Origin of the sequence: uncultured Tenacibaculum sp. (genome assembly GCF_947502995.1) — a bacterium.
In the GTDB taxonomy this organism is placed as follows: domain Bacteria; phylum Bacteroidota; class Bacteroidia; order Flavobacteriales; family Flavobacteriaceae; genus Polaribacter.
The window spans coordinates 1-57,671 of sequence record NZ_CANNBW010000003.1; the positions used below are offsets into that span (position 1 = coordinate 1).

The 57,671-nt window shown below is 31.6% G+C and carries 52 protein-coding genes (1 of these 52 running past the window's edge); 20 read left to right on the forward strand and 32 right to left on the reverse strand.

The features are described from left to right. Positions 1 to 133: 133 nt before the first annotated feature. The 20 genes from Q1A46_RS02800 to rpsL form a co-directional block, all read right to left on the reverse strand. Complete coding sequence (locus tag Q1A46_RS02800) at positions 134 to 1,246, reverse strand: acyltransferase (protein ID WP_299673767.1); 1,113 nt, start codon at positions 1,244 to 1,246, stop codon at positions 134 to 136. 102 nt (positions 1,247 to 1,348) lie between these two features. Then, positions 1,349 to 2,200, reverse strand: a complete 852-nt coding sequence (locus Q1A46_RS02805) for a LytTR family DNA-binding domain-containing protein (protein ID WP_299673769.1) — start codon at positions 2,198 to 2,200, stop codon at positions 1,349 to 1,351. Positions 2,201 to 2,280: 80 nt separating this feature from the next. After that, positions 2,281 to 2,550 carry a 30S ribosomal protein S14 gene (gene rpsN / locus Q1A46_RS02810; RefSeq protein WP_068363324.1) on the reverse strand — a complete coding sequence of 90 codons (270 nt, stop codon included), beginning with the start codon at positions 2,548 to 2,550 and terminating at the stop codon, positions 2,281 to 2,283. A gap of 3 nt (positions 2,551 to 2,553) precedes the next feature. Then, the gene (rplE, locus tag Q1A46_RS02815) at positions 2,554 to 3,105 is read right to left on the reverse strand and encodes a 50S ribosomal protein L5 (RefSeq protein ID WP_299673772.1); all 552 of its coding nucleotides are present in this window, start codon (positions 3,103 to 3,105) and stop codon (positions 2,554 to 2,556) included. Positions 3,106 to 3,107: 2 nt separating this feature from the next. Further along, positions 3,108 to 3,416, reverse strand: a complete 309-nt coding sequence (gene rplX, locus Q1A46_RS02820; protein WP_095074024.1) for a 50S ribosomal protein L24 — start codon at positions 3,414 to 3,416, stop codon at positions 3,108 to 3,110. Between the two features lie 14 nt (positions 3,417 to 3,430). After that, complete coding sequence (gene rplN / locus Q1A46_RS02825) at positions 3,431 to 3,799, reverse strand: 50S ribosomal protein L14 (RefSeq protein WP_028890735.1); 369 nt, start codon at positions 3,797 to 3,799, stop codon at positions 3,431 to 3,433. A 1-nt stretch (position 3,800) separates the two neighbouring features. Further along, a complete protein-coding gene (gene rpsQ / locus Q1A46_RS02830) occupies positions 3,801 to 4,058 on the reverse strand; it encodes a 30S ribosomal protein S17 (protein ID WP_075342609.1) in 258 nt (85 codons plus the stop codon). Positions 4,059 to 4,077: 19 nt separating this feature from the next. Then, a complete protein-coding gene (rpmC, locus tag Q1A46_RS02835) occupies positions 4,078 to 4,269 on the reverse strand; it encodes a 50S ribosomal protein L29 (RefSeq protein WP_095074025.1) in 192 nt (63 codons plus the stop codon). Between the two features lie 12 nt (positions 4,270 to 4,281). After that, positions 4,282 to 4,713, reverse strand: coding sequence for a 50S ribosomal protein L16 (gene rplP, locus Q1A46_RS02840; protein WP_075342607.1), 432 nt, complete (start codon positions 4,711 to 4,713; stop codon positions 4,282 to 4,284). Between the two features lie 19 nt (positions 4,714 to 4,732). Beyond that, positions 4,733 to 5,455, reverse strand: coding sequence for a 30S ribosomal protein S3 (gene rpsC / locus Q1A46_RS02845; RefSeq protein WP_299673776.1), 723 nt, complete (start codon positions 5,453 to 5,455; stop codon positions 4,733 to 4,735). A 12-nt stretch (positions 5,456 to 5,467) separates the two neighbouring features. Further along, positions 5,468 to 5,872: a 50S ribosomal protein L22 gene (gene rplV, locus Q1A46_RS02850; protein ID WP_299673778.1), complete on the reverse strand. Its 405-nt coding sequence runs from the start codon at positions 5,870 to 5,872 to the stop codon at positions 5,468 to 5,470. 9 nt (positions 5,873 to 5,881) lie between these two features. Further along, positions 5,882 to 6,160 (reverse strand): 30S ribosomal protein S19, encoded by a 279-nt coding sequence (rpsS, locus tag Q1A46_RS02855; protein ID WP_075342604.1) that lies wholly within the window; start codon positions 6,158 to 6,160, stop codon positions 5,882 to 5,884. A 6-nt stretch (positions 6,161 to 6,166) separates the two neighbouring features. Beyond that, positions 6,167 to 6,991, reverse strand: a complete 825-nt coding sequence (rplB, locus tag Q1A46_RS02860) for a 50S ribosomal protein L2 (protein WP_095074029.1) — start codon at positions 6,989 to 6,991, stop codon at positions 6,167 to 6,169. Positions 6,992 to 7,006: 15 nt separating this feature from the next. Further along, complete coding sequence (rplW, locus tag Q1A46_RS02865; protein WP_095074030.1) at positions 7,007 to 7,294, reverse strand: 50S ribosomal protein L23; 288 nt, start codon at positions 7,292 to 7,294, stop codon at positions 7,007 to 7,009. An 11-nt stretch (positions 7,295 to 7,305) separates the two neighbouring features. Then, positions 7,306 to 7,935: a 50S ribosomal protein L4 gene (rplD, locus tag Q1A46_RS02870; RefSeq protein ID WP_095074032.1), complete on the reverse strand. Its 630-nt coding sequence runs from the start codon at positions 7,933 to 7,935 to the stop codon at positions 7,306 to 7,308. Next, the gene (gene rplC / locus Q1A46_RS02875) at positions 7,935 to 8,552 is read right to left on the reverse strand and encodes a 50S ribosomal protein L3 (protein WP_095074033.1); all 618 of its coding nucleotides are present in this window, start codon (positions 8,550 to 8,552) and stop codon (positions 7,935 to 7,937) included. Before rplC ends, rplD begins: the two co-directional genes overlap by 1 nt. A 458-nt stretch (positions 8,553 to 9,010) precedes the next feature. Beyond that, positions 9,011 to 9,316, reverse strand: a complete 306-nt coding sequence (rpsJ, locus tag Q1A46_RS02880; RefSeq protein WP_075342599.1) for a 30S ribosomal protein S10 — start codon at positions 9,314 to 9,316, stop codon at positions 9,011 to 9,013. A 5-nt stretch (positions 9,317 to 9,321) separates the two neighbouring features. Then, entirely contained in the window at positions 9,322 to 11,439 is a 2,118-nt protein-coding gene (fusA, locus tag Q1A46_RS02885) for an elongation factor G (protein ID WP_299673783.1), read from the reverse strand. 5 nt (positions 11,440 to 11,444) lie between these two features. Continuing rightward, a complete protein-coding gene (rpsG, locus tag Q1A46_RS02890; protein WP_095074036.1) occupies positions 11,445 to 11,921 on the reverse strand; it encodes a 30S ribosomal protein S7 in 477 nt (158 codons plus the stop codon). A 29-nt stretch (positions 11,922 to 11,950) separates the two neighbouring features. Further along, entirely contained in the window at positions 11,951 to 12,331 is a 381-nt protein-coding gene (gene rpsL / locus Q1A46_RS02895) for a 30S ribosomal protein S12 (RefSeq protein WP_075342596.1), read from the reverse strand. A gap of 177 nt (positions 12,332 to 12,508) precedes the next feature. Between rpsL and Q1A46_RS02900 the strand changes: the two genes are divergently transcribed. From Q1A46_RS02900 to rlmB, 7 genes are all read left to right on the forward strand, one after another. Continuing rightward, complete coding sequence (locus tag Q1A46_RS02900) at positions 12,509 to 14,140, forward strand: hypothetical protein (RefSeq protein WP_299673787.1); 1,632 nt, start codon at positions 12,509 to 12,511, stop codon at positions 14,138 to 14,140. Positions 14,141 to 14,260: 120 nt separating this feature from the next. Next, positions 14,261 to 17,500 (forward strand): SusC/RagA family TonB-linked outer membrane protein, encoded by a 3,240-nt coding sequence (locus Q1A46_RS02905; protein ID WP_299673789.1) that lies wholly within the window; start codon positions 14,261 to 14,263, stop codon positions 17,498 to 17,500. An 11-nt stretch (positions 17,501 to 17,511) separates the two neighbouring features. Beyond that, positions 17,512 to 18,816, forward strand: coding sequence for a SusD/RagB family nutrient-binding outer membrane lipoprotein (locus Q1A46_RS02910; RefSeq protein WP_299673791.1), 1,305 nt, complete (start codon positions 17,512 to 17,514; stop codon positions 18,814 to 18,816). Positions 18,817 to 18,954: 138 nt separating this feature from the next. Continuing rightward, positions 18,955 to 22,098 carry a TonB-dependent receptor gene (locus Q1A46_RS02915; RefSeq protein ID WP_299673793.1) on the forward strand — a complete coding sequence of 1,048 codons (3,144 nt, stop codon included), beginning with the start codon at positions 18,955 to 18,957 and terminating at the stop codon, positions 22,096 to 22,098. Between the two features lie 4 nt (positions 22,099 to 22,102). Then, positions 22,103 to 23,491, forward strand: a complete 1,389-nt coding sequence (locus Q1A46_RS02920) for a RagB/SusD family nutrient uptake outer membrane protein (RefSeq protein ID WP_299673795.1) — start codon at positions 22,103 to 22,105, stop codon at positions 23,489 to 23,491. A gap of 22 nt (positions 23,492 to 23,513) precedes the next feature. Further along, positions 23,514 to 24,341, forward strand: a complete 828-nt coding sequence (locus Q1A46_RS02925) for a hypothetical protein (protein ID WP_299673797.1) — start codon at positions 23,514 to 23,516, stop codon at positions 24,339 to 24,341. A 77-nt stretch (positions 24,342 to 24,418) separates the two neighbouring features. Further along, a complete protein-coding gene (rlmB, locus tag Q1A46_RS02930) occupies positions 24,419 to 25,162 on the forward strand; it encodes a 23S rRNA (guanosine(2251)-2'-O)-methyltransferase RlmB (protein ID WP_299673799.1) in 744 nt (247 codons plus the stop codon). Positions 25,163 to 25,188: 26 nt separating this feature from the next. Here the strand turns inward: rlmB and Q1A46_RS02935 are convergent, their stop codons facing one another. Next, complete coding sequence (locus Q1A46_RS02935) at positions 25,189 to 25,908, reverse strand: rhomboid family intramembrane serine protease (RefSeq protein ID WP_299673801.1); 720 nt, start codon at positions 25,906 to 25,908, stop codon at positions 25,189 to 25,191. Positions 25,909 to 25,985: 77 nt separating this feature from the next. Between Q1A46_RS02935 and Q1A46_RS02940 the strand changes: the two genes are divergently transcribed. Further along, positions 25,986 to 27,257, forward strand: coding sequence for a replication-associated recombination protein A (locus tag Q1A46_RS02940; protein ID WP_299673803.1), 1,272 nt, complete (start codon positions 25,986 to 25,988; stop codon positions 27,255 to 27,257). Here the strand turns inward: Q1A46_RS02940 and Q1A46_RS02945 are convergent. From Q1A46_RS02945 to Q1A46_RS02960, 4 genes are all read right to left on the reverse strand, one after another. After that, the gene (locus Q1A46_RS02945) at positions 27,254 to 28,021 is read right to left on the reverse strand and encodes a hypothetical protein (protein WP_299673805.1); all 768 of its coding nucleotides are present in this window, start codon (positions 28,019 to 28,021) and stop codon (positions 27,254 to 27,256) included. The genes Q1A46_RS02940 and Q1A46_RS02945 overlap by 4 nt on opposite strands. 65 nt (positions 28,022 to 28,086) lie before the next feature. Beyond that, the gene (locus Q1A46_RS02950) at positions 28,087 to 29,460 is read right to left on the reverse strand and encodes a DUF5723 family protein (protein ID WP_299673807.1); all 1,374 of its coding nucleotides are present in this window, start codon (positions 29,458 to 29,460) and stop codon (positions 28,087 to 28,089) included. A gap of 3 nt (positions 29,461 to 29,463) precedes the next feature. After that, positions 29,464 to 30,012, reverse strand: coding sequence for a hypothetical protein (locus Q1A46_RS02955; RefSeq protein ID WP_299673809.1), 549 nt, complete (start codon positions 30,010 to 30,012; stop codon positions 29,464 to 29,466). 33 nt (positions 30,013 to 30,045) lie between these two features. After that, positions 30,046 to 30,729: a YjjG family noncanonical pyrimidine nucleotidase gene (locus tag Q1A46_RS02960; protein WP_299673811.1), complete on the reverse strand. Its 684-nt coding sequence runs from the start codon at positions 30,727 to 30,729 to the stop codon at positions 30,046 to 30,048. Between the two features lie 206 nt (positions 30,730 to 30,935). On the opposite strand from Q1A46_RS02960, the gene Q1A46_RS02965 reads away from it, so the two are divergent. The 5 genes from Q1A46_RS02965 to Q1A46_RS02985 all read left to right on the forward strand — a co-directional run bounded on the left by Q1A46_RS02965 (position 30,936) and on the right by Q1A46_RS02985 (position 36,057). Continuing rightward, positions 30,936 to 31,910 carry an AraC family transcriptional regulator gene (locus tag Q1A46_RS02965; protein WP_299673813.1) on the forward strand — a complete coding sequence of 325 codons (975 nt, stop codon included), beginning with the start codon at positions 30,936 to 30,938 and terminating at the stop codon, positions 31,908 to 31,910. A 115-nt stretch (positions 31,911 to 32,025) separates the two neighbouring features. Beyond that, on the forward strand, positions 32,026 to 32,670 hold the full coding sequence (locus Q1A46_RS02970; protein ID WP_299673815.1) for an LA_2272 family surface repeat-containing protein: 645 nt from the start codon (positions 32,026 to 32,028) through the stop codon (positions 32,668 to 32,670). Between the two features lie 42 nt (positions 32,671 to 32,712). Next, complete coding sequence (locus tag Q1A46_RS02975; RefSeq protein WP_299673817.1) at positions 32,713 to 33,594, forward strand: hypothetical protein; 882 nt, start codon at positions 32,713 to 32,715, stop codon at positions 33,592 to 33,594. 79 nt (positions 33,595 to 33,673) lie between these two features. Continuing rightward, positions 33,674 to 34,792, forward strand: a complete 1,119-nt coding sequence (locus tag Q1A46_RS02980) for a glycosyltransferase (RefSeq protein ID WP_299673819.1) — start codon at positions 33,674 to 33,676, stop codon at positions 34,790 to 34,792. Next, positions 34,789 to 36,057 carry a hypothetical protein gene (locus Q1A46_RS02985; RefSeq protein ID WP_299673821.1) on the forward strand — a complete coding sequence of 423 codons (1,269 nt, stop codon included), beginning with the start codon at positions 34,789 to 34,791 and terminating at the stop codon, positions 36,055 to 36,057. The genes Q1A46_RS02980 and Q1A46_RS02985 overlap by 4 nt, the downstream gene beginning before the upstream one ends. On the opposite strand, the gene Q1A46_RS02990 is transcribed toward Q1A46_RS02985, so the two are convergent. The 3 genes from Q1A46_RS02990 to radC form a co-directional block, all read right to left on the reverse strand. Further along, positions 36,047 to 36,952, reverse strand: coding sequence for a hypothetical protein (locus Q1A46_RS02990; RefSeq protein WP_299673823.1), 906 nt, complete (start codon positions 36,950 to 36,952; stop codon positions 36,047 to 36,049). The two genes, Q1A46_RS02985 and Q1A46_RS02990, sit on opposite strands and share 11 nt — an antisense overlap. Beyond that, positions 36,949 to 38,256, reverse strand: a complete 1,308-nt coding sequence (locus Q1A46_RS02995) for a polysaccharide deacetylase family protein (protein WP_299673825.1) — start codon at positions 38,254 to 38,256, stop codon at positions 36,949 to 36,951. Before Q1A46_RS02995 ends, Q1A46_RS02990 begins: the two co-directional genes overlap by 4 nt. 67 nt (positions 38,257 to 38,323) lie before the next feature. Beyond that, a complete protein-coding gene (gene radC / locus Q1A46_RS03000; protein ID WP_299673827.1) occupies positions 38,324 to 39,010 on the reverse strand; it encodes a DNA repair protein RadC in 687 nt (228 codons plus the stop codon). A gap of 117 nt (positions 39,011 to 39,127) precedes the next feature. On the opposite strand from radC, the gene trkA reads away from it, so the two are divergent. The 7 genes from trkA (at position 39,128) to Q1A46_RS03035 (ending at position 51,071) form a co-directional block, all read left to right on the forward strand. After that, positions 39,128 to 40,474 (forward strand): Trk system potassium transporter TrkA, encoded by a 1,347-nt coding sequence (gene trkA, locus Q1A46_RS03005; RefSeq protein WP_299673829.1) that lies wholly within the window; start codon positions 39,128 to 39,130, stop codon positions 40,472 to 40,474. Then, entirely contained in the window at positions 40,474 to 41,976 is a 1,503-nt protein-coding gene (locus tag Q1A46_RS03010; RefSeq protein ID WP_299673831.1) for a TrkH family potassium uptake protein, read from the forward strand. Before trkA ends, Q1A46_RS03010 begins: the two co-directional genes overlap by 1 nt. 205 nt (positions 41,977 to 42,181) lie before the next feature. Then, positions 42,182 to 42,838 carry a phage tail protein gene (locus Q1A46_RS03015; RefSeq protein WP_299673833.1) on the forward strand — a complete coding sequence of 219 codons (657 nt, stop codon included), beginning with the start codon at positions 42,182 to 42,184 and terminating at the stop codon, positions 42,836 to 42,838. A gap of 119 nt (positions 42,839 to 42,957) precedes the next feature. Continuing rightward, the gene (locus tag Q1A46_RS03020; RefSeq protein WP_299673835.1) at positions 42,958 to 47,694 is read left to right on the forward strand and encodes a YDG domain-containing protein; all 4,737 of its coding nucleotides are present in this window, start codon (positions 42,958 to 42,960) and stop codon (positions 47,692 to 47,694) included. Between the two features lie 24 nt (positions 47,695 to 47,718). Continuing rightward, a complete protein-coding gene (locus tag Q1A46_RS03025; protein ID WP_299673837.1) occupies positions 47,719 to 47,886 on the forward strand; it encodes a hypothetical protein in 168 nt (55 codons plus the stop codon). Positions 47,887 to 48,041: 155 nt separating this feature from the next. Then, a complete protein-coding gene (locus Q1A46_RS03030) occupies positions 48,042 to 50,879 on the forward strand; it encodes a lamin tail domain-containing protein (RefSeq protein ID WP_299673839.1) in 2,838 nt (945 codons plus the stop codon). A gap of 24 nt (positions 50,880 to 50,903) precedes the next feature. Beyond that, the gene (locus tag Q1A46_RS03035; RefSeq protein WP_299673837.1) at positions 50,904 to 51,071 is read left to right on the forward strand and encodes a hypothetical protein; all 168 of its coding nucleotides are present in this window, start codon (positions 50,904 to 50,906) and stop codon (positions 51,069 to 51,071) included. Between the two features lie 74 nt (positions 51,072 to 51,145). On the opposite strand, the gene gyrB is transcribed toward Q1A46_RS03035, so the two are convergent. The 4 genes from gyrB to Q1A46_RS03055 form a co-directional block, all read right to left on the reverse strand. Beyond that, positions 51,146 to 53,083: a DNA topoisomerase (ATP-hydrolyzing) subunit B gene (gene gyrB / locus Q1A46_RS03040; protein ID WP_299673841.1), complete on the reverse strand. Its 1,938-nt coding sequence runs from the start codon at positions 53,081 to 53,083 to the stop codon at positions 51,146 to 51,148. A 366-nt stretch (positions 53,084 to 53,449) separates the two neighbouring features. Then, positions 53,450 to 56,146, reverse strand: coding sequence for an ATP-binding protein (locus Q1A46_RS03045; protein ID WP_299673843.1), 2,697 nt, complete (start codon positions 56,144 to 56,146; stop codon positions 53,450 to 53,452). Between the two features lie 795 nt (positions 56,147 to 56,941). Beyond that, positions 56,942 to 57,577 carry a leucyl/phenylalanyl-tRNA--protein transferase gene (gene aat / locus Q1A46_RS03050; RefSeq protein ID WP_299673845.1) on the reverse strand — a complete coding sequence of 212 codons (636 nt, stop codon included), beginning with the start codon at positions 57,575 to 57,577 and terminating at the stop codon, positions 56,942 to 56,944. Next, a protein-coding gene (locus Q1A46_RS03055) for a short-chain fatty acid transporter (RefSeq protein ID WP_299673847.1) crosses the window boundary here: on the reverse strand, positions 57,577 to 57,671 show its 3' end. 1,279 nt of this gene lie beyond the right edge of the window; 95 of the gene's 1,374 nt are visible here — the last part of the coding sequence; the start codon falls outside the window, past its right edge; it ends in the stop codon at positions 57,577 to 57,579. Before Q1A46_RS03055 ends, aat begins: the two co-directional genes overlap by 1 nt.

The following is a 57,671-nucleotide window of genomic DNA, read 5'->3' on the forward strand; positions in this document are numbered from 1 at the left end:
TTTGCGGGTGCAAAACTACACACTCTTTTTAATCTACACAAACTTTTAAAACAAAAAAATGAAAAAAAATCGCAATAAAAAAACAACTATCAAATAGTCAATACTTTGTATTCAAAATAAAAATTTATTGAAATTAAATATTCTTACTTTTCATTCCGAATAAAATACGGACAAACTTAAAAGGACGTATTAAAAACACATAACAAAACAGTATTAAAAGAAAAGAACTTATTAATAATAGAACTATTTTAGTTGCAATAGACAGGTTTATTTTCACAATATAGTAAGCTAAAACAACAATGATAGTTTGATGAAGCATATAAAATGGGTAAATTCCTTCATTAAGTTTCACTAGTAAGTTACTTTTTTTACTAAGTAATACTTGACTATATCCTAATATAGTTATAATCATAGACCAAGATAATAAAGCACAAACGAGATACCACAATCTCCATCTATTAGATAAAGTAACATAAGGCTTTATAAATTCACTAGGTAAAAAGTAATATGCATAAAATAATAATGAGAAAAGTATAGTGAGTTTGAAGTTTAGTTTTCTTTTATTCAATAATAAATTCCATAATTGATCTACATTAGAAATTAGAATGCCACTGAAAAAAAAGAAACCAAAGTAAAATGTAGTAGATAGATTAAAAAAACTTTTAGAATCACTTGGGAAAAACTCTTTTGTTATTATTCTAACAGCAATCAAAAATATAACCCAAAACATTATACCATACTTATCAGTTTTAACTCTTATCCATTTTTTAAAGTTTTTACTCTTACTGGATTTTATAAAAACCACGAAAGGAATAAAAAAAATCGACATCAATAAAAGATTTTCGATAAACCATAAATGATTAACTTTTAGTTTTGATACTAAAACAGGGTAAGAAGAAAAGTAATTTTTATATTTTGAAATGCTTTCAAAAAACGTTTGAGGTGGTATTAAAAATAAAACTCCAAAGACTAAAGGAATTAAAAGCCTAAACATTCTTTCTTTTATAAAAGAAATCCAATTTCTCTTTGAAAAAGCAAATACAGTTCCTACTCCTGAGATAAAAAATAAAAGAGGTAATCTGAATTGTTCAAAATACACCATAATGTCATCTAACAATTTACTATAAGTATTATTCATAATATGGAAATTATCTCCATTGAAAGGCATTAGAACGTGATGAAGAAAAACTGCAAAAACAGAAATAACTCGTAACCAATCTAAATCGTATCGTCTTTGTTTTATCATTATTAGTCGTTTAATTTTTGCACGAAACTAATTTCAAGAAAATGATTGTTGATTAATTATTAGGAGTTTGGGACGAGTAACATAATAAATGTTATCAATAACTTATAGATTATGATTTTTAAACTTGTATTCGAATTCGGGTATTAATTTTCTTGACACGGGTATATGATCTTTATCATTAATCCAAAGTTGTAAACCTTGAGAATTACCTGTTACTTTTATTATAACTTTTAGGTTAATGATATATGATCTGTGAACACGGCAAATATTAGCACAATCAGACAATTGCTCTTCGAAACTTTTAATTGTGATCCTTTTTAATAACACTTGATTATCTTCTAGAGAGATTTCTAGATAATTTTTATCTGATTTAGCATAAAGAAAACTATTCAGATTAAGAGAAAAATCATCTGATATGACCTGAGTTTTTATTTCAATATGTTTCTCAACTTTATTTAGAGTTGCATTTAAAGTTGAATCTAAATCTTTACCTTTCTTTATATAGATATTTTTTAGTCTTTCAATATTGATTGATGTTATAACAAAAATTAAGAGTCCGCCTACTAAAATAGTATTCCTAATTTCTTCAACTAAATATTTAGATGACCAGTTATCTTCTTTTAAATAAATAAGATCTCTGATTAAAAACTGAGAAACTCCAATAATTAATAAAACTAGAAAGAGAAAAGAAAATTCATTTTTAAGTTTCCAATCATTCTTATTATCTCTAAAAACATTCAACACAAAAACTGAAGACATAAAAACAATGAATGATACTACTGAGTGAATAATTGATATAAACAAAAAACTAAACTTTAATTCTTTATAATTTACTTCAAAAGGTTCGAATAAAATTGAAAATAAAGTAGACAGAATAAAAACTAGTATTGAAATTATGATAGAAGTTTTTATATCATAATAGAATGGATAAGAAAGGTTGAAATATTTCCTCATTATTTTTCACGCAAAATAAAAAAAGGCACACAAACTTAAATAAGTTGTGCACCTTTTTATTATTTAATAAACTGATAATTCTACCAGCTTGCTTTTTTTACACCAGGAATTAAACCTTGGTTAGCCATTTCACGGAAAGTAACACGTGAAATACCAAACTGACGCATATATCCTTTTGGACGTCCAGTTAATTTACAACGATTGTGCATTCTAACTGGTGAAGCGTTCTTAGGTAACTTTTGTAATGCTTCATAATCTCCAGCTTCTTTTAAAGCTTTTCTTTTTTCAGCATACTTAGCTACAGTTTTAGCTCTTTTACGCTCACGCGCTTTCATTGATTCTTTAGCCATCTTTTAATTCTTTTTAAATGGTAAACCTAATTCTCCTAATAATGATTTAGCTTCTTTATCAGTTTGTGCAGATGTTACAAAAGTAATATCCATACCACTAATTTTCTTCACTTGATCAATATTAATCTCTGGGTAGATGATTTGCTCAGTAATACCTAAATTGTAATTACCTCTACCATCAAAACCATTTGCTTTAATTCCATCGAAATCTCTTACACGAGGTAAAGATGCAGTAACTAAACGATCTAAAAATTCGTACATGATATCTCCTCTTAACGTAACTTTAGCACCGATTGGCATACCTTTACGTAATTTGAAGTTTGCAACGTCTTTTTTAGAAACAGTTGGAACTGCTTTTTGACCTGTTATTGAAGTTAATTCTTCAATTGCATAATCAATTAATTTCTTATCAGCAATAGCAGCACCTACACCTTTACTTACAACTATCTTTTGTAATTTAGGCACCTGCATTACGTTTTTATATCCGAACTCATCAGTTAGAGCTTTTATCACTCTAGCTTTGTATTCCTCTTTTAATCTTGGTACGTAACTCATGATTATATTGCTTTTTTAGTTTTTTTAGAGATTCTAGTTTTAGTATCTCCTTCAACTTTATAACCTACCCTTACAGTTTCACCGTTCTCAACTAAAGCAACGTTTGAAATATGTAATGGAGCTTCTTGTTTTACGATACCTCCTTGAGGGTTAGCAGCGTTTGGTTTAGTATGCTTAGAAACCATATTTACACCTTCTACTACTACTCTATCTTTATCTTTTAAGATACGTAAAACTTTTCCTTCAGATCCTTTGTGATCTCCTGCGATAACTTTAACAGTATCTCCTGATTTAATTTTAAATTTCTTCATCTTAAAATCTGATTTTATAACACCTCAGGTGCTAATGATACTATTTTCATAAATTGTTTCTCACGTAATTCACGAGCCACAGGACCGAATACACGTGTTCCTCTCATTTCCTCAGAAGGATTTAAAAGTACACAAGCATTGTCATCAAATCTGATATATGATCCGTCTTTACGTCTAACTTCTTTCTTAGTACGAACAACAACTGCACGAGAAACTTGTCCTTTCTTTACAGTTCCGTTTGGAGTTGCAGACTTAACAGTAACAACTATTTTATCTCCAACGCTAGCGTAACGCTTTTTTGTTCCTCCTAAAACTCTAATCACTAAAACCTCTTTAGCTCCAGTGTTGTCTGCTACTTTTAATCTTGATTCTGTTTGTAACATATTATTTAGCTCTTTCTAGGATTTCTACTAATCTCCAACGCTTAGATTTACTTAATGGACGAGTTTCCATTATTTTAACTGTATCTCCAATGTTGCAATCGTTATTCTCGTCATGTGCAACGTACTTCTTAGTCTTTAATACGAACTTTCCGTACATTGGGTGCTTTACTCTTTTTACCTCGCTAACTACGATAGACTTCTCCATCTTGTTGCTAGATACTACACCTATTCTCTCTTTTCTAAGATTTCTTTTTTCCATCTTTAAAACTGACTAGAATTTATTGTAATTCTCTTTTAGTTAACTCTGTAGCAATTCTTGCTACAGTTCTTCTTAAGGTTTTTAACTGCAAAGGATTTTCCAATGGAGTTATAGCGTGAGCCATCTTAAGATCAGTATAGTTTTTCTTCAACGCTCCAAGCTTACCTTGTAAGTCAGCTGTTGATAATTCTTTTACTTCTGATTGTTTCATGATATATTAGAATTAAGCGTTATAATCAAAATCTCTTGCAATGATAAACTTTGTTTTCACTGGAAGTTTTTGTGCAGCTAAACGTAATGCTTCTTTAGCTACTTCCATTGGTACTCCACCAACTTCAAATAATATTCTTCCTGGCTTAACAACAGCAACAAAATGATCAGGTGCACCTTTACCTTTACCCATACGTACCTCTAACGGTTTCTTTGTTATTGGCTTGTCTGGGAAAATTTTAATCCAAAGTTGTCCCTCTCTTTTCATGTAACGAGTTGCCGCGATACGAGCAGCTTCTATTTGACGAGAAGTAAGTAAGTTCTGGTCTAAGGATTTAATACCAAACATTCCGTTTGATAATTGAGTTCCTCTTCCAGAGTTTCCACTCATATTACCTTTACCCTTCTGAACTCTACGAAATTTTACTCTTTTTGGCTGTAACATCTCAAATTTCTTTTAAAAATTATTTTCTTCTGCGAGGTTGACGTCTACCACCTCCACCTTTGTTATTTGAATTACCTTTTTGCTTAGATAATCCAACTAACGGAGATAATTCACGTTTTCCATAAACCTCACCTTTCATGATCCATACTTTCACACCGATTCTTCCGTATGTAGTATGTGCTTCAACAAGTGAATAATCGATATCTGCTCTAAAAGTAGATAAAGGAATTCTTCCTTCTTTATAGTGTTCAGAACGCGCCATTTCAGCTCCGTTTAAACGACCAGAAAGTTGTACTTTAATACCTTCTGCGTTCATACGTATTGCAGCCGCGATAGCCATTTTAGTAGCACGCTTATATGAAATTCTATTTTCGATTTGACGAGCAATACTAGCTGCAACTAAGTTTGCATCTAATTCTGGACGCTTAATTTCGAAAATGTTAATTTGAACTTCTTTTCCTGTAATCTTCTTAAGCTCTTCTTTTAACTTGTCTACCTCTTGACCTCCTTTACCGATAATGATACCAGGACGTGCAGTTGTGATAGTAACGGTTACAAGCTTTAAAGTACGCTCGATGATGATACGAGAAACACTTGCTTTAGATAATCTGGCTTTTAAATACCTTCTTATCTTATCATCTTCAGCAATTTTATCACCGTAGTCATTTCCACCATACCAGTTAGATTCCCATCCTCTGATGATTCCTAAACGATTTCCTATTGGATTTGTTTTTTGTCCCATTTCTACTAATGATTAATTACTGTTATTTTTAGTTCCTAACTCTAAAGTTACGTGATTAGAACGCTTACGAATTCTGTGAGCACGTCCTTGTGGAGCTGGTCTTAATCTTTTTAACATTCCTGCGCTATCTACATAAATAGACTTCACAAATAATCCAGCATCTTCGATACTAGCATCTTCATTCTTCGCTTGCCAGTTAGCAATTGCAGATAATAATAACTTTTCTAAGTTACGAGATGCTTCTTTTGGACTGAATTTTAAGATTTGTAAAGCTTTTTCAACTTCTACTCCTCTTACTTGATCCGCTACTAAACGCATTTTTCTTGGTGACGTAGGACAGTTAGTAAGCTTAGCAAAAGCTCTTTGCTTTTTAGCTTCTTTTAACTGCGTTGCCATGTTTTTTTTACGACTTCCCATAATATCCTACTATTTTTTTCCTTTATTTTTAGCACCAGCGTGTCCACGGAATGAACGTGTTGGTGAAAATTCGCCTAACTTATGACCTACCATGTTTTCAGTAACGTAAACAGGTACAAACTGACGTCCGTTATGAACAGCAATCGTTTGTCCAACAAAATCAGGAGTAATCATACTAGCTCTAGACCAAGTTTTGATTACAGATTTCTTACCTGATTCAACGTTAGCTAACACTTTTCTTTCTAATTTGTAGTGAACGTAAGGTCCTTTTTTTAATGATCTTGCCATGATTTATTATTTCTTTCTACGTTCGATAATATACTTATTACTAGCCTTAGTCTTAGATCTAGTCTTATATCCTTTAGCTGGGATACCGTTCTTAGATCTTGGATGTCCTCCAGAAGAACGTCCTTCACCACCTCCCATTGGGTGATCAACTGGGTTCTTTCTAACTGCATTAGTTCTTGGTCTTCTACCTAACCATCTAGATCTACCAGCTTTACCAGAAACGATTAACTGATGATCTGAATTAGATACAACTCCAATAGTAGCTAAACAAGTTTGTAAGATTAATCTTGTTTCTCCAGAAGGTAACTTAACTGTAGCATATTTTCCGTCTCTTGCCATTAACTGAGCAAAAGATCCAGCAGAACGAGCCATAACAGCTCCTTGACCTGGACGTAATTCGATACAAGAAATAGTTGTTCCTAAAGGAATATCACTTAAGAACATAGCGTTACCAACATCTGGTGTAGCTTCTTTTCCTGAAACGATAGTTTGTCCTACTTTTAATCCGTTTTGTGCAATCACATAACGCTTTTCTCCATCAGCATATTGAACTAACGCGATAAACGCTGTACGGTTTGGATCGTACTCAATAGTTAATACTGTTGCAGGATCGTTATATCTATTTCTTTTAAAATCGATAATACGATATCTTCTCTTATGACCTCCACCTCTGTTAGGAGTAGTCATACGACCCTGATTGTTTCGACCTCCAGTTCTTTTTCTCGGTGCCAATAATGACTTTTCCGGCTTATCAGTAGTGATGGTGTCGAACCCATTCACAACTCTAAAACGCTGACCTGGTGTTATTGGTTTTAATTTTCTAACTGACATTTGTCTTGCTTATTCTTATAGATTGTTATAAAAATCAATTTCGCCTTCTGCTAACTGAACAACCGCTTTTTTATAACCGCTTGTTAAACCAGAAACTAAACCTTTTTTAGTATACTTAGTTTTTCTTAATGCTGGGTGATTTAAAGTTCTCACCTTTTCAACTGTTACTCCGTAAGCAGCTTCAACAGCATCTTTGATTTGAATTTTGTTAGCTTTCTTGTTTACAACAAAAGTGTAACGATTGAATCTTTCGCTATCATTTGTTGCTTTTTCCGTAATAATAGGTTTTATTAAAATACTCATATCTGAAAATCCTATTTACTTAAGTTAGATTCAATTCCTTCTAAAGTACTTTCAGCAATAACTACTTTACCTGCGTTTAAAACATTGTAAGTATTTATTCCTGTAGCACTTACTACTTTAGAATTCTTTAAGTTACGAGATGATAAGTAAACATTTTTACTTTCAGTTCCTAACACGAATAAAGATTTTTTAGTATCTAATTCTAAAGCTTTTAATACATTAACAAATTCTTTAGTCTTTGGAGTTTCAAAATTGAAATCTTCAACTACTACTAAATTGCTATCTTTTGCTTGAATACTTAAAGCTGATTTACGAGCTAAACGCTTTAAGTTTTTGTTTAATTTGAAAGAATAATTTCTTGGTCTTGGTCCGAAGATACGTCCTCCACCTCTGAATACAGGAGACTTGATACTACCAGCACGAGCTGTACCTGTTCCTTTTTGTTTTTTAATCTTTCTTGTACTTCCAGCAATCTCACCTCTCTCTTTAGATTTGTGAGTACCTTGTCTTTGATTAGCCAAATATTGCTTTACATCTAAGTAAATTGCATGATCGTTTGGCTCTATTCCGAATACTTCGTTAGAAAGTTCAACTTTTCTACCAGTATCTTTTCCTGTAATATCTAATACTGCTACCTTCATTACTTCTCAATAATTACATAAGAGTTTTTATGACCTGGAATAGCACCTTTTATTACTAAAAGATTCTTTTCTGGAACCACTTTTAATACTCTTAAATTTTGAACTTTAACTTTTTCGCCTCCCATACGTCCTGCCATACGCATTCCTTTGAATACTCTTGCAGGATAAGAAGCAGCACCAATAGAACCTGGCGCTCTTAAACGGTTATGTTGACCGTGAGTTGCTTGTCCAACACCACCAAATCCGTGACGTTTAACAACCCCTTGAAAACCTTTACCTTTAGAAGTCCCTGAAACATCCACGAACTCACCTTCAGCAAAGTGTTCTACTGTAATTGAGTCACCCAATTTAAACTCTCCTTCGAAACCTTGGAACTCAACGACTTTTTTCTTAGCAACGGTACCAGCTTTTTGAAAGTGACCGTCTAAAGCTTTATTAGAGCTTTTTGCCTTTTTGTCATCGAAACCAAGTTGTAAAGCATTGTAGCCATCAACCTCTTCGGTTCTGACTTGGGTAACTACGCAAGGACCTGCTTCGATCACAGTACATGGGATATTTTTCCCATTCTCGTCGAATAAGCTGGTCATTCCGATTTTTTTTCCTATTAACCCAGACATATCTGTTAATTTTAAGACGATTAGATTTTTAATTTATCCAGCGCGTCTATTCATAAATATTTATTTGAAACAAAAGTTTCTAGCCTTTAAAATTTCACTCAAAAAAAAAGAGCGTAAAACACGATTTTAGCTCTTAACTTATTGTGTTCTACCGTTTTTCCTTCGCGAAACCCTCCGGACATGTTATCAAAATATTGTGTAAAAAACTGATTAACACTCAATTTCGGACTGCGAAAGTATAAAAAAACAAACACATAACCAAAATAATTTCAATTATTTAAATGATTTCATGATAGTTAGGCTCTCTTTTCTTTCATCATCTAATAACATCTCAATTTATATATTAAAACAAATTTCATTGTTATCTAGTTAACTCTTTTCAATCAAATCTGTAATTACAACAAAAAAGGCTTTTACAAAATTGTAAAAGCCTTTTCTTTATTAAGCACTAAATATACTTATACTTTGATCTCTACCTCAACTCCACTAGGTAACTCAAGCTTCATTAAAGCATCAATAGTCTTAGAAGAAGAACTATAAATGTCTAATAAACGCTTGTAAGCAGATAATTGAAATTGCTCTCTCGATTTTTTGTTTACGTGTGGTGAACGTAATACTGTAAAAATCTTTTTATGAGTTGGTAAAGGGATTGGTCCATTTACTACCGCTCCTGTACTTTTTACTGTCTTAACGATTTTCTCAGCTGATTTATCAACTAAATTATAATCGTAAGATTTTAATTTTATTCTAATTTTTTGACTCATCTTAATTAACCTTTTGCATTAGCGATAACTTCTTCTGAAATATTAGAAGGAGTTTCAGCATAGTGTGAAAATTCCATTGTAGAAGTTGCTCTACCAGAAGACATAGTTCTTAAAGCTGTTACATAACCGAACATTTCAGATAACGGCACAGTAGCTTTTACAACTTTTGAACCTGCTCTATCAGACATATCTGATACTTGTCCACGTCTTCTATTTAAATCTCCTACGATATCTCCCATGTTTTCCTCAGGAGTTAACACTTCTAACTTCATTATAGGCTCCATAATCTTAGCTTTTGCAGCTTTTGCAGCAGCTTTGTAACCCATTTTAGCAGCTAGTTCGAATGATAATTGATCAGAATCTACAGGGTGGAAAGATCCATCTGTTAAAGTCACCTTCATCGAATCCATCTCGTATCCTGCTAAAGGACCATTCTTCATTGCTTCTTTGAAACCTTTCTCTACTGAAGGAACAAATTCTTTAGGTACGTTTCCACCTTTAATAACAGATTCAAAAACTAAACCTTGAGCTCCTTCTTCAGCTGGCTCCATTTTAAATACGATATCAGCAAACTTACCACGTCCACCAGATTGCTTTTTATAAACTTCTCTGTGTTCTGCAGTAGCTGTGATAGCTTCTTTATATTCTACCTGAGGTTGCCCCTCATTAACTTCTACTTTAAACTCACGCTTTAAACGATCTACAATAATATCTAAGTGTAATTCACCCATTCCAGATATAATAGTTTGACCTGAAGCTTCATCTGTTCTTACTGTAAACGTTGGATCTTCTTCAGCTAACTTACCTAAAGCTAATCCTAATTTATCTACATCTGCTTTAGTTTTAGGCTCTACCGCGATACCAATTACTGGATCAGGGAAGTCCATAGATTCTAAAACGATTGGATTTTTCTCATCTGATAATGTATCACCAGTTTTGATAGACTTAAATCCTACAGCAGCTCCAATATCTCCAGCTTCAATAAACTCAATTGCATTTTGCTTATTAGAGTGCATTTGGTAGATACGTGAAATACGCTCTTTTTTACCTGAACGGTTATTTAAAACATAAGAACCTGCATCTAAACGACCAGAATAAGCACGGAAGAAAGCTAAACGACCTACGAAAGGATCTGTAGCAATTTTAAATGCTAATGCTGAAAAAGGCTCTTTTGCATCTGGCTTACGAGTAATTTCATCACCTGTATTTGGATCAGTTCCTACAATAGCATCTTTATCAACTGGTGAAGGTAAATAACGACATACTGCATCTAATAAAAACTGAACTCCTTTATTTTTAAACGCCGATCCACAAATCATAGGAATGATAGACATATCCATTACAGCAGCACGAAGAGCAGCATGCACTTCTTCTTCTGTAATAGAATTTTCATCTTCCATGAATTTCTCTAAAAGATTTTCATCGTAAGCTGCAACTTCCTCAATAAGTTTACCTCTTAATTCTGCTGCTTCTTCTTTTAAATCTTCTGGAATATCGATAACATCAAAAGTAGATCCTTGAGTTTCATCATGCCATACAATAGCACGGTTCTTTACTAAATCTACAATACCTTTAAAATCAGCTTCATCACCAATATTCATTACAATTGGCACTGCATTAGAACCTAACATATCTTTAACCTGCTGACATACTGCCATAAAGTTAGACCCCTGACGATCCATTTTGTTTACAAAACCGATACGAGGCACTTTATAGTTATCAGCTAAACGCCAGTTAGTTTCTGACTGAGGCTCAACACCATCAACTGCAGAGAATAAGAATACTAAACCATCTAATACACGTAAAGAACGGTTTACCTCTACTGTAAAGTCAACGTGACCTGGAGTATCAATAATATTGAAGTGGTAACCTTTTGTATCTGAAACTGCCTTTCCATTTTCAGTTGGGAAGTTCCATGTACAAGTAGTTGCAGCTGAAGTAATTGTAATACCTCTTTCTTGCTCTTGTTCCATCCAGTCCATTGTAGCAGCACCATCATGTACTTCTCCAATTTTGTGAGAAACTCCTGTGTAATAAAGGATACGTTCTGTTGTTGTAGTTTTACCTGCATCAATATGAGCGGCAATACCAATGTTTCGCGTGAATTTTAAATCTCTAGCCATTTTTATTAAAATCTAAAGTGTGAGAATGCCTTGTTAGCTTCAGCCATCTTGTGAGTATCAACTCTCTTTTTAACTGCAGCTCCTTCTTCTTTAGCTGCTGCTAAAATCTCAGCTGCTAAACGTTGTGCCATAGTTTTTTCGTTACGCTTACGTGCATAACTTATCATCCACTTGATCGCCATTGACACTTTACGATCTGGTCGGATTTGCATTGGTATCTGGAATGTAGCACCTCCCACACGACGTGAACGAACTTCTACGTGAGGCATTACATTTGACAAACCATCTTTCCATACTTCTAAAGCTGACTTTTCTTCGTCAGTTTTCTTTTGGTCTACGATATCAATTGCATCGTAAAACACTTTGAACGCTACAGATTTTTTACCATCCCACATTAAGTTATTTACAAAACGTGTTACTAATTGATCATTAAATCTTGGATCCGGTAATAAAATCCTTTTTTTCGCTCTTCTTTTTCTCATGTCTTTACATTAAAAAAGTTACTAAATAATTACTTTTTGTCTTTAGGGCGTTTTGCTCCATATTTAGATCTACGTTGAGTTCTTCCTTCAACACCTGCAGTATCTAATGCACCACGTACGATGTGATATTTAACCCCTGGTAAATCTTTTACCCTTCCACCTCTAACTAATACTATCGAGTGCTCTTGTAGGTTGTGCCCTTCTCCTGGGATATACGCGTTGATCTCATTACCATTTGTTAATCTAACACGAGCTACTTTACGCATAGCTGAGTTAGGTTTTTTTGGTGTTGTAGTGTATACACGCGTACAAACTCCACGTCTTTGAGGACATGCCGTCAATGCAGCCGATTTACTCTTCTTAGTTATTTTGGTTCTTCCTTTACGAACTAATTGTTGAATAGTTGGCATACTAATTAATTACTTGTTTTCGTTTGTACTTATTAATATTAATCTCTATTTTTAAGAGTGTGCAAATGTACAATTAATTTCTAATTATTCAAATATCAGCAAGTTATTTTTACATCAACACAATAAAAGAAGGGGAATCTACTGATTTTAATATACTTTAGCATTTAATTTTAAATTGTGAAGCAAACACTATTTTTACTAGCATACATACTACTTTTAATCAATTCATTTGTTTTTTCTCAGGAACAAGAATTGAAATTTGTTTTTAGAAATGCTTCAGAAGAAAAGAATATCCAACTCAACAAACTCAATCAAATAAAATCGAATAAGTCATTCAAAAAAACTTTAGATTCAATTTCTTATGCATTAAAACTAAAAGGATATTTCTACAACCGAATTGATTCTATTGTAGACAACAAAAAACAAAAACTTGTTCACCTCTATTTCGGAAAGAAAATTGACTATATAACCATAACTATACCTGATACCAAACTTACTTCTTTAAATATCAGAAAAGAAATCCGTACTGAAGAACTACCTGAAGTATTAAAAACCATTAATTCAAAACTTGAGCTTCAAGGCAAACCTTTCTCCAAATCTCATTTAGAAGAAATCAAACTAATAGACAATAAAGTTTATGCGACCTTAAACATCAAAGAATCAAGAAAAAGAACTCTAGACAAGATCTTAATCAAAGGGTACGATAAATTCCCTAAATCTTACCTAAAGCATTTCGTGAAAATAAAACCGAAATCAACCATCAATAAAAACCTAATAGAACAAATTTCAAATAGAATTAACGCTATTCCTTTTATAAATCAAAAAAAAGAACCAGAACTCCTATTTAGTAAAGATTCTACCCTATTGTATATATATGTAGAAAAAGCGAAAAACAGCAATTTTGACGGACTTATAAATTTCAATTCTGAAAACACCGAAAAACTCGAAATTAATGGAAACATAAATCTAGAACTAAACAACCTTTTAAACACTGGAGAAAAACTACACCTTAACTGGAACGCCAATGGTAACGACAGACAAAATTTAACTTTAAAAACTTTCATTCCCTACCTTTTTAACTCTCCCATTTCTAATGAAAGCTCTTTTGAAATATACCGCCAAGACAGCACTTTTTTAAACTCCAACTTCAAAACATCCTTCTTATATGATATTAACAGCAAAATAAAAACAGGAATTCAATTTGAAAACCAAGAATCCAACGAAACTTCAACAACAAATCTTAACACTCCTGACTTTTCATCTTATTTTTTCGGATTAAATTTCTCATATCAAAGTTTAAAATCAGACAACTATTCAACCCCTAAATTCTTTTTCCAATTCACTCCTCTTTATGGAGAAAGAAAAACAAACAACATCACATCCAACCAAATAAAAACAGAAATAGAGACTACACTAACACTTAGAATAAACAAAAGAAGTTCCTTATATATTAAGAATGAAACTGGTTTACTTTTTTCTTCCGTTTTTTTCCTCAACGAACTCTACAGAATCGGAGGTATTAATTCCTTAAGAGGATTCGATCCTCAAAGCATTTTCGTAAAAAAATTCTCTTACCTAAATACCGAATACAGATTTTCAACATCAAAAGATTCTTTCCTGTATACAATATTAGATCCTGCTATTTTTGAAGACATAAACAACAATAACTTCACTGCTTTTGGATACGGAATAGGTTATGCTTTCAAAAGAAGAAACTCTTTAATAAATCTATCTATCTCTAGCGGAATTTCAAGGATTCGCAACAATACCCCACTTAATTTATCAATCATTTTCAAAAACTACTTCTAAAAAGAATATTTCACTGTTTTTAACACTACAGCTTCGTTATTTACATTTTATTAACTCTTTTTGTTGTTTTTTTAAGTTTAATTTAAGATTTTAGCACACATTAATTCAAATAATTACATAATGAAAACAAAATTTAATGGAATTTTGACGCTTATTCTAGCGTTGCTTGTGCATGTTTCCTTTGCACAAGACAGAACTATTTCCGGTACTGTTACAGATGGATCTGAACCATTACCTGGAGTTAGTGTGTTAAAAAAAGGAAGTAAAGTAGGAACTGAAACAGATTTTGACGGTAATTACTCTATCAAAGCAAAAACTGGAGATGTTCTTATTTTTAGTTTCGTTGGAATGAAATCAGTTGAAAAAACTGTTGGAAGTTCTAACAAACTAGACGTTACTTTAGACAGTGACAACCTACTTGAAGAAGTTGTACTTACAGCTCTTGGGACTGAGAAGAAAAAAGACAACGACTTAAGTTCAACTTCTATTGTAAAGGTAGACCAATTACAAAAATCAGGTGAAGCTGGGGTACTACAAGGTTTATCTGGAAAAACATCGGGAGTTAACATTACAAGAAACTCTGGAGACCCAGGTGCTGGTGCTTACATTCAGATCAGGGGACAAAACACTATCTTAGGAGACAACAGCCCGTTAATCGTATTAGATGGTGCTATTATCTCTAACAGTGCTATCGGTGGTGGTACTTCGGGAGTTGTACAACAGTCTCGTCTTAATGATATCAACCCAGAAGACATTGAATCTATCTCTGTATTAAAAGGAGCATCTGCAGCAGCTATTTACGGTACTGGTGCTGCGAATGGTGTAATCGTTATCAAAACTAAAAGAGGATCTAAAGGAGGTAAAAGATGGCAAGTAAATGTAAAATCTGCAATCTCTATAGATGAAGTAAACAGAGAATGGGACAAGCAAGATCAGTACGGACAAGGTTCTTTAGGTACTGACTCTCCAACATCTGCTTTATCTTATGGTGCTAAAATTTCTTCTAGAGCTGGAGGAGCTGACACAGTAGACACTACTGGTGAATTCTTCGTAGCAGACGACGGAACTGTTTACTACCCAATTACTCAAAAGAACTCTAGAGAGACTTTTAATCAAGCAAACAGAGATGCTGTTTTCACAAACGGTATTGTTTATGACAACAATGTAAGTGTTAGTTACGCTGGTGACAACTCTAGAACTTTCGTAAGTTTATCTAACTGGGATCAAGAAGGAATTTATAGAGGTGCTTCTGACTACAAAAGAACTTCTATTAAGTTAAATAATGACACTGATATCTCTGATAACTTTACAGTAAAATTATCAACTACTTATATCGATATTAGCTCTAACAGAATCCAAACTGGATCTAACTTAAACGGACTTTATTTAGGATATTTAAGAACTCCTGCGGATTTTGATATTAGAGATTATAAAGGAACAAACTTTTCTGCATCAGGAATACCAACTCCAAACTCTCATAGAGGATACAGAAGATACTTAGGATCTGCTAGAACATTTGATGCTACAACTGGAACATTCCAATATACTGCACCAACATACAACAATCCACTTTGGACATTAAATCAACAAAAAAACTTAAACGAAGTAGATCGTTTCATTATCGCTCCTGAGTTCGTTTATAAAATCAACGATAATTTATCGTTCACAGGTAGATATAGTTTAGATTATTACCAAGATAATAGAATTAACTTTTGGCCTGCAGGATCTGCTGGAGATGGTAGTCAAGGTTTATTTAGCGAAGACAGAATTACTGAAAGTAACCAGAATTACAATTTCTTCTTATCTGGTAACTACAACCTAACTAGTGATGTAAAATTCAACTTCACTACTGGTATCCAAATGTTTGAAAACAAATTCAAAAGACTTAGTGCTCAAGAAACTAACTTCACTAACCCTGATGAAGTTTTCTTAAACATTGGTAATGCTACATCTGAAAACTCTAACCCTTCTGATTTTATCCAAAACACTAGAAAATCAGGTGGATTTGCAGTATTAAACTTCGATCTTTGGGATCAATTATTAGTTGAATTAACAGGTAGAGGAGAATATGTATCTACAATTCCTGGTGACTTTATCTTTTACCCTAGTGCATCTTTAGGTTGGAATTTCTCAGACTATGTAAAAGATTCATTTGTATCTTTTGGTAAGGTAAGAGCTTCATATGGTGAGGTTGGTATCGAACCAGTTCCTTACTCTACTAGAACAGTAATCACTACAGGAGGAATCACTTCTACTTGGGGAGATGGTTTTGATGGCTCTTTATATGGAAACCCATTAACACAATCAGCTACACGTGGTAACCCAGATTTAAAAGAAGAGCGTATTAAAGAATTTGAAGTTGGTTTTGACACTAGATTCTTCAATAACAGATTAAGTTTATCTGCTACATATTATAATAGAACTTCGGAAGACGTTTTACTTTCATTACCAACACCTCCTTCTAATGGTTTCTCAACAGAGTTAAGAAATGCAGCTAGAATATCTAACAAAGGTTTTGAAATTGATTTATCTGGTAAAATTATCAAAAATGAAAACTTTACTTGGAACGCTAACATTAACTTTACTCAAAACAGAAGTTTAGTTGAAGACATGGCTGGCGCTGGTTACTTTACTTTAGATGGATTTACATCTACTTCTTCTGGTGTTGCAGAAGATCAACCTTTTGCTGTATTAAGAGGTGGAGTATACGATAGAGATGCTAATGGTAATTTCGTTTTAAATGCTAACGGATTCCCAACTGCAGCAGCTACAAATGAATTCATTGGAGATCCAAACCCAGATTGGAGAGGTGGTTTAGGAACTACTGTTTCTTACAAAGGAATCACTTTATCTGCTCAATTAGAAACATCTCAAGGAAATGATGTTTGGAATGGTACACGTGGAGTATTAAACTTCTTCGGTATACACCCTGACACTGCAAATGAAACTGTTGCTTCTCAAGACTTATTAAATGCAAGTGGTGAACTTATCACAGCTGGAACTACTTTCAGAGGATATGAAGTAGACTTTGGTGGTGGACCAGTAGCAGTTGATCAAAGATGGTGGACAACTAACGGTGGTGGATTCGGTGATGTATCAGAACCATTTATCGAAGATGCTTCTTGGACTAGATTAAGAGAAGTTTCTTTATTCTACGATTTCAACAAAAATGTTACAGATAAACTTGGAATTGAAAGCTTACAAATTGGTGTTACAGGAAGAAACTTATTCCTATGGACTGATATCGAAGGATTCGATCCAGACAACAATTTAACTGGTGCATCTAAAGGACGTGGTTTAGAATACTTTAGTAACCCAGGTACTAGATCTTTCATCACAACTCTAAGATTATCATTCTAAAAACTCAAAAAATGAAGAACATAAAATATTTTATATTATCATTAGTTATTTTGGCTTCATGTAAAGACTATACTGAAGGCTTAAATACTGACCCTAACAACTTTAGCTCTGCTGCCCCTGAACTTATCATTGGACAAGCTCAATTAGGTTGGATGCAATTAGCAGAAAGTAACGGAGCTAGATACGCTGGTATCTTTATGAATCAATTCTCTGGTGAAGATCGTCAATACTTAACAGTTGAAGCTTACTCTATTACAGCTGGTGAATTTGATGATTTATGGGATGACGCATACGTAGAAGGTATTACTCAAGCTAAATTAACTAAAAGATTAGCTTTAGAAGATGGAAATACTCAACTTGCAGGGGTTGCTCAAATTACTGAAGCAGTTCTTTTTGGTGAATTAGCTGCTCTTTTTGGAGATGTGCCTTTTAATCAAGCAAGTGATGCAGACAACAACTTTGCTCCTGAGTACGATTCTCAAGCATCTGTATTTACTGCTGTTCAAAACTTACTAGACGAAGCTATATCTAACGTAGGTTCTGTACCTGCATCTTTATACGCAGGAAACAGAATGTCTAGTACAGCTACTTGGGCGCAAATAGCTCATTCTTTAAAAGCTAGATATTATTTATTAGCTAAAGATTACCCTAATGCTTTAACTAGTGCTAGAAGAGGTATTGATTCTCCAACTGGAAGCTTAGTTACTTTACATGGTACATCTCCTGAAAACAGAAACCTATACTATCAATTCATGGTTGATGAAAGAGAAGGTTACTTAGGAGCTACTGGATCTTACTTAGAGCAATTAATTGATTTAGGAAACACTTCTGTAAATAGATTAATTAGCACTCCTGGTGAAGCTCAAAGGCATGCTTATTACTTCACAGGTACTGATCCAAACACTACTTCTACAGGAGTTTTTGGACAAACACAATCTTTCCCTTTAATTTCTTATGAAGAAGTAAAATTAATTGAGGCTGAAGCAGCAAACAGAACTGGAGACACTGGCGATGTAACTGCTTTTAATGAGGTACGTGATGCTTTAGCAGCACAATATGGAGGGAGTTTCCCTCACTCAACTTCTTCAGGAAACACTTTATTAAGAGAAATAATCGAAGAAAAGTACATTACTTTAATTGGTCAGTTACAACCTTTCCATGATATCAGAAGAACTGATAATATCTTAGGAGTACCTGCTAAAACAGGAACTCAAATCCCTCAGAGATTCTTATATCCACAAGTTGAAGTTGATAACAATCCAAATACACCTAATCCATTACCAGGTTTATTTGATGCAACACCAATAAATCAGTAAATGTAACTTTTTACCGATTTATCATATATATAGAGAAGCTAACCTTTACGGGTTAGCTTTTTCTTTTTTATGTTAAAAAATTGTTTATTTAAGATAAAATTAAGATTTTAGCGATTGATTAATTCAAACAATTATACAATGAAAACAAAGTTTAATGGGATTTTAACGCTCCTTTTGGCGTTGGTTGTGCAAATTTCGTTTGCGCAAGACAGAACAATTTCAGGAACTGTTTCGGATGAGACCGGGCCTTTACCTGGAGTTAGTGTATTAAAAAAAGGTACCACTTCAGGTACTGAAACTGACTTTGACGGAAAATACTCAATTAAAGCAAAAACTGGAGATGTTTTAGTTTTTAGCTTCGTTGGTATGAAAACTGTAGAAAAAGTAGTTGGTGCTTCAAACAATATCAGTTTCACTATGGAAGGAGATAATGTTCTTGAAGAGGTTGTAGTTACAGGTTATGGTACTGAAAGTAGAGAAACGGTTTCTTCTTCGGTTACTGTATTAAGTGCAGAAGATGTAGAAGGAAGACCTACTGCTTCTTTAGTACAAGCTTTACAATCTCAATCACCAGGTTTAAACATTGCTACTGGTAATGGACAACCAGGTGGAAACAGTGTTATCTTATTAAGAGGTATTAACTCTTTATCTGGTAACTCAGAGCCATTATTCGTTATTGATGGTGTTCCTGTTGATGAAGACAACTTTAGATCTATCAACCAAAATGATATTGCTTCTGTAACTGTATTAAAGGATGCATCTGCAACTGCAATTTATGGTAACAGAGCAACAGGTGGTGTTATCTTAGTTACAACTAAAAAAGGTAAAGCAGGACAAAAATTACAAATTCGTTACTCAGGAAGAAGTGGATTTACTTTCAAGCAAGATCCTAACTTTACATTAGCTAATTCTAGACAAATTTTAGAAATTGAAAGATTAGCAGGTGTAGGTGTAGGTAGTGGTGCTTATGATGATTACATCGCTTCTGTAACAGGTTTACCTGTAAGAACTGCTGGTGCTGCTCCAATTCCTTTAACTGATGCTCAAATAGCTACTGCATCACAAACTAACACTAGATGGCAAGACATCTTATTAAGAGTTGGAAATTTCACATCTCATGACCTTTCTTTCTCTTCAGGTTCTGAAAACATTAATTCATACACTTCTTTAGGATATTTTGATCAAGAAGGAATTACTTTACGTTCAGGTTTACAAAGAATGACTGTTAGAAATAACACTACTTATAAAGCTGATAAATTTACATTTAACTCAACTATTGGTATTGGATTCAGTAGATCTGATTTTGCAGGTGGTGTTGGAACAGGAACAGGAAGTGGATCTTTAAGTAACCCTTTTATCGTGCCATTCGTAGCTAAGCCATACTTACCAGCTTACAATGCTGATGGTTCATTAAATGTTGAAGGAAACACAGATCCAGATGATGATGACGGATTCTTAAACACTCCTTACATTGCTCAAAATGTTGCTAGATTCGATACTAACAGAACAACAGAATTAAGGATAACAGGATCTTTAACTGCTGATTATAATTTCACAGATAAGTTAAGAGGTCATATTGGATTTGGTGTGGATATGATTGAAAGTGAAAACTTCCAATTACAACCAACAAATAGTATTAGAGGTAGAAATGCAAATGACGAAAATGCTCAATTCCAAGGGTCTCAAAGTCAAAACTACAACAGAGATACAAGAACTATTTCAGATTTTAGATTAAGTTATGAAGACACTATTGACGAAAAGCATAACTACTCTGTTATAGGTATTACTGAATTTTTATATTCTCAAATTAGTGGATTCAGCTATGCTCAAACTGGTTTAGTTCCAGGTTTAGAAGGTGTTGGTGCTGGTTTTGTTGCTGGTACTACAACTGAAGACCCTAACAATGATGGAGTAGATGATTATTTCTATATCCCAGGATTAGGTTCATTTAAAAACAAAGTATCTCAGTTCTCTTTAGTAGGAAAAGCTACTTATGACTATGACAAAATTGCTGGATTCGATGTTACTTTGCGTCGTGATGGTTCTTCTCGTTTTGTTGGTGACAACAGATTTGGTTTATTCTGGGCTGTTGGAGGTTTTGCTAATTTAACAAAATCTTTATTTGAGCCTTCTGATATTGTAAATGACATCAAATTAAGAGGTAGTTACGGTATTACTGGTAACGACAGATTATTAGGTGGTTACTACGGTGGTTTAGATGTACCTTTCGATCAGTTTAATACTGGTGGTGGATATAATGGTAGTGTTGGTTTATTCCCAAGTCAATTAGGTAACCCTAACATCAAATGGGAAGAAACTGCTAAAGCTAACGTAGGAGTTGATTTCAGATTATTAAACAACAGACTTACTGGATCTTTTGATGCTTATATCAACAAGACTACTGACTTATTTGGTACTAACTTAGTAACTAACTTAACTGGATTCACTCAAGTTCCTGGAAACATTGGAGACATGGAAAACAGAGGTTTAGAAGCAGTTTTAAACTATAAAATAATTTCTAATGAGAATACTTCTTGGACTGTTAACGTTAACGGATCTCTTAACAAGAATGAAATCACAAGATTAGAAGGTGTAGAAGCAGATGCTAACGGAGATATCATTTTAGACCCAAGTCAAAGAGCACCTGAAGCAGTTGGTCATAAATTTAACGAATTCTATGCTGTAAGATGGGCAGGTGTTAATCCAGCAAATGGTAGACCTCTTTACTTAGACAGAGATGGAAACATTACTGAACAATACGATCCTGCAAACAGAGTATTTACTGATAAATCAACTATTCCAACTTATCAAGGTGGATTTAGTACTTCTTTCTATCACAAAGGATTTTCTTTAGACGCTCAGTTTACATTTGCTGCAGACGTTTACAGATATAATGGAACATTAGGCGTTGCTGAAGATCCAGGTTTAATTGGTATTATCAACGCAACTACTAATTTATTAGATGCTTGGCAACAACCTGGTGATATCACTGGTATCCCATCTTTAAACTCTGGTTCAACTAGAAACTTACTTTCAGATAGATATTTAGAAGATGCTTCTTATATCAGATTAAAGAATATAGCAATTGGATATGAGTTAACTAATTCTTTAGTAAAAAAGAGTCCATTTAGCTCAGTGAAGTTATATTTACAAGGAGAAAACTTATTAACATGGTCTGCTTGGAGAGGATTTGATCCTGAATTTGATCCTTTTGCATCTAACGACTTCTTCTCTTTCCCTAACTCACGTATTATAACATTAGGTGTTGATTTAAAACTTTAAAAAAATGAAAGCAATCAAAAAAATATTTTTAGGACTAGCCCTAGCTTCATCAACATTATTTATTTCATGTGATGAACAGTTAGAAATTTTACCTAACGACTCTCTACTTCCTGAAACTGCTTTTCAGAGTGTAGAAGATTTACAAAATGGACTTAATGCAACTTATGCTCAGTATAATAATAGCACTATTACATTAAACTCTATTTTCACGGATAATACTAAAGTTGGTATTGACAATGGAGGTCAGCAATTACCTTTACATACCTTCGTTATGAACCCTAATACAGGAATTGCTCAAACTATCTGGATTACTAGATATAGAATGATTAACTATGCGTCTAGAGTAATTCAAGCATTTCCTGGAGTTGATGCAGCGGGACAAGAAACAGCCGCTAATCATATCTTAGGACAAGCATATGCTTTAAGAGCTTTTGGTCATTTTGAATTATTCCAATATTATACACCAGACTATTTAGATCCAAATGGAGTTTCTGTTCCTGCTGTAGATTTTGTAGTTTCTACTGAGAATTTAGCGAGAAATACAGTTTCTGAAGTACTTACTGCTATAGATGCTGATCTTACTAGAGCTGCAGGTCTATTAGATAATTCGCAAACTAATAATCGTTTTATTACTGCTGATTTTATTACTGCTTTAAGAGCTAGAATAGCATTATTCACTGGTGAATACACTACTGCATTAAGTTTAGCAAATCAATTAATCGCTAAATATCCATTAGCAGATCAAGCTCAATATAGAGCTATGTTCTTAGATCAAGATGATACTGAGGTTATATTCTCTGCAGCAAGAGTACCTGGTGATGCTGGACCTGGATTTATCTGGCACTTTGCTGGAGGTGGGCCATTTATTGAAATGTCTAACTCTTTATTCGATCAATTAGATCCAACTGACATTAGATACTCTACAAACTTAAACGTAGCGGATAGTGACCCAGGAGCTAACTTACACTTAATCAACAAGTATCCTGGTACTGCACAAGAATTTTTAGCTAACATAAAAGTATTTAGAGTTTCTGAAATGCACTTAATAAAAGCTGAAGCTGAAGCTAGAGCTGGAAATTACACTGCTTCTCAAATGACTGTTAAAGCATTGAGAGATGCTCGTTTTGGTTCTGCAACTGCTCAACCAACTTATGTAAACTTAAACGATGCTTTATCTTTTATTTTTGGTGAAAGAAGGATCGAATTGTGCTTTGAAGGACACAGATTATTAGATATAAGAAGACAAGGAAATGGATTTACAAGAGATGCTGCAGATTGCGGAAACTTAGATAACGCTTGTACTTTAGCTAGCTCAGATCCAAGATTAGTATTACCTATTCCTGCTTCAGAAATTAATGCTAATTCTAATTTAACTCAAAACCCTGGTTACTAATTAGTAATTAAAATTTTAAATTATGATTAAAAAAATAAATTCATATATATTTATATTCTGTCTATTACTATTAGCAGGATGTGACCCAACAGAAAATGTTATTACTGAAATACCTGCAACAGGTTTTATTCAAGTAGCATCTGAAACTGGTAGTGTATCAGAAGGAGCTGCCAATGTTGAAATTGACGTTTTATATGGTGGTACATCAAATACAGATGGTGTTACAGTTAGATATACTCTTACTTCTGATGACCCTTCAAGATATATAGATGTTACTGGTGGAACTGTTGAAATACCTTCAGGACAATTTTCAGGTAAGATCATTATAGAGCCAGTAAACAATGCTGCAACGGATGGTAACTTAAATATTGCTGTTACTTTAACTACTGACAGTTCTGTTCCTGTAGGTTTAGCCGGTGGTGTAAACAATGTAACTCAAAACCTTACTTTAATTGATGATGATTGTCCAATTGCAATTAATGATTGGGTTGGTACTTATACTGTTGAAGAAGTATTCAGTGAAGGTGGTACTAATGCTGGTTTAACTCTAGCAGGTGCTTTTGGCGAGTCTTACCAAATCGAATTGGCTTTAGATCCTACAGACACTGACGGAATCAAATTAGTAGTTACAAATTCTGCTGGTTTTAACTCATATATACCAAACGGAACAGTAATCACTTTTGACACTTGTAACGCTGTAGTTTCATATAGTAGCTCACCTTTAAATATTGCTGGTTTTGCGAATTTGACTATTGCTAATACAGCATATAATGAAAGTGCTTTTTCAATATCAACTGATGGTTCATTAGGTAACTTCGGTGATTATGAATTTAAATTAACAAAGCAATAAAATATAATTATATATTTAATAATAAAACCATCTCTTTTAGAGATGGTTTTTTTATTATACTTATATACCTTTGCACTATGGAACAGACTACAACAATTTTTGGAATTAGAGCAATTATAGAAGCTATTGAGAGTGATTCTACTATAGATAAAGTATACCTACAGAAAGGTTTAAGAGGAGATCTTTACTTTGAATTAGAGAAGCTAATTAAAAAAAATAAAATATCTACCAGTGTAGTACCTGTTGAAAAACTTAACAGATTATCTAAACATAATAATCATCAAGGAGCTGTAGCAAAAATATCTCCTATCACTTTTTATGAATTAGATACTTTAATTGAAGAAACTTTAAACTCTGATAAAACACCTTTATTTATTCTTTTAGATCAGTTATCTGATGTAAGAAATTTTGGTGCAATTATTAGAACTGCTGAATGTACAGGTGTAGACGGAATAATTATTCAGAAAAGCGGTAGTGCTCCAGTAAATGCAGAAACAATAAAAACCTCTGCCGGTGCTGCGTTTAAAGTTCCAATTTGTAAAGTAGATCATATAAAAGATGCTATTTTTCAATTTCAAGCAGCAGATATTAAATTAGTAGCTGCTACTGAAAAAACAGAAGATTCAATTTATGATGTTGACTTAAATCAACCTACTGCAATCATAATGGGATCTGAACATAAAGGAGTTAGTAATTCAGTTTTGAAAATGGCTGATTACAAAGCAAAATTACCTTTATTAGGAGAAATAGGATCATTAAATGTATCTGTAGCTTGTGGAGCTTTCTTATATGAAACTATAAGACAAAGAATAAAATCATAAAAAAAGGAGCTTTAAAGCTCCTTTTTTTATTCTTCCTCCTCTTTAACATTAGGTAAATAAATATATCTGTAGTTTATTTCTTCAAAGTTTTGTTCTTCTTCTAAAACAGGAGGTACATAATTCCCTTCTTCATCAAACATTTCATCAAACTCCGTTTTAGAAAACACAAATTTCTCTTTAACTATACCCACTTTTCTATAGTAAATAGCAAAAATTAGCCCAACTAAAAAACCTGACAAATGCCCTTCCCAAGAAATTCCTTTTTCTATAGGAAATAAATACCAAATCATACTTCCATAAAGAAAAATTACAATTAAAGACATAGCAACCAAACGAAAATGTTTTCTAATAATCCCACTAAAAAAAATAAAACTGAATAATAAATAAACAAGACCACTTGCTCCAAAATGATAAGCTTCTCTACCTATAATCCATGTAAGCAAACCTGTTAGTAAACCACCAATAATTAGCAACTTGTCTCCTACCTCTTTATAAAAATAAAACAACGCCATTAAAAGCACTGTTAGAGGTACTGAATTATTAAATAAATGTTTTGTATCGCTATGTATAAAATGAGACAGAAAAACACCTTTAAAACCTTTGAGAGTTCTTGGTAAAACTCCAAGTTTATTAAAATTAAAACCAAATTTAATTTCTACCCAATAAACGAACCATATAGCGAAAACAAATAATAAAGGAATCACTATTATATTATTCTTAAACTGAAATTGTTCCTCTTGTTCCATATTTTATAAAGTTATCAAAAAGAAAACCATTTTATATTTCTTGTTAATCTGTCATAAATGTTTCCTATTTTTACTTTATGAGTGCACCTTTGGCAGAAAGAATTAGACCCAAATCTTTAGACGATTATATTAGTCAACAACACTTAGTTGGTAAAAATGGTATTTTAACCAATCATATTAAACATGGAATTATTCCTTCATTAATTTTTTGGGGACCTCCTGGAATAGGAAAAACAACCTTAGCTAATATTATTGCCAAAGAGTCAGATAGGCCATTTTATACACTAAGTGCAATAAGCTCTGGTGTAAAAGATGTTAGAGAAGTAATTGAGAAAGCCAAAAAAAGTGGAGGATTATTCACTCAAAAAAATCCAATTTTATTTATTGATGAAATTCACCGATTTAGCAAATCACAACAAGACTCTTTACTTGGTGCTGTAGAAAAAGGATGGGTAACATTAGTTGGTGCAACTACTGAAAATCCAAGTTTTGAAGTTATTCCTGCACTTTTGTCTCGTTGTCAAGTATACATTTTAAATTCTTTTGATAAAGATGATTTAATTGCACTTTTAAATAGAGCGATTGAAAAGGATGAGATTTTATCTTCTAAAAAAATAACATTAAAAGAAACAGATGCTTTGTTACAAATTTCTGGAGGTGATGCTAGAAAACTTTTAAATGTATTTGAACTAATAGTAGCTTCTGAAAATGAAATAGAAGTTACCAATAAACTTGTTTTAGAAAAAGTACAGAAAAATACTGTTCGATATGATAAGACAGGGGAACAACATTACGATATTATTTCTGCCTTTATTAAATCAATTAGAGGAAGTGATCCTAATGGAGCTGTGTATTGGTTAGCTAGAATGATTGAAGGCGGTGAGGACGTTAAATTTATTGCCAGAAGATTATTAATTTCTGCCTCAGAAGATATTGGTAACGCTAATCCTACTGCTTTAATTTTAGCTAATAATACTTTTCAGGCTGTATCTGTAATTGGATATCCAGAGTCTAGAATAATATTGAGTCAATGCGCTGTTTATTTAGCTAACTCTCCAAAAAGTAATGCTTCTTACATGGCCATTGGTAAAGCTCAAGATTTAGTCAGAAAAACTGGCGATTTATCTATTCCTTTACACTTGAGAAATGCTCCAACTAAATTGATGAAAGATTTAGATTACGGTAAAGATTATTTGTACTCACATAATTATGAGAACAACTTTGTAAATCAAGAATATCTTCCCGAAGAAATTTCTAACACAAAACTTTACGAACCTGGAAATAATGCTAGAGAAAATAGTTTCCGAGAAACATTAAAGAAACGCTGGAAAGAGAAATACAATTACTAAAACTTTACACTATAAAGTTTAGTAACTAATTTATCATTTTCATAAAATTCAGCAGACCAAACATTACCTTGTTTCTTTGTAAATGTTCCATTTTTATCCTTGATAATAAATATATTTGGATTTTTTGTTTTTAATAGTTTAAAAACAACTTCTGGAACATCATTAATCAATTGAAATCCGTAACCTTTAGGTTGCGCATAAAGAATTCCTGAGACTGCTTCATTAACTTTTTCTTCAACTTTAACTTCAGCCTGTTTAACTGTATTCTCTACCTTATTTACAGCTACTTTTGTAGAAGTAATACTATTATTAGCGGCAATAGGTTTTTCATTTGCTACAGGAATATAATATTTATAATTTAACTGTTGAATTGATTTAAAAGCATCTCTAATCGCTTTGTGATAAGCTCTCTTATACTCTTTCAATTTATTTTTTCCAACTTCTGTAGTGAATATCGTTTTATTAAAACAATCTTTCAATTCAATTTGAACTTTGGTTCTAAAAATACCTGAATCATTAATCAAATTAGCTGTTAATGCTTTACATCTGTCTGTCGCTAAATCTGCAGGTAAAGATTCATCATCTAAAAAAACTACAAAGTTATTTTTCTCAAATAAAAATTTAATTAATGAACTTGTTTGATACTGATCTGCTTTTTTAAAACCGTCAAATTGTTTAGGTACTAAAACATACTTGTAATTGTTTACGCTATTCTGTGCAAAAACACTTGTGGTTAAAAGTAAAAGAAATAGTAGTTTTTTCATTATTAAAATTTTATATCAAAAACGACAATATAGTAAAAAGCTTTTAAAGCAGTTCTTGATCTTTTTTATTTAGAAACAAAATTAATTCCAAACTGAAAAGATGCACTATTAGCTGCGGCTACATCTGTAAGTTGAAATACATTATCAACAGCTGTATAAATATTAAGTTTCCATACATTAGCTGAAATCCCTAACCCAATATTTGAATTTGAAAAATCATCTACTGTATATGTTATTTTTGTGTTGAACCTTTTAGAAAATTTTCTTTCATAAAATCCTGTTAATGCAAATCTAGGACCTATTGGAGTTAACACAGAAAAAAGTTGACCTCCGACTGTATTGTTATAATAATCGTTAAAAGACATATCTGAACAACTTTCTTCTCTTCTAGATTTACCGAAACTATACTTTCCTGCTAAATTTAATTTTAAAGGTCTCATCACAGAATAAGACTCTGTGTTTTCACTTCTAGGAATTCTATCATTAATTTCATCATTAAGCTCTTGCCAATAATCTGGATTAGTATTATCGAACCTAAAATCTATTCCACTAAATATATAATTTCCAGCTACAGTTCCATTTCTAACTTTATTGGAGTAACTTATAAAACCTACATCTAGTAAACTAGCCGATAATTCAGTTTGATCATCTACCACATAAGTAAAACCTAAATCGAAACCTAAACCTAGGTTACTTCCTAAGAAAATATTTCCTGTAATATCACTTGATTGTAAATCAAACTCTTCATTTTCATTATATAAACCAGATGTATATCCATTTACATTCACGTTATTTAATGAATGTTCGTATAATGTAGTTCTTCCTAATCGCGTAGTAAAACTTCCTCTATTTCCAGTAGAAGTAACATTTAAGGCTCCAGAATAAATCTTCAATCTAGCTCCAGCAATAAATTTGTCGTTAAATTTTCTAGTAATTCCAGCATGAATCACTCCTAAAACGTCTGCTTTCATAGCTAAATCTGAAAACAAGAAACTTCTATTTACAAATGGTGCATTACCGTCTTTAATTAATTCAATAAATTCTTTAGGAATTTTTAAAAAAGCATCTACCTCCGTGTAATATCCTACACTGATATAATCTTTTTTATTTAATTGATAACCTGCATTAATTACTTCTATCTGAGAATTAATGTAAGCATAATCGTTACTTCCTAAATTACTAACTACATTATTAAATTTGGTCGTAAAATCGATATTATCATCTCTAAATAAATCAGCAACCGTAAAACCTGATGTATTTACACTCATTGAGATTCCAGATAATACAGGAACTCCTACGTGATATTTGTAATCTGTTTCTGCTCCTGGATTTAAAAGTAATCCTTGAGGTATTTTATCGAAACCGTACAAAACTTGTTTGTTTTGACTAAAAACGAAGCTTGTACAAGCTAATAAGAAAAATAAAAGAATTTTATTCATAGTTTAATTTACTCTAAAGTATGAAGTTACAGCTGATCTAAAATCTAAAGAAGCCGGCACATTAACATCTATCATAGAACCATCTGTACTTGGTAAAAGTTCTACTCTCACTCGAACTCTCCTTGTATTTGTAAAAGTAGGATTATTTGCTAAAATGATTTCTTCTTCTTGTGTAAAATCTGATTGATTTGGAGCTACATTTAAAGTAATCGGATTATACGTTGAATTACCTGCATCATCTAAAAAGAAAAACTCAATTCTAAATCCTCTATTAAATTGATTATTGATAGCAAATTGTAAAACTAAACGTTCTAAATTATCGTTTGCTTGCTGATTATTAAAAACAGTAAAAAGAGAAGTTTGCTCTATAGGCGCACTAATTTCTGATCCAGCAATAACTAATTCATTTTGAGTAATTACAGTATTTACTAATGACGCTAAAATAGCAGGAGTTATTTCTAAATCTTCTGCTTGACTGAAGTTTACATCTTCAACACAAGAACTCATCATCAACAAAACACTACATAGTATAGCTTTAAAAAATAATCTCATTCTATTAATATTTATTTTTGAAACGTTTAACTTTTAAAGAAATTGTTTGATTTCTAACAAAGCAGAAACACTTTTAACATTTGAAGCGCTTTTTTCATTATTTGGATTGTAAAAAACAGCTGGTATTTTTTGGTTCATTGCTCCTATTACATCAGCTTCTAAGCTATCACCTATCATTACACATTTTTCTGGTTCTGTGTTTACCTCCTGTAATGCAAAATCAAATATTTTCGGATTTGGCTTTTTTACACCTACGCTTTCAGATGTAACAACTAAGTCGAAAAAATCCCTAATTCCAGATTTTGTTAATTTTTTATGTTGAACTTCTTTAAAACCATTCGTTATAATATGAAGCTGGTATTTTGGTTTTAAATATTCTAATATATCTAAAGTTCCTTCAATTAAAAAATTATAATCTGAAAGATATTCAATATAATCTTCTGAAATTTGATGAATTAACTCATCTGTAGTTTCATAATCTAAGACATTAAAAACATCTTTTAATCTTCTATATCTTAGTTCTTCTTTAGAGATTTGATCTTCTCTAAATAATCTCCAATATTTAAGATTTAACGGAATATAAACCTCTAAAAACTTATCAAAATCAAGTGTTATCTCTTGTTCTTTAAAAATTTGCTGAAATGTTAATGCTGAATTCTTATCAAAGTCCCATAATGTGTGGTCTAGATCAAAAAAGATATGTTTAATTCCTGTCATAAATCAAAAGTAAGGATATAATTTAGCTAAGATTTAATTTAATTGTTAAAAAAATATATCTTGGTACACCTAAAAACAAAGTCAAATTGCAATTATCGGAGTTTTTTAATTTATTCTTGATTATTAGTGCTATTCACGGGTTTGCTTTTAACTTTTTCTTATTCAAGAAGAAAGTTAAAAACCGAGGAATACTATTTATAAATTTCATGATTTTAGTTATTGCTTTAAACAACTTACAATCGTGGTTATTAATTAAAGATTTCTTTGTTTTAAAATACATTCAAATTCCTTGGCATTTTTTAATTGCTCCTCTTTTTTACACTTTTTTAATTCATTATTTGAATATTAAGGGAGACTTTTTTAATGTTCTAAAAGTTGTAATTCCTATTTTCTTTATCAGTATTATTTTACAAGTAGTGAATTTATCTTTTGTAAACGACATTAGTAATGATGGTAATTATTTATTATTCTACGAAAAATACACTGCTGTAGAAGAAGCTATAAGCTTATTAATTTCTCTTACTTTATTTTTTTTTTGTTATAATATTTTAAAAAATAAGTCTCACTTATTTAAAGAGATATTAAGCTTTGATAATTTAAAATGGCTGAATACTTTTATTTATTTAGCTGGCATTAGTTACATTTTATGGATTATTGCTTTGGCTGTAAAGTTTTATTTAAACTTTGATAATTTTATTGTTTTCTATTACCCTTTAAGAATAATGACCACTGTTCTTATTTACTGGTTAGGATATGAATTGGTTTTCGTATTAAAACAAGTAAATGAAAGAAAATCTATTCGAGAGAAAATTGTAGCAAAACCTAAAGATGATAAAGAAAATTTATCTAAGAAATTTTTAAAAATTACTACCTATATAAAAGATAATAGACGTTTTTTAGACAATCTTCTTAGTTTAGAAACCTTAGCTAACGAATTACAAATAAGTAGTAGTCAATTATCGAAAGTTATTAATGAAGAAACTTCGCAAAACTTCAATTATTTAATCAATACTTACAGAGTAGATTTTTCAAAAAAACTATTAATAGATCCTGAATATAATAATTACACAATCACTTCTATTGCTCTGGAATCTGGTTTTAATTCTAAGTCTACTTTTTACAACGCTTTTAAAAAACATACTGGTATTACTCCTTCAAATTTCAGAGATCAAAACACCTAAAATAGCGTATCCAAAAATCATCAAACTTGTCCTATTTCTAGCATAAACCTTAATATTGGACTAAGAAAACACAAGCTAAAAATACTTTTGAAGAAACTTTTTAAATCTTTTTATTATGAAGAATTCTTCAAAATTTTCAGTTCTGAAAAACTTATGTTTTATCATTTTTTTCATTTCATTTTTTAAAGCACATGTTTATGCACAAAACATCAACTTATTTTCTTTAGAAAATGATTCTGCTAACATAGGTTTTATTCCTTCGGATACTTATTTAATAAACGGAATAGGTATTAAATATTCTGAAACTATGTTTGATTCTGCTGATACAGATTGCGATGTAAATGGAATTAGATTAGGTGTAGATCCATTCACAATGTTCATGCCTTTTCTAATGACTATACATGCTTATGAAATAAGCGATGAAGATTATGATAGCACACCAAATGATATTACACAATTCAATATTGTTAATGGAATCGACTTGAGTTTATTTAATTCTGAAAGAACAAAAGTTAATGGCCTTGAAGTGAATTTTTCGGGTAATTTCGGTTCCTTTACTAACGGATTATCTATTGGATTAGTTAATAATCATTATAAAATAAACGGTCTTGGAATCGGAGTATTGAGAAACAAAAGTTCTAAATGTAGAGGAATTCAAATAGGAATAGTTAATGAATGTAGTGATTTAAAAGGCTTACAAATCGGATTATGGAATAAAAGTAAAAAGAGAAAAATGCCTTTTATCAATTGGAACTTTTAATAAAAAACACTCTTAAAAACTCATTATTCAATTCAACATAATATGAAACTAAGACTATATATAATCATTTACTTCATATTACATGGAGTTTACAGTCAGAACAGAATATCTTTTGACAGATTACAAGCTATTGAAAATAGAGACCTTGTGTTTTACAATATTGACGGTATTAGAATTACACGACAAGATTTTCCGTATTCGTTTAATCAGAAAGGCTTAAAAAAAGTGTACAAGAAATACAGAATTAGGAAAAAGGAAATTAGAAAAACAGATACTATTATTAAATACAATCATGTTTTAATTACTTCTGAACAAAAATTTAATGAAAAACTGATTCTTAAAAACTCAATCTATTTTGTAGAAAATAAAAAGAAACAAATTTCGGTCATATTTTTTAGCGCTCATTTAAGAGACACTAAACTAGAACAAGAATTCATACCTCTAGCCTTGGAAAATAAAATTCCGCAAGACAGATTTGCTAGACCTGAATTAGGGATTGCCGATTTTTCTGGAAGACAGATAAAGCTTGGAGGAAACTGTGGATGGAAAGATATTAATAGCATTCAATGTCCTGGTAGAGGACAAATGAATTGGTCTACTCATAAAGATTTAGAAAATGCTAAAAAAGCTATTGACTTTCAACTGACAACAACGAAATATAAAAAAGTAAAAATTATTTCGGAAGAGGAAGTGAATGTAGAATTTGAAGGTACGCCAACTAAGGCTATAAAAGTGAAATATAATTTCATTGGAGGAAGACCTTTCTTCTTTACCCCATCTAAAAACGAAACTTTAATTGTTTACTATGTAGCATGTAAAGTGAGGGGGAATTATATGAGTTGCGTACTTAGTCATTGGGAGAGTGATCCTATTGGTTCCAATGGTTTACCTTCTTTTTTAGAAGAAGTAATGAAAATTAAATAGTGGGAAAATTGCAAATTGAAAAACTCTTTTAAAGGCGTTGTGTAAACAACGCCTTTATTAGTATTTTAGAGCCCATATTTTGGAGTCTAAAAAACAACATATTCTTTTTCTTTGTGGCTGGTATCCGTCTCGGGTATTACCCAATAATGGTGATTTTATTGAGCGACATGCAGAAGCTGTTCAATTGTATCACAATGTTTCTGTAATACATATAATAACAGATCCTAATTGTAATAAGAATATAGAAATTGTTCGTGATAAAAATGTTCATATAGCATATATAAAACCTTCAAAAAATAAAATATCAAAGGCATTTCGTTTTTATAGAGCTTTTAAATTACTCCTACAAAAGATTGATCATTTTGATAGTGTGCATTTAAATGAATTATTTCCCTTTGGAATATTAGCTCTGTATTTGAAATGGTTTAAAAAGAAGAATTTTATAATTTCTGAACATTGGACAGGTTATCATAAACCTTTATCTGAAAAAATTTCTCATACGACATTAAAGCTTTCTAAGTTAATTGCTAAACAAGCTCAATATATTTGTCCGGTTTCTAAAGATCTCCAATCATCTATGGAAGAATTAGGATTGAAAGGGAATTACACTATCGTTCCAAATGTAGTAAATACCAATATTTTTCAACCTAATGTAAAATCTAACAATAAATACACTGTACTCCATATTTCTAATATGGTAGACCCTCATAAAAATGTTTCAGGAATTATTCGAGCTATTAAAAATTTCGAACAACAGAACATTCCATTTGAACTTATTTTAGTTGGAGAAAACTCTAAACAACATCAATTCATTTCAGATAAATTAAAAATTACCGATCAAATTAAATTCATAGATCATATATCACATGAAGAAGTTAAAAGACAAATGCAACAGGCTGATGTTTTTGTGCTTTTTAGCAATTACGAAAATCAACCTTGTGTTATCTTAGAAAGTTTTGCTTGTGGAACACCTGTAATTAGCACCAATGTTGGAGGTGTTTCTGAATTTTTCCCGAAAGATTATGGTATTTTAATTGATTCGAAAAATGAAGATCAACTTGTTAAAGCATTAGTTGACATTTATCATAACAAAGGAAAAATTAACAGTACTGTTTTGCACAACTACACAAAACAAAACTTTAGCTACGAAACAATTGGCAAACGCTTCTCTGAACTTTACAAAACCTGTATATCTTGAAAAGACTTATAAACTATATAAAAGATTTTTTTAACCGATCAGGAGGTTTTGTTTTAAGCGCAACAATAATTGCTAGAGGATTATCTTTTGTTACCTCTTGGATCGCTTTACAATTAATTTCTAAAAAAGCTTTAGGAGAAGTTCTTTATGCTTGGAATATTATAACATTTATACTTCCGTTAGTTGGTTTAGGATTACACCAAAGTTACATTCGATACGGAGCCTTATTAAAATCGAAAAAAGATAAAGAGCAATTGCTATTTTATGTTTTAAAAAGAGGTGTTTTAATATCCTTAATCATGAGTTTTTTTGTTGCTCTTTTTGGATTTAGCTTTCATTTTTCAATAGATAATTCAGGAAGATATTTAGCTATTTTCTCATTAATATTTGTTCCTTTTTTCTTGTTTGAAATCTTAAAAATAAAAACTCGATTATTCCACAAAAATAAAAAACACGCTTTTATAGATATTTCCTATTCTCTTATCATGGTAACTCTTGTTGCTATTTTAAGTTTTACATTTCAAGAAATTGGATATATCATAGCATTATTATTATCTCCCACAATTTGTGTTGCGTTTTATTTCAAAGAATTTAAAGGAGTTTTACAATTATTAACACGTCCTAAATTAAATATTATTGATATCAATTTTTGGAAATATGGTGTATTTGGCGGACTTTCAAATGTAGCCACTATATTACTCTTTGCTATCGATATTCTTTTAATAGGAAACATTTTGCAAGAACCTGAAAAAGTTACAGTTTACAGATACATCTCATTATTACCATTCAGTATTTTATTCTTACCAAGAGCATTTATTACAACTGATTTTGTAACGCTCACAGAAAAAATCAACGATACTAATTTTATAAAAAACTATTGTGTAAACTACTGTAAACTATTCTTAGCTATTAGCATAATTTATGTTTCTTTTTTTTATGCTTTTGATGATTTTTTCTTAAACATATTAGATGCATCTTTCATTGATTATAAAGAAAGTTTTTTTATCCTAAATCTAGGAGTCTGCGGAATCTTAATCTTAAGAGGTCTTTTTGGCAATCTACTTTCTTCTTTAGGACTAGTACACATTAATTTCTACATCACTTTAACAGCTTTAATTATTAACTATGTAAGTAACCAAAAACTAATTCCCGAATACGGAATTAAAGGCGCTGCAATAACTTCAGCTAGTTTACAATGGTTTACAGGAGTTGCTTCTTTAATATTCTTCTTATTATACTACAGAAGAAAGAATTCTATTTCTTAAACAAGCGTAATAAAAAAGGCAACTTATTGTAATGTAATTGGTAGTAATGCTCATCTTTTGCGCCAAAACTATGATAATATTTTGCGATATTTTTCATTGATGAACCACCAAAATCGAACAGATCAAAATTACGTTCATATTTAAATATTGCTCTATCATTCATAAAAGTATTTGCACCATTATTTCTATTCTTAAAATCTGAAGAACAAACCAACTCTGTTACTCTTCCTTTATGCTTTAAGAAAAAAGCACCTGAAATTAATTGATTGTTTTTGTCGTAAATCGTTAGTAATTCTCCTACTTTATTTTGAATACAAACATTCATTAATTTATAAAGTTTCAAATAATCTTGATCTTTAATTTTCTGAACTCTCTTTCCTACATTCGATTGGAAAAGCTCTATTAATACTTTTGGTGAATCATCCCATTTTTCAATTAAATCTGCTTGCTTAGCTTTCTTTAATTCTCTTTTCCTATTTCTATTATAGTCCTTAACAATTTTAGAATACTCTTTTGTAAAAGGAATTACTTGCAATTCTTTTTGAAGTCCATAATCTTGAAACATATTTAATGAGTTTTGCATATTCATACGAATACTCACATATTTAAATTCAGAAAATAACTCAATTAAAAATTCATTTTCATCTTCAATTTCTTTAGAAAAAATTCCTAATTGAATAGTCCAAAAAGGTTGATAAACATACTTAATAAATAATTTTCTTCGCCAAGGAATTGGCATTACAGCTTCATAATCATTTAATACTAAAACACTCCATTTTTCAGCAACCTGATCTAAATACCATGAAAACCCAAAAACATTTGACTGTATCGAATTCTCAATACACTCATTATACTTATCTACTTCTAGATTTTTTCTAGATATCAATTTGATCATGAATTAGCGATAATTTTTAACATCGATTCATAAACTCTTCCCCAGCCTTTCCAACGCATATAACCACTTAAACTTTCATTATGAAATAATGTAATAAAAGTTCCATTCACTTTTTTAACTTGCTTATTTAAATCATTTATTTTCCCCAGAGATTGCTTAGGTGTAAGCTTCATATAATCATTTAAGGTTGTATCCATTAATGCAAAAGGAAATACTCGTAATGGTGTTTGGATTTCAAAATCTAAATCATAAAAATAAAAAGGAGTACATGTACTTGCACGAAATCCGACATGACTTGCATATCCCATAGAATAATCTTCATGAATTTCTAAATCGATTAATTTTTGAAAAGTATCTGGTAAAGCAAATCGTAAATAATGTTGTCTCGACCTAAAAATTGGCATATTAGTAATTCCTTCTAAACGTTCTTTTTCAGTCTTTAACTTTTCAAAATTGTTCATGGTATAAAAAGAAGGATGCAATCCAACCCTCGCATAATCTACCATGTCTTTAATTAATAGACGAAATTTATTTTTTGATGCAGAAATATTAGTATCGTATGTAGAATAATCTCCTATTAGAAAAAAGAAAATTGTTCTAACATTGTATTTTTTCTTTAGTGAAATAATTTGCTCGAAAGTATTATAAGGATCTTTTCTTAAATTGAACCTAACAGCAATGCGATCGATAGCGTGTAAAAAATTCAGTTTATAAACATCTTTTATAACCCCCCCTATGGCACGAATTGAACTTTTGTATTTGTAAGCATAGGCATGATCAACATCGATAGTAGAAATAAATTGATATTGTCTTTCTTTATATTCATAATCAGGAAACCGTTCTTTTAACTTGGTTAAAAGTTTATAGGCCCAGATATCTATAACTGGCTTTTCTAAAAAACCATTCTGAAAAGCTAAACTTTGATTAGCAGGAAATCGATCGTATTTATCTTTAATATGTGGCAAATACTCTTCATATCTTGTAATGAGGAAAAAACTTGCCGAAAAAATATCGAATGGTATTGTTGATTTCTGCCCCTGAAAAAAGAAACATGGTACATCTTCCCATTTAGACATATCAATTTCAACATCACTAACACCTTGTTCAAATAAAAGATTGGTACTTTTTATAAAAAATTCATTACCCAAAGGTACTTTTGTGTATGAAATTTTTGGTCCAGCAAAAGCCACGAAATCTTCTACTTTTGAAGTAAAATCTATATCTATCTGTAAAATACGCGTAAAAATATGTTTAAATATATAGCGTACTCGTGGAGTAACTTTATGTGTATAAACTAGTATCAAGTTTCTATTTTCAATTATCGATAATCAGTAAACTTTACTCTTTAATAAGTTAATAATAATTTACTGATTACAGCATTCCTTCATCTGCAAAGCTAAAGTAATCTTTTTCAGTTATAATTAAATGATCGAGAACTTTTATATCTAATGCAACTCCAGCTTTTTTTATTTTCTCTGTAAGTTGGATATCTGAGGTACTCGGAGATAATTTTCCAGATGGATGATTATGAATTAAAATGATTCCTACAGCTGCTAGTTCTAACGCTTTTTTATAAATCAATCGAATATCTACTAAAGCACTTACCAATCCTCCTTTGCTAATTTGACATTTATCTAACACTGTATTCGAGTTATTTAAATATATAACCCAAAATTCTTCATGTGGTAAATCACCTACAATAGGTTGCATTAAATTAAAAACATGATTAGAGGATTTTATTTTAAACACATCTTTACCTTCTTCAAAATGACGCCGTTTACCTAATTCTAAGGCTGTAATGATACTTATAGCTTTTGCTTCTCCGATTCCATTAAACCTCATTAACTCTTGAATTGAGAGTTTAGCTAAATCATTTAGATTATTATTTACAGAAGATAAAATTCGTTTCGATAATTCAACAGCACTTTCTGTACGATTTCCAGAACCTATTAGAATCGCAATTAACTCGGCATTAGTTACAATAGTTTTTCCATGGTGCAACAATTTTTCTCTTGGTCTATCATCTATAGCCCAAGACTTTATACTTAACTTTTTCATTTTTTTTCTTTTCCGCAAATATAATTAAAACATAGTGTAGTTAAATTTAATCTCATTTTTTGCTGAATCTTTTCATTTCAAAAATGTATCTTTGTACTCTATTCGTTAATTTTTAATATGAAAATTATAATAGCCGGAGCTGGTGATGTTGGATTTCATCTGGCTAAACTCCTATCATACGAATCTCAAGACACTTATATTGTCGATTTAGATGGCGATAAGCTGAATTATATTAATAATCACTTAGATGTTATTACTAAAAAAGGAGATGCTACTTCAATAAAACTTTTAAAAGAAATAGGAATTGGAAATGCCGATTTACTTTTAGCTGTTACAGAAAATCAAAACACAAACTTTACGATTGCTGTAATTGGAAAAGCTTTAGGAGTGAACAAAACAATTGCTAGAATAAAAAATCCAGAATTTTTAAGTAGTGAAACAATAGACTTTAAAGATTTTGGTGTTGATTTTATGATTTCTCCAGAAGAATTAGCTGCTGAAGAGATCAAATTATTATTACATCAATCTTCTTTTAATGATACTGTAGCCTTTGAAAATGGTTTATTTAACGTAATGGGAACTACTTTAGGTTATAAATCACCTATTGTAAATCTTTCTGTTAAAGAAGCTAAGGATAAATTCAATATGGTAGATTTTATTACCATTGCGATTAAAAGAGAAGGAATTGCTCAAACAATTATCCCTAGAGGAGATACTGAGTACAAAATGAACGATCAGGTTTATTTTTCTGTTCCAAATTATAGTATTGAAAAACTATATCCTATCATTGGAAAAGAGCATTTAGACATTAAAAACGTAATGATCTTAGGTGGTAGTAGTATTGGTAAAAAAACAGCAAGAAATCTTTGTAAAGACAACTTCAAGGTAAAATTAGTTGAAAAAAACAGAGACAAAGCTTTAACTCTTGCTGAAGATTTAAGAACTACTTTAGTTATTAATGGAGATGGAAGAGAATTAGAGCTATTAGAAGAAGAAAATATTAGAGACATGGATGCTTTTATTGCAGTTACAGGTGATTCTGAAACAAATATCATGTCTTGTTTAGTAGCAAAATCTAAAGGTGTTAGAAAAACCGTAGCATTAGTTGAAAATATGGATTATATCAATATTTCTCAAACTATTGGAATCGACACCTTGATAAATAAAAAGTTAATTGCGGCAAGTAATATTTTCAGACATATTCGTAAAGGAGAAATTCTTGCGCTTGCCAACTTACATAATATTGATGCAGAAGTTTTTGAATTTGAAGTACAATATGGTGCTAAAGTAACAGAAAAACCTATTAGAGAACTTCGTTTCCCTAGAGAAGCTGTATTCGGAGGAATTATTAGAAACGGAAAAGCATTAATGTCTTTTGGAGATATGCAAATTCAAGCAGGTGATCATGCCATTGTATTTTGTTTACCTGAAGCTATTTCAACTGTTGAAGACTTATTTAACTAATGGAAAGTTTAAATCTCAAATTAATTTTTCGTTTTTTAGGAATTACTGCCGTTTTAAACGGTCTTTTTATGTGGTTAGCAATTCCTTTTAGCTTACACTTCAGCGAAAAAGATGTTGTTCTTGGAATTTTAAATGCTGGTATTATTACTATTTTTATCGGTCTTTTATTGTTCTTTTTCAATAAGCCGACCAACAAGAATTTACAAAAGAAAGAAGGTTATCTTATTGTTACATTAGGGTGGATTATTCTAACGTTAACAGGAATGCTTCCATACTTACTAACAGGAAGTATACCTTCTATTCCTAACGCACTTTTTGAAACTATTTCAGGATATTCAACTACCGGTTCTTCTATTTTAACAGATATAGAAAGTATGCCTAAAGGAATCCTTTTTTGGAGAAGTGCTACACATTGGATTGGTGGAATGGGAATAATCGTGCTTACAATTGCTATTTTACCTCTGTTAGGAATTGGTGGAATGCAATTATTTTTAGCTGAAGCTCCAGGACCATCCGCAGATAAATTACATCCAAGAATTACAGATACTGCAAAACGTCTTTGGTTAATTTATGTTGGACTAACTATTGTTGAATTTCTTTTATTGAAGGTTGCAGGAATGACTTGGTTTGATGCTATAAATCATGCTATGGCTACTGTTAGTACTGGAGGATTCTCTACTAAAAACGCTAGTGTTGCGCATTGGAACGGAATGCCTTTAATACAATACATTATTATATTCTTCATGTTTATTGCAGGAACCAATTTTGTATTGACTTATTTTGCTCTGAAGGGAAAACTAAAGAAAGTAATACAAAGTGAAGAATTTAAATATTACGCATTAGGAATTTTCTTAGTAACAGTTGTAGTTACATTGTCTATAATTTTCTTCCAAGATGATTCTTTAAAAACAACCATAGAACACCCGATGGTATTAGGCAAAGTAGAAAGTTCTTTTCGTCACTCTTTATTTTCTGTAATCTCTGTGGTTACTACTACAGGTTTTGTATCAGCCGATTTTACAATGTGGAGTTATTTTGTAACTGGTATTTTCTTTGCTTTATTCTTTGTTGGTGGTTCTGCAGGTTCCACTTCTGGAGGGGTAAAAGTTGTACGTCATATTGTAATGCTAAAAAACAGTTTTTTAGAATTTAAAAAATCTTTACATCCTAATGCTATTATTCCAGTTCGTTATGACGGAAAAGCAGTAAAACAAACTATTGTATTTAATATTCTTTCATTCTTTATTTTATACATGCTAATTTTTATTGTTGGAGCTGTTGTTTTAGCCTTAATGGGGTTAGATATAAAATCTGCTCTTGGTGCTTGCGCTTCATCTCTAGGTAATATTGGTCCAGCAATAGGAAGTGTTAGCCCAGTAGACAACTTTTCTCACCTTTCAGTAAGCGCAAAGTTATTTTGCTCTTTCTTAATGTTAATTGGTCGTTTAGAGCTTTTTACTGTGTTAATTTTATTTACTCCTTTCTTCTGGAAAAGAAATTAGAAAATTATTTTTCATACACCTTTTCAATAACACTTTTACAAATTTTAACTTTTGTTAAGAAACGATATTTCACTCATTACCAAAAAAACTGCACTTGTGATTTAAAGTACTACACTCATTACTTTTTAATTCATGTTAGCTAGATGCTATAGTAATTTTACGTTGGAATTATATATAAGAATTACTAACTAAAACTTTAATAAACATGAATTCAACAAAAAAAATTATCGGATTATTATTTATTGTTTTCTCTCTTTCGGGATCAATAAAAACTGAAGCACAAGAAGGTTTCATAGGAGAAATCAGAATGTTCGCTGGAACTTTCCCTCCTAGAACATGGGCTTTTTGTGAAGGTCAATTATTATCAATCTCTCAAAATCAAGCTTTGTTCTCGATCATAGGTTGTCAATACGGGGGTGATTGTAGAACAACTTTTGCTTTACCAGATTTAAGAGGTAGAGTTGCTATATCGGCAGGTCGAGGACCAGGTTTACAAAATTATGCTCAAGCAAGTAGAGGAGGATCAGAATATACCATATTAACTCAGGCTCAATTACCAAGTCATACTCATTCAGCTGCAATGAGTGGTGGAAGTGCTAATTTATTACTTAGTACTGATGCAGCTACAAGAAGTACTCCTCAAGCTGGTGATGTTCCTGCTGCTGCTCAATTTGGAAGTGGATTAAGTGCTCAACAAGTAAAAGCCTATGGACCAGCCAACAATACAGTTAACGGACAAGCTCTAGGAGGAAACATTTCCGTAGGTTTTACTGGAGGTAGTCAACAAGTTGATAAAAGACAACCTTATTTAGCTGTACGCTACATCATATGTTTACAAGGGGTTTTTCCTTCAAGAAATTAAACTCTTAAAACAACAAAAACTCCTATATAAATTTTCATAGGAGTTTTTTTATTCAACATAAACACCTCCTAATCAGAACATTTTTTTTTATATTTAGAAATCTAATTAAACTACAAAAAATGAAACAACTTTACTTTAAATGTATAACAAAACTTTTGTTTTGTTTTACTTTATTATTTAATTTTCAGGAGAGTTTTGCACAAACACCATCACCTGGGACTATGGAATTTGGAAGTTCATTAGTTGTTCTTGCTAATTCAACAAACCCTTCAGCAAATGCTTCAGTAAACACATTACTTAACAATTTTGATGTTTCTGGTGTATCTAGTAATGATAGATTTATTGCTTTCGCTAACTCTGGAAATGAAGGAGGAACTGATGCTATAGGAAGTCCTACTGATCATGTTTTAACATGGACAGGTAATATTTCTGGTTCATTTTCATCAGGAACCATGAGCTCTACAGATGGAACAGAATTTGGTATTACAGCAATGGAATTTGCTTACGCTATATCTACTGGGGGAGCACCTACTATAATAGCTTTTACATTCGAAGGAAAAAAGGATGGTAATACTGTAGGTACTATTGTATTAAGTACTCCTCCTCATAATACTGAAATTAATATTGATTTTACATCTCCAACTACTGGATCATTTGCAGATATTGATGAAATTGTTATCACTCCTGCAGCACCTATTAGTGGTGGATTTTCAGTTGACGAGATGGTAATTATAACTCCAGTATCTAATACAGATCCTACAATTGTTATTGATAACACAACACTAAATTATACTGAAGGAAACGCTGCAACGCAAATAGATGCTATTGGAACAGTTAATGATGCTGATGGCGATGCAGATTGGAATGGTGGAACATTAGTAGCTCAAATTACAGGTAATGCTGAAGCAACAGACGAAATAAGTATTTCTGATACGGATGGAGATGGAACGGCAATTACTGTTAGTGGCACGAACATCTTAGCCAATGGATTAGACATTGGTGATTTAAGTGTAAGTGGAGGAATAGCAACAAATAATACAACGCTTACTATTACTTTTGATAGTAATGCTACCAATGCTAACGTTCAAGAAGTGTTACAGTCTTTACGATATAGAAGTACTTCTACTACTCCTGGAACATCTATTAGAACTATTACTATTACAGCTAATGACGCTAATGCTGGTACAGCTAATGATACAAGAACTGTTAGTGTTAGTACAGTTCCTAATACAACAAGTGTAAATGTTCCTTTTAATGGAACGTATATCGCAAGTCAAAACTTAGATTTCACAATAAATTTTGACGAAAATATTATAGTCAACACTACAGGAGGTACTCCACAGTTAGCTATTACTATCGGTAGCACAACTCGTCAAGCGACTTATCAAGGTGGTTCAGGAACTACTACTTTAGCTTTTAGGTATACTGTACAAGCTGGTGATGTTGATTCTGATGGAATATCAGTAGGAACACTTTCTGCTAACGGAGGAACCTTACAAAACGGTTCAGGTACTGATGCTGATTTAACTTTAAATAGCATTGGTGTTACAACTGGGGTTTTAGTTAGCGCACCTATTACATTAACAATTACTGGACTAACTGGTGATGATAAAGTATATGATGATACTACTGCAGCTAGTGCTTTTGGAACTGCTACTCTATCTGGAGTTGTTGGTGGAGATGATGTATCTTTAGGTGGTAGCCCAGTATTCACATTTGCTTCTGCCAATGTGGGAACTGGAATTACAATTAATACAACTGGATATACTATCTCTGGAACAGATAGTGGAAAATATATCTTAACACAACCAACTTTATCTGGAGACATTACAGCTAAAGAATTAACCATTACTGGACTTACTGGTGATGATAAAGTATATGATGATACTACCGCAGCTAGCGCATTTGGAACAGCTACTTTAGTAGGTGTAGAATCGGGTGATGATGTATCATTAGGTGGTAGCCCAGTATTCACATTTGCTTCTGCTAATGTTGGAACTGGAATTACAATTAACACTACTGGATATACTATTTCTGGAACTGATAGTGGAAATTATACGCTAACTCAACCAACTTTATCTGGAGACATTACAACTAAAGAATTAACCATTACTGGACTTACTGGTGATGATAAAGTATATGATGATACTACTGCAGCTAGCGCTTTTGGAACTGCTACTTTAGTAGGTGTAGAATCGGGTGATGATGTATCGTTAGGTGGTAGTCCAGTATTCACATTTGCTTCTGCCAATGTGGGAACTGGAATTACAATAAATACTACTGGATATACTATTTCTGGCACCGATAGTGGTAACTACACACTAACACAACCAACTTTATCTGGAGACATTACAGCTAAAGAATTAACCATTACTGGACTTACTGGTGATGATAAAGTATATGATGATACTACTGCAGCTAGTGCTTTTGGAACTGCTACTTTAGTAGGTGTAGAATCAGGTGATGATGTATCGTTAGGTGGTAGTCCAGTATTCACATTTGCTTCTGCCAATGTGGGAACTGGAATTACAATAAATACAACTGGATATACTATTTCTGGCACCGATAGTGGTAACTACACACTAACACAACCAACTTTATCTGGAGACATTACAGCTAAAGAATTAACCATTACTGGACTTACTGGTGATGATAAAGTATATGATGATACTACTGCAGCTAGTGCTTTTGGAACTGCTACTTTAGTAGGTGTAGAATCAGGTGATGATGTATCTTTAGGTGGAAGCCCAGTATTTACTTTTGCTTCTGCCAATGTGGGAACTGGAATTACAATAAATACTACTGGATATACTATTTCTGGAACGGATAGTGGAAATTATACACTAACACAACCAACTTTATCTGGTGATATTACCGCCAAAGAATTAACTATTACTGGACTTACTGGTAGTGATAAAGAATACGATGACACTACTGCTGCTAGCGCTTCTGGAACTGCAACATTAAATGGTGTAGAAACTGGTGATGATGTATCTTTAGGTGGAAGCCCAGTATTTACTTTTGCTTCTGCCAATGTGGGAACTGGAATTACAATAAATACTACTGGATATACTATTTCTGGTACGGATAGTGGAAATTATACACTAACACAACCAACTTTATCTGGTGATATTACCGCCAAAGAATTAACTATTACTGGACTTACAGGAGACAATAAAGTATTTGATGGAACAACTAACGCAACAGCTACAGGTACTGCAACATTAAATGGTGTAGAAACTGGTGATGATGTATCTCTAGGCGGAAGTCCAGTATTTACTTTTATTTCTGCAAGTGTTGGAACTGGAATCACAATTAACACCACTGGATACACTATTTCTGGAACTGATAGCGGAAATTATACATTAACACAACCAACTTTATCTGGTGATATCACTAGCGCTGCGATTACATGGACAGGAACTACAAATAACGACTGGAATACTGCTTCTAATTGGAATACAAATATGATTCCTGTATCTAGTTCTGATGTAACTATACCAAATGGTATTACTAACTACCCTACTATATCTTCAGCTGTAACTGTAAATTCTATTAATATTGCTTCTGGAGCGTCATTAATTGCAAATGCTTCAGTAACTGGTAGTACTACATACACAAGAAACCTACCTACAACAAATTGGTATTTAGTTTCTGCTCCAGTGTCTGGTGAGACTCAACAAGATATAATCGCTGGTCATACTTTTGCTACTGGATCTGGTTCTAATATTGGTATCGGCGCATTTACAAACAATGGAGTAAATCCTTGGGTATATGCTACAAATGCTACTAGTGGACCATTAGTTTCAGGTGCAGGTGTATCTATGAAACTTGCCGCTGCAGGTGATGTAACTATTACAGGAAACGTAAATACTACTAATGTAAGTTTTCCAATAGCTACTGGTACTAGAAACAATTTCAATTTAATTGGTAACCCTTATACATCTTTTGTAAGCTCTAGTACTTTTGCTTCAGCTAATACAGGTTTACTTAGCGAAGAAACTGTTTGGTTATGGGATGGATCTCAATATGTAACTTATAATTCTATGTCTCCAATACAAATTGCACCAGCACAAGGTTTCTTTATAGAGGCAAGTGGTTCTGGTAATGTTACATTTTCTACTGCAAACCAAAGTCACCAAGGTAGTGATACTTTCATGAGACAAGTTCCAAATGCTACTTTTGAATTATTTATTGATAATGGTACTAATAAAAAATCTACAAAAGTATTTTATGCTGACAATAAAACTAAAGGATTTGATAACGGCGCTGACTCTAAAATGTTTGGTGGTATCACTCAAAACTTTGCAGTATTCACAGAGCTATTAGAAAATAATGCAGGAAAAAAATTAGCAATTCAAACTTTACCTAATACAAATTTAGACACAATGATTATTCCTGTAGGGTTAATTGCTGAAGCGAATAAAGAAATTACATTTTCTGTAGTTTCGTCTGATTTACCTACTGGAATTGAAGTATATTTAGAAGATAGAATTAATAATACTTTTGTAAATCTTTCTGAAGGAAGTCACAAAATTAAAACTACTTCTGCCACTAATGGAACAGGACAATATTACCTTCATACCACAGCTAAAAGATTAAGTAATGAAGATATTATTAATAACTTTAACAATGTTAGTATTTATAAATCTGCTTCGCAAGAACTTACTGTTACAGGATTACAAGGTAAAGCTTCAATTAAAGTATTTTCTATCTTAGGAAAAGAAGTAAACAAAACTGTTATTAATTCTAACGGAAATAGTAAGATTAATTTACCAGTTTTACCTTCAGGTGTTTATGTAGTTAGGATTTCTTCTGATTTAGGTAGACTAACTAAGAAAATAATATTAGAATAATTTAATCCTCTAAACGAAGTAATCATGACTAACAATAAAGAAAATAAGCAAGAGATCACTCGAAAAGAGGCTCTTAAAAAAATAGGAAATTATGGTAAGTATACTGCTTTAACAGCATTAGGAACTTATTTAATTTTAAATCCTAAAAAAGCACAGGCTGCTTCTCCTGAAGACCCAGGAACTGGATTTTAAAATAAAATTATTACAAACAAAAACCTCAAGATAAATCTTGAGGTTTTTCATTTTCATTATTAACAAATTGTTAACATTTCAACAAAAACATAATTAAAGTCACACTAAGCTCTCATTTTTAGTAATTTGCTCTCTCTTAAAATAAATAAACTAAAATGAGAAAAAATTACTTTTTTATTTATCTAATACTTTTTATTACACCACTGATATCTAATAGTCAGACTACGGTAAAGTTCCAAAGTTTCGAAAGTGGATCTGATGACTGGAATTACACAATAACCCCTGCTACTTACAATATTTCCGGTGATGTATGGGCTTTAGTATCTTCTTTAGGAGGATCAGTAAACGGACCACAAGATGGCAGCACATTTTGGGGAATGAGAGATTTAGATAATGCTAATGGTGGAGGTAGTTTTAATCACACCATAGCATTTGACAATGTAGACATATCATCTTCTACTGGAGTTAACATCTCTTTTTATTACATTACAGACGGCTTTGATTCAACAGACAATATTAGTGTTGAAATTTTCCATGATGATGTTTCTCAAGGAGTAACAGATTTAAATAAAAATACTGACGCTTGGACTGAGTTTACAGCCTCTGTACCTGATACTGTTAATAATGTTAGAGTAACAATTATTGCCAGTCAAAATGGAGGAACTGATTATGCAGGAGTAGATAATTTTAGAATCACTGAAGCCTCAACTAATCCTTCAGTCTCTTTCGATAACAGTACTAGTAATATTAACGAAACTAACAGTACTGTAAACACGTTAATCCCAGTTACGTTTACCAACTACTCTTCAGATGTTACTGTTGGAATTACGGTTGACCCTTCTAGTAGTGCTCAAGCTGGTGATTATACACTTAACACAAATTCTTTATCATTTACTGGAAACGGAACTCAAAATATTTCCTTAGACATAAATAATGATGTAGATTTTATCAACGAAACAGTAATATTAAACTTAACTGTTAGTAGTGGTTCTGCAGACATTATAACATCTCAACATACTGTAACTATAAATGATGATGACATACCTTTAGTGATAAACGAAATACACGCAGATCCTGATGCTACAAATGGTGATGCAAATGGTGATGGAACTGTAAATACTTCTCAAGATGAGTTTATTGAAATTTATAATATTTCCGGTAGTGACTTAGATATTTCTGGGTGGGTTGTCGCAGACGCAGTTAATGATAGACATACTTTCCCATCTAATACTATAATACCGGCTAATGAATCTATTGTTGTATTTGGAGGAGGAACACCAGTAACAGTACCAGGTTTAGTTCAAACTTCAAGCAGTAGTACACTAGGGTTAAACAATGGAGGGGATTCAATAATAATTAAAAATGATACTGGAATTACAATAATTTCCGAATCTTATGGCAGTGAAGGTGGAAATAATCAATCAATTGCTAGAAATGATGATTTAACTGGAACATTCGAACAACATTCAACTATTGTAAGCAATGCTGTATTATTTTCTCCAGGTAGAGACAATACAGATAATACTCCTTTTTCTTCTTCTATTAAGTGGACAGGAGCGACAAACAACGATTGGAATACGACTACGAATTGGTTAGGAGGAGTTGTTCCTTCTGGTAGCTCAGATGTTGTTATACCTGCAGGGTTAACTAATTATCCTACTGCATCTAGTTTTATATTCGTAAATAGCATCACTTTTGAGTCTGGAACATCTTTAATATTCGGTACTTTTGTTAATGGACAAATTACATACAACAGAAATGTAACTTCAAATTGGCACTTGGTAGCTTCTCCAATTAACGGAGAAAGCATCGATAATTTAATCACTAATAATAACTTTGCTACTGGAAGTAGTACTAATATCGGTATTGGTTTATATGATAATGATAATGCTACTACACCATGGCAATATCAAAATAGTTCTTCAACTAGTGCCTTAACAAGTGGAACTGGTATTTCAGTAAAATTAAATACTTCATCTATAGTTTTTAAAGGAAATATGTATACTGGTTCAGATGCAATACCTGTTACAACTGGTAGTCGAACTGATTTTAACTTAATCGGAAACAGATATACAGCTTATTTAGATTCTGATGCTTTTTTAACTAACATATCGAATGTTCCTGCATTAGCAGAGCAAACTATTTGGTTATGGGATGGAACACAATATGTAACAAAAAACCTGGCAGAGTCTATAAAAATTGCTCCAACTCAAGGATTTTTTATTAGAGCAGCAATTGATACCAATGTAGCTTTAAATCCAGCTATGCTTTCTCATAACTCAACTGATACTTTTTTACGTCAAACACCAAAATCTTCTTTTGAATTATTTGTAAATAATGGTGAAACTGAAGGTTCAACTAAAATATTTTACATAGACGGAAAAACTAAAGGTTTTGATAACGGTTATGACTCTAGAATATTTGAAGGTGTAAATCAAAAATTTGCAGTATTCACAGAATTACTAAATAATAATGATGGAAGAAAGCTTGCTATTCAAACTTTACCAAATAACAATCATGAAACAATGATTATTCCTGTAGGTTTAACTGCTGAAGCTGGACAAGAAATTACATTCTCAATCAAAGAAAACAATTTACTTTCTGGTATAAATATTTATTTGGAAGATAGAGTAAACAATACTTTTGTAAATCTTTCGAAAAACAATCACAAAGTAACTTTAAAAGAAGCATCTAACGGTACTGGACAATATTATATTCATGCTACTTCTTCTAGGCTAAGTAATGAAGAAATTATAAATAATTTCAACAATGTTAGTATTTATAAATCTGCTTCACAAGAACTTACTGTTACAGGATTACAAGGTAAAGCCTCAATTAAAGTATTTTCTATCTTAGGAAAAGAAGTTAACAATACTGTTATTAATTCAAACGGGAATAGTAAGATTAATTTACCAAACTTATCTTCAGGCGTTTATATCGTTAGACTTTCTTCTGATTTAGGTAAACTAACTAAGAAAATAATAGTAGAATAATTTAATCCTCTAAACGAAGTAATCATGACTAACAACAAAGAAAATAAGCAAGAGATCACTCGAAAAGAGGCTCTTAAAAAAATAGGAAATTATGGTAAGTACACTGCTTTAACAGCATTAGGAACTTATTTAATTTTAAATCCGAAAAAAGCGCAAGCTGCTTCTCCTGAAGACCCAGGAACTGGATTTTAAAATAAAATTATTGCCAATAAAAAACCTCAAGATAAATCTTGAGGTTTTTTTTGAACTTAGTATTAAATAATTGATTATGCGTCGATATTTGCATATTTCGCATTTCTTTCTATAAAATCTCTACGTGGTGGAACTTCGTCTCCCATTAACATAGAGAAAATTCTATCAGCTTCAGCCATATTTTCAATTGTAACTTGGCGTAATGTTCTAAACTCAGGATTCATTGTTGTATCCCATAATTGTTCAGCATTCATTTCTCCAAGACCCTTATAACGTTGAATAGAAGCTCCGCCTCCCATCTTTTGGTTAATTAAATCTCGTTGATTATCATCCCAAGCATATTCTCTCTTCTGTCCTTTTTTCACTAAATATAAAGGCGGTGTAGCAATGTAAATATATCCTTGCTCAACCATCTCTTTCATGTAGCGGAAGAAGAATGTTAAAATTAATGTAGCAATATGCGAACCATCGACATCGGCATCACACATAATTACTACTTTATGATATCTTAATTTTGATAAGTTTAATGCCCTTGGATCTTCTTCTGTTCCGATTGTAATTCCTAAAGCTGTAAACATGTTTTTGATCTCTTCATTCTCAAAAACTTTATGTTGCATTGCTTTTTCTACATTAAGAATCTTACCACGTAATGGTAAAATTGCTTGGAAATTACGGTCACGTCCTTGTTTTGCAGTTCCACCTGCCGAATCTCCCTCGACTAAGAATATTTCACAAACTGCCGGATCAGTTTCAGAACAATCAGATAATTTACCAGGTAAACCTCCAATACTCATAACTGTTTTACGTTGTACCATTTCTCTTGCTTTACGAGCTGCATGACGAGCTTGAGCTGCAAGGATTACTTTTTGTACAATCGTTTTAGCATCGTTAGGATTTTCTTCTAGATAATCAGTTAACATTTCTGAAACTGCCTGAGATACAGCAGAAGTTACCTCTCTGTTTCCTAACTTTGTTTTAGTTTGTCCTTCAAATTGAGGTTCAGCTACTTTTACAGATACAATTGCTGTTAAACCTTCACGGAAATCATCACCTGAAATTTCAAACTTAACATTCTTCAACAATCCAGAAGTATCTGCATATTTTTTTAAAGTTCCTGTTAAACCTCTTCTAAATCCAGATAAATGCGTTCCTCCTTCATGTGTATTAATATTATTTACATATGAATGTAGGTTTTCAGCATATGAATCATTATAAATCATTGCTACTTCAACAGGAATTCCATTCTTTTCTCCTTCCATTGAAATTACATGCTGAATAACCGGTGTACGTGTACTATCTAAATACTTTACAAACTCAGATAAACCTTCATTACTATGGAAAGTTTCAGCTATAAAATTACCTTCATCATCTTTATTACGCTTATCTGTTAACGTAATAGTTATTCCTTTATTAAGATACGCTAGCTCACGCATACGTGTAGCTAAAGTCTCATAATTATACTCTGTAGTTTGCTGGAAAATACTTTTGTCTGGTAAGAAAGTTACTTCTGTACCTGTTATGTCTGTTTCTCCAACTGTTTTTACAGGATATAATGTTTTACCACGCTCATACTCTTGCTCCCATATTTTCCCTTCTCTATGAACTGTAGCTTTTAAGTGGTCTGAAAGTGCATTCACACAAGATACACCTACTCCGTGTAAACCTCCGGATACTTTATATGAATCTTTATCGAACTTACCTCCTGCTCCAATTTTAGTCATTACAACTTGTAAAGCAGAAACCCCTTCTTTTTTATGTAAACCTACTGGAATTCCTCTACCGTTATCTCTAACAGTAATAGAGTTATCTTCATTTATATCAACAGAAATTACATCACAGTGACCAGCTAAAGCCTCATCAATAGAGTTATCTACTACCTCATATACTAAATGATGTAAACCACGAACACCAACATCTCCGATATACATGGAAGGACGCATACGTACGTGTTCCATCCCTTCAAGAGCCTGAATACTATCGGCAGAATAATTGTGCTTTTTTTCTTCGCTCATATTTCGAGTTTATTTTATTACTTAATTTTACATTTAGGGACAAAAAAAGACTTAATTAATGTTTAAAATTCAATTAATTATAATGTCTTATTCATAAAAGAGGTCCCCCGACGATATCGTTATAATTTCAAACGATAGCTTACAAATTTACATTTTTTTAACCTCAAAATAAAGTTTTTAAGAAGTTTTATCGTTAAGTTATCAACATTAAAGACAAAAAGAAAAAATAGCTTAAATCAACTAAAAACACCCTTAAATTGAATTTAAACATTAAGAAAAGTCTTATCCTGAAAGAAGAAAAAGAAAAAACTCTTAAAGGTCTTTATTTAAATTTAATTGATGGTAATATTTTTAATCTAATCGTTTTTATATTTCTGTTTTTACTCTTTTAATAAGTATCCCAGGTTTTATACCAAATCTATTCGTAAATACTTTATTAAAATAAGATCGACTATTTAGACCGACTGCAAATATTACTTCGTTTATAGATTGATAGACATTATTTAAAATTAAATCGTAAGCCTTTAGTAATCGAATTTCTAAAATTAATTTTACTGGAGATAATCCTGATTTCGCTTTAATAATTTGCGTGAACTGTTTGTGACTATATCCGCAAAGTTTTGCTAATTTATTCACGCTAAAATCTTTGTCATTAATATGTTCTAAGACAATAGCATTTACTCTTTTCATTAAATCTGCATAAACTCCATTATAAGTTAATGATGTATTTTTTATGTTTTGCAATTGCTTTTGGTATACTTCTTTTTCAATCAAATAATTTATACGTGTAAGTAACTCTGTATCTTTAAAAGGCTTAATTAAGTAATCATTAATTCCAAGTTCTGTATATTTCTTATCATCATAATCTTTACTTGAAGTAGTCATAATTACAAATGGAGTTTCTTGATGTAATTTTTGTTTGTTTAATTCTTCTTTCAATTTATATCCATTCATTACCGGCATTCTTAGATCTGATAAGATTAAATCAAACGCTCTTTCTTTCAATTTTATAAATGCTTGTTTTCCATCAAAAGCAAATGAACAATTAAATGACGGAGATAAAAGTTCATTGATGTAATTTATAATTTCTATGTTATCATCTACGATCAAAATACTTGGCATATCTTCAGGATCTTCGACATCTATTTCTGTTTGTGCTGTTATGTTTTTAAATTTAAAACTTTCATCATCTGTAAACATTAAATAATCATCTAATTCCATTGGTAGAATGACTTTAAAAACACTTCCTTTTCCTTTTTCACTACTTAAAGTAATTGTTCCTCTTAATTTATTTATTAACTCATAAACTAAAGATAAACCTATACCAAATCCACCATAAATTTGATTTTGCTTAGATTGATAAAACCTATCGAAAATTAATTTTTGTTCTTCTTTATCAATACCTATTCCCTGATCTTTAACTGTAATAATTAATTGATTTGAAAATAATTCAGCAATAAAATGAATAGATTTTTTGGGCGCAGTATATTTTATGGCATTGGAAACTAAATTGTTTATGATTTTCTTTAAACTATCATAATCGTAAACAATATTTTGAGAGTTACTAATATTAGATTTATAGAATAGCGCTATATTTTTAATCTCTGCTACACTTTGAAAAGAACTTACAGATTCTTCTATAAACTTCCCCATTTCTAATGAATTCGTTTTACTCATTACATGTTCCTTTTCTAACTTAGATAGCGTTAAAAAATTTGTAAGTGAGTTTGCTATATTCTCTGTACTTCTTTTCGCTAGGTTAGTGTATTTTAAAACTTTAGAATAATCTAAAGGATTATTCCCAATCAATCTTAAATACCCTATTATAATTGTAACTGGCGTACTTATTTCATGTGATAAATTTTCTATGAAACGATTTTTAAAATCTGTTACAGCTTTAATTTTTTCATACTCATAAAACAACTGTATTCTTTCTTTTCTTCTCTTAAAATGAAAAACAAAATATAAAATTACTAAAACTGAAAAAGTAATTAAGAAGGTATAAAAAATATAAAATTTTCTCTTTTCTAAAAGAAACTTATCCTTCATCTTGTTTCGTTCTTGAAGCTCGAGAATTTTATCATCATAATGCAGTTTAAAGTTCAAAATTGAAGCTTGTGCATTGATATTATAATTTTTTAACGCATTTCGTATTAAAGAATATTCTTCATAAGCCTTTAACGCTTTTTCATGATTTCCCAATTCTTTATGAGACATATATGCTACTTTATGAGCTTTAATTTTGGTAAAGTCTTCTACTCTATTTAAAAACTCACTTTGCTTAACAGAATCGACATACAACAAAGATTTTTCATATTCTTTTGCCTTAAAAGCCAACATTGCTAAACCGATATGTTTTTTTACATTATCACAAATCAAAGCTAACCTAGGAGTTTCGTAAGCTTTCTTTATATATTTCTTAGCCGAATCTTGCTCATTTAATCTCGTGTATCTTCTAAGCAGTTCTTTATAGTAATGTTTTAAAACAAAAGGATCTCGTAACAAACTTCTATCTATTTTATTCAAAATTGATACAGCTACTCTATTTTTTCCTTTTGAAGCTATAAACGAAGCATGGTTTATTAAAATTCTCTGATCATAATAACTATCTTTTGATTTATATAGGTATTCAGACATTAAAACAGAGTCTATTTCTTTAGATAAGTCGACACTATTTATTTTTTTATAAAACATAGCTAATTTCACATAGCTATCAATCTGACTTTCTAAATCATTATTCTTTTTAAAATAATCCACAGCTTCATAAAAACTATTTAGCGCTTTATAATATCTTCTTTGCTCTGTATGAATTTTAGCTAAATTCATTTTAGCTTTTCCTAACAGCCTAAAATTTTTAGTTTCTAATTGTATTAAGTCATCGTAATAAATAACCGAATCGTAATTATGATTAAAAGCATGATACTTTATAAGACTTAAATATGAGTTTGATTTTACCTCTTTTACTAAATTAGGATTTACTACTTGTTCGTCTAATTCTTTTAATAACTGATGGGCTCTATCAAAATTAGTTTGCAAACTAACTTTATTTTCTTCGCTCAGCATTTTTTTACATAAAGATCTAATAAGAACAGTATCGTTAATTGTAGTTTCGGGCTCTTGTTGTAATTGTAGTACAGGATTACTTATTTTAAAAAATACGAGTAAGAACAGTGGGTTAAACATGGCGCAAATATCGATAATTTTTAAAGCGAAGCGACTTATTTAAGCGTAAGAAGAAAAAAGAAGAACAAAAAAGTAAAAAAAGAACACTTTTTCCTTACAAAAAAGTAGGTTAAAGTTAAAAATCAGCACACAAAACAAATCTTTTTAATAGAGCTTTGTCATAAAGTTACACCCCCTAATCTATTATGATTTTAATCAAATCACACATTTGTTTTGTTGTATTAAAAACACTCTCATTCTAAAAAAAGACTTCAAAAGAGAAAAGGAAACTAGTTTACAAACAAAAAATTTTAAAAGAATTTCAGGAATACTTTTTAGTTTATTCATCCTGATAACGATTGTTAAGTTTTGGGAGAAGTCTTAGCAAAAGTTAACGTTTTTTTCATCTAAAGCAATTTAGATTTTTGTGGGTGAATCGGGTGCCCTTTTGGGGCGCCCTTCTTTAAATAAATAGAGTTAAAAATATAAAGCATTAAAGATTATTTTCCATCAGACTCTGTTGGATTATTTGTGGGGATTATTAAGGTGTCTGCTTAGACACCTTTTTTCATTTCTTAGGATTGACATTTAGATTTAACAAATCAAAAAAACAAAAAAATGTATATTTGAAGTTCATTAGTAATTAAGTCTTTTCAACATCTTAGTATTTTAATTACTACTACTAAAAAGGGGTTTTTATGCCCCTTTTAAATATTTTAAAAACGTATTTCTAGGTATCTCTCTTGCTCCTAAACTTTCTAAATGATCGTTATGCACCTGACAATCTATAAGTTTATAACCGCATTCTTTAACCAAATAAATAAAAGCAACTTTACTCATATTACTTGCTTTACTAAACATACTTTCTCCACAAAAAACACCATTTCCTAAATCAACTCCATACAAACCACCAACTAGTTTTTCGTCTTTCCACACCTCAATAGATTTTGCAAAACCAGCCTGAAAGAGTTTTAAATAAGCTGTTTTCATATCATCTGTAATCCAAGTTCCATCTTGATCTTTTCTAGAAATACTTTTGCAATTAGAAATAACAGCTTCAAAATTAGTATTTCTAGTAACTTTAAAATCTTCTTTTCTTAGTACCTGTCGCATTGATTTAGACACTTTCAACTCATTAGGAAACAACACCATTCTTTCTGAAGGAGAATACCAAACTATGGGTTCACCTTCATTAAACCACGGAAAAATCCCATTACTATATGCGAAAATTAAACGCTCTACAGATAAATCTCCTCCTAAAGCTAAAACTCCTTCTTCTGAAGCAAATTCATGTGCAGGAAATTCTAACTCTTCTCCAATCCAATAATACATTATAATATAATTAAGCCTAAAATATAAATAACAGATCCAACCAACATGGCTATTAATGTGTATGGTAAAATCTCTTTTGCTTTTAGTTTTGTGA

What these genes read in the sequence shown, in the direction of transcription:
- Q1A46_RS02800 (WP_299673767.1), bottom strand. Translation starts at nt 1,246, where the DNA reads ATGATAAAACAAAGACGATACGATTTAGATTGGTTACGAGTTATTTCT.
- Q1A46_RS02805 (WP_299673769.1), bottom strand. Translation starts at nt 2,200, where the DNA reads ATGAGGAAATATTTCAACCTTTCTTATCCATTCTATTATGATATAAAA.
- rpsN (WP_068363324.1), bottom strand. Translation starts at nt 2,550, where the DNA reads ATGGCTAAAGAATCAATGAAAGCGCGTGAGCGTAAAAGAGCTAAAACT.
- rplE (WP_299673772.1), bottom strand. Translation starts at nt 3,105, where the DNA reads ATGAGTTACGTACCAAGATTAAAAGAGGAATACAAAGCTAGAGTGATA.
- rplX (WP_095074024.1), bottom strand. Translation starts at nt 3,416, where the DNA reads ATGAAGAAATTTAAAATTAAATCAGGAGATACTGTTAAAGTTATCGCA.
- rplN (WP_028890735.1), bottom strand. Translation starts at nt 3,799, where the DNA reads ATGTTACAAACAGAATCAAGATTAAAAGTAGCAGACAACACTGGAGCT.
- rpsQ (WP_075342609.1), bottom strand. Translation starts at nt 4,058, where the DNA reads ATGGAAAAAAGAAATCTTAGAAAAGAGAGAATAGGTGTAGTATCTAGC.
- rpmC (WP_095074025.1), bottom strand. Translation starts at nt 4,269, where the DNA reads ATGAAACAATCAGAAGTAAAAGAATTATCAACAGCTGACTTACAAGGT.
- rplP (WP_075342607.1), bottom strand. Translation starts at nt 4,713, where the DNA reads ATGTTACAGCCAAAAAGAGTAAAATTTCGTAGAGTTCAGAAGGGTAAA.
- rpsC (WP_299673776.1), bottom strand. Translation starts at nt 5,455, where the DNA reads ATGGGACAAAAAACAAATCCAATAGGAAATCGTTTAGGAATCATCAGA.
- rplV (WP_299673778.1), bottom strand. Translation starts at nt 5,872, where the DNA reads ATGGGAAGTCGTAAAAAAAACATGGCAACGCAGTTAAAAGAAGCTAAA.
- rpsS (WP_075342604.1), bottom strand. Translation starts at nt 6,160, where the DNA reads ATGGCAAGATCATTAAAAAAAGGACCTTACGTTCACTACAAATTAGAA.
- rplB (WP_095074029.1), bottom strand. Translation starts at nt 6,991, where the DNA reads ATGTCAGTTAGAAAATTAAAACCAATAACACCAGGTCAGCGTTTTAGA.
- rplW (WP_095074030.1), bottom strand. Translation starts at nt 7,294, where the DNA reads ATGAGTATTTTAATAAAACCTATTATTACGGAAAAAGCAACAAATGAT.
- rplD (WP_095074032.1), bottom strand. Translation starts at nt 7,935, where the DNA reads ATGAAGGTAGCAGTATTAGATATTACAGGAAAAGATACTGGTAGAAAA.
- rplC (WP_095074033.1), bottom strand. Translation starts at nt 8,552, where the DNA reads ATGTCTGGGTTAATAGGAAAAAAAATCGGAATGACCAGCTTATTCGAC.
- rpsJ (WP_075342599.1), bottom strand. Translation starts at nt 9,316, where the DNA reads ATGAGTCAAAAAATTAGAATAAAATTAAAATCTTACGATTATAATTTA.
- fusA (WP_299673783.1), bottom strand. Translation starts at nt 11,439, where the DNA reads ATGGCTAGAGATTTAAAATTCACGCGAAACATTGGTATTGCCGCTCAT.
- rpsG (WP_095074036.1), bottom strand. Translation starts at nt 11,921, where the DNA reads ATGAGAAAAAGAAGAGCGAAAAAAAGGATTTTATTACCGGATCCAAGA.
- rpsL (WP_075342596.1), bottom strand. Translation starts at nt 12,331, where the DNA reads ATGCCAACTATTCAACAATTAGTTCGTAAAGGAAGAACCAAAATAACT.
- Q1A46_RS02905 (WP_299673789.1), top strand. Translation starts at nt 14,261, where the DNA reads ATGAAAACAAAATTTAATGGAATTTTGACGCTTATTCTAGCGTTGCTT.
- Q1A46_RS02910 (WP_299673791.1), top strand. Translation starts at nt 17,512, where the DNA reads ATGAAGAACATAAAATATTTTATATTATCATTAGTTATTTTGGCTTCA.
- Q1A46_RS02915 (WP_299673793.1), top strand. Translation starts at nt 18,955, where the DNA reads ATGAAAACAAAGTTTAATGGGATTTTAACGCTCCTTTTGGCGTTGGTT.
- Q1A46_RS02920 (WP_299673795.1), top strand. Translation starts at nt 22,103, where the DNA reads ATGAAAGCAATCAAAAAAATATTTTTAGGACTAGCCCTAGCTTCATCA.
- Q1A46_RS02925 (WP_299673797.1), top strand. Translation starts at nt 23,514, where the DNA reads ATGATTAAAAAAATAAATTCATATATATTTATATTCTGTCTATTACTA.
- rlmB (WP_299673799.1), top strand. Translation starts at nt 24,419, where the DNA reads ATGGAACAGACTACAACAATTTTTGGAATTAGAGCAATTATAGAAGCT.
- Q1A46_RS02935 (WP_299673801.1), bottom strand. Translation starts at nt 25,908, where the DNA reads ATGGAACAAGAGGAACAATTTCAGTTTAAGAATAATATAATAGTGATT.
- Q1A46_RS02940 (WP_299673803.1), top strand. Translation starts at nt 25,986, where the DNA reads ATGAGTGCACCTTTGGCAGAAAGAATTAGACCCAAATCTTTAGACGAT.
- Q1A46_RS02945 (WP_299673805.1), bottom strand. Translation starts at nt 28,021, where the DNA reads ATGAAAAAACTACTATTTCTTTTACTTTTAACCACAAGTGTTTTTGCA.
- Q1A46_RS02950 (WP_299673807.1), bottom strand. Translation starts at nt 29,460, where the DNA reads ATGAATAAAATTCTTTTATTTTTCTTATTAGCTTGTACAAGCTTCGTT.
- Q1A46_RS02955 (WP_299673809.1), bottom strand. Translation starts at nt 30,012, where the DNA reads ATGAGATTATTTTTTAAAGCTATACTATGTAGTGTTTTGTTGATGATG.
- Q1A46_RS02960 (WP_299673811.1), bottom strand. Translation starts at nt 30,729, where the DNA reads ATGACAGGAATTAAACATATCTTTTTTGATCTAGACCACACATTATGG.
- Q1A46_RS02965 (WP_299673813.1), top strand. Translation starts at nt 30,936, where the DNA reads ATGATTTTAGTTATTGCTTTAAACAACTTACAATCGTGGTTATTAATT.
- Q1A46_RS02970 (WP_299673815.1), top strand. Translation starts at nt 32,026, where the DNA reads ATGAAGAATTCTTCAAAATTTTCAGTTCTGAAAAACTTATGTTTTATC.
- Q1A46_RS02975 (WP_299673817.1), top strand. Translation starts at nt 32,713, where the DNA reads ATGAAACTAAGACTATATATAATCATTTACTTCATATTACATGGAGTT.
- Q1A46_RS02990 (WP_299673823.1), bottom strand. Translation starts at nt 36,952, where the DNA reads ATGATCAAATTGATATCTAGAAAAAATCTAGAAGTAGATAAGTATAAT.
- radC (WP_299673827.1), bottom strand. Translation starts at nt 39,010, where the DNA reads ATGAAAAAGTTAAGTATAAAGTCTTGGGCTATAGATGATAGACCAAGA.
- trkA (WP_299673829.1), top strand. Translation starts at nt 39,128, where the DNA reads ATGAAAATTATAATAGCCGGAGCTGGTGATGTTGGATTTCATCTGGCT.
- Q1A46_RS03010 (WP_299673831.1), top strand. Translation starts at nt 40,474, where the DNA reads ATGGAAAGTTTAAATCTCAAATTAATTTTTCGTTTTTTAGGAATTACT.
- Q1A46_RS03015 (WP_299673833.1), top strand. Translation starts at nt 42,182, where the DNA reads ATGAATTCAACAAAAAAAATTATCGGATTATTATTTATTGTTTTCTCT.
- Q1A46_RS03020 (WP_299673835.1), top strand. Translation starts at nt 42,958, where the DNA reads ATGAAACAACTTTACTTTAAATGTATAACAAAACTTTTGTTTTGTTTT.
- Q1A46_RS03025 (WP_299673837.1), top strand. Translation starts at nt 47,719, where the DNA reads ATGACTAACAATAAAGAAAATAAGCAAGAGATCACTCGAAAAGAGGCT.
- Q1A46_RS03030 (WP_299673839.1), top strand. Translation starts at nt 48,042, where the DNA reads ATGAGAAAAAATTACTTTTTTATTTATCTAATACTTTTTATTACACCA.
- Q1A46_RS03035 (WP_299673837.1), top strand. Translation starts at nt 50,904, where the DNA reads ATGACTAACAACAAAGAAAATAAGCAAGAGATCACTCGAAAAGAGGCT.
- gyrB (WP_299673841.1), bottom strand. Translation starts at nt 53,083, where the DNA reads ATGAGCGAAGAAAAAAAGCACAATTATTCTGCCGATAGTATTCAGGCT.
- Q1A46_RS03045 (WP_299673843.1), bottom strand. Translation starts at nt 56,146, where the DNA reads ATGCTGAGCGAAGAAAATAAAGTTAGTTTGCAAACTAATTTTGATAGA.
- aat (WP_299673845.1), bottom strand. Translation starts at nt 57,577, where the DNA reads ATGTATTATTGGATTGGAGAAGAGTTAGAATTTCCTGCACATGAATTT.